Raw genomic sequence first — 55964 nt, forward strand, 5'->3', positions numbered from 1 at the left:
GCCTCCACTCCAGCCAGCATCTTGAATCACAAAACCGACTGATCCGGAATCCCCTTCGATTCCGTCAAATCAGGAACCGCTCTAGAGTCGGATCGCCCTCGTCTTTCCCTTGAGGCCTGAACGGATACCCGGAGTTCGGCTCCGAATGACAAGCACAGGACAAGTGAAAGATGACCAACGATACCATCGGGATCGACATATCGAAAGACCATCTCGACGCCCACAGGCTGAGCGACGGCGCGAGCCGGCGTTTTGCCAACGACAGCCGCGGCCACAAGGCGTTCATGAGCTGGTTGAGCCCGAGCCGGTTGGACCCGCCCGGCGTACGCATCGTCTATGAGCCGACAGGTCCATATCACCGGGCCTTTGAGCGGAAGCTGGCGGCGGCTGGCCTTGCGCTGGTCAAGGTCAACCCACGCCAAGCCCGGCGCTTCGCCGAGGCCACCGGCAGGATCGCCAAGACCGACCGGCTGGACGCCGCCATGCTGGCGCGCATGGGCGCTCTTCTCGACCTCGAAGCACGACCGGTGCGCAGCCCGATCCTCAATGACCTCAAGGACCTGCACATGGCGCGCGAGGCGCTGGTGAAGAACCGGACGGCGGCGAGGAACAGGGCCAAGGCGCTAACCCTTCCCATCCTCAAGCGCCACAATGCCCAGCAGCTCAGGCAGATCGAACGTCAAATGGCTGCTGTCGAAAAGGAGATCACGGCGCTCATCCAGTCCGATCCCGATCTCTCCCGTCGCTTCGCTATCCTCGTCTCGATCCCGGGCGTCTCGGCAATCACCGCCTTCGCGCTTCTCATCGAAATGCCCGAACTCGGCACGCTCGGTCAGGGTCAGGCTGCTTCCTTCGCGGGCCTCGCTCCCGTCGCACGACAGTCCGGCAACTGGATCGGCCGCGCCTTCATCCGCGGCGGGCGAGCCAATGTCCGACAGGCACTCTACATGCCCGCCCTCGTCGCCATGCGCTTCAATCCCGATCTAAAGGCAAAATACCACCAGCTCACGGCCGACGGCAAAGCCTCAAAACTCGCCATCACAGCCATCATGCGAAAGCTCATCATCCTCGCAAACGCACTACTCAGGGACAATCGGACCTGGACACCATCTCTCCCTTGACCAACACGGATACTCCAGGCGAGTTCGTTTCCGGCGCTCGTGACCTGAGTCAGAGTATGGCGCCATCCTGCTGTTCAGGAATGATTTTCTGTGTCTGGTCTCTCCCTCATGAGAAAATCCTGTTCTATTGTGTCGCGCCACCGTGGAGGGAGCAGTGCATGGACGAAAAACCAGTCGATTCGCTCAGCGAAAGCGAGGCGGCAAGCGAGTTGAAGCGGTTGGCGCAGGAGATCGCCGAGCACGACCGGCGCTACCATGGCGAGGACGCGCCGACAATCACGGATGCGGAATATGACGCGCTGACCCGGCGCAACCTCGCCATCGAGCAGCAGTTCCCGCATCTTGTGCGCGAGGATTCGCCCTCACGCAGGGTCGGCGCGCCGCCGGCGGAAGGTTTTGCAAAGGTGCGCCACGCGGTGCCGATGCTCAGCCTCGCCAAGGCCTATACCGACCAGGACGTCGCGGACTTCATAGAACGGGGCCGGCGATTCTTTGATCGCGACAAGGAGCTGAACATCGCCTTCACGGCTGAGCCGAAGATCGACGGGCTATCGGCTTCCCTGCGGTATGAAGGCGGTGTGTTCGTGCAGGGGGCAACGCGCGGCGACGGCGTCGTCGGCGAGGACATCACCGCCAATCTCAAGACCATCGCCGATATTCCCAAGACCTTGAAGGGACCGGACTGGCCCGAGGTCATCGAAATACGCGGTGAGGTCTATATGACCTACGCGGAATTCGAGGCGCTGAAGCAGCGTTCGGCGGCGATAGGCGGCCAGGATTACGTCAATCCGCGTAACACGGCGGCCGGATCGCTGCGCCAGAAGGACCCGTCCGTTACCGCCAGCCGCAACCTCAAATTCTTTGCCTACGCCTGGGGCTATACTTCAAAGGATCCAGCTCCGACCCAATACGATTCCGTGCAAAAATTCGCGGAGTGGGGGTTCAAGGTCAGTCCGCTGATGGTCCGGGCAAAGTCGGTCGACGAACTGATCGCGCATTATCACCTTATCGAGGCCCAGCGCTCATCGCTCGGCTACGACATCGACGGCGTCGTCTACAAGGTCGACCAATTGGAGTTGCAGCGCAGATGGGGCTTCGTCACCGGCGAACCACGCTGGGCGATCGCTCATAAATTTCCGGCCGAACAGGCGATGACGACCGTGCTCAGGATCGACATTCAGGTCGGCCGTACCGGTACGCTGGCGCCCGTTGCCCGGCTTGCGCCCGTCACGGTCGGCGGCGTCGTGGTCGAAAATGTCACGCTTCACAACGAAGACTACATCAAGGGTCTGGACAGCAACGGCCAGCCGATCCGCGACGGCAACGACATCCGTATCGGCGACACGGTGGTCATCCAGCGGGCAGGGGACGTCATTCCGCAGATCGTCAGCGTCGTCGTCGACAAGCGTCCGCCAGATGCCGTGCCCTACGAATTCCCGCACAAATGTCCGATCTGCGGCTCACCCGCAACGCGCGAGATCAACGAGAAGACCGGCAAGGAGGATTCCCGCCGACGGTGCACCGGCGAGCTGATCTGCCCCGCGCAGGCCGTGGAAGGATTACGCCACTTTGTGTCGCGCGGCGCCATGGATATCGAAGGCCTGGGCGCTGAAAACATAGACCTGTTCTTCAATGCCGGGTTGGTCAAGACTGCCGCCGATATCTTCACCCTCCGGGATCGCCGTCCCGCCGTCACCAAGGCGCTGGCGGAGCGACGGGAGGAGCAGGCCAGGCAGCGCGAGGCCGCATCGGGCAAAACGCGCAAGAATGTACGCAGCGTCGACGAACGCAACTATGACGGCCTCGACAAGCTCTTCGCTGCCATCGACGCCCGCCGCGAACCGGAACTTGATCGCTTCATCTTTGCGCTGGGCATCCGCCATATCGGCGAAACGACGGCCGCTGTGCTTGCTCGAACCTTCTCGACGATCGAGGAGTTGATCCGCATTGGCAAGGAGACAGCAGCGGCAGCCGATCCACACACCGTTTTTCCTTCGATCAACGGCATCGGCGATACGGTGATAGGCGCGCTTCGCGATTTCTTCGGCAATGAACGCAACGACGCCGTGCTTGAAGCGCTGCTCACACAGGTCCACCCGAAGCCGTACATTGTGAACGTCTCAGCCGATAGTGCGGTCGCCGGCAAGACAATCGTGTTTACAGGCACGCTGGAAAAGATGACGCGCCCGGAGGCCAAGGCGATGGCCGAACGTCTCGGCGCGAAGGTCGCCGGCTCGGTTTCTGCGAAGACCGATCTCCTGGTGGCAGGGCCAGGCGCCGGTTCCAAGCTGAAGGATGCGACCAAATTCGGCATCGAGGTGATCGACGAGGACACCTGGCTGCAGCGGATTGGCAAGGGCGGGTGATGGGTGCTGCGTTCAATGGATTTGGGCAAAAGGCCATTCCCTTCCTCAAGGCGCTGGATTTTCATCAGAGCCGGGAGTGGTTTTTGGAAAATCGCGATCTTTTCGAGCGCGACCTGCGCGATCCCTTCGGCGATCTGGTCGAGACGCTCTCCGAGCGCTTCACGGCATTGGGGCTCGGCCTGCGCGGCGACCGCAAGAAATCGCTGTTCCGGATTAATCGCGACGTGCGTTTTGCCAAGGACAAACGGCCTTATAACCGGCATTTGTCGGCGATCCTTTCGCCCGACGGCACCAAGATGGAACAGGGCGTGTTTTACGTCCATATCGGGCTGGAGCGCTGCTTTGCCGCCATTGCCTGGTGGCAGCCCGGACCGGAGCTATTGCTGGCGCTGCGCAACGCGATCGCGAAGCGGCCCGCTGAATTCCGTAGCCTCGTTGCGGCGCTGAAGAAGAACGGCCTCGAGCTCGACCCGGACGGCTGCATGAAGCGCACGCCGCGCGGCTTCGAGCATATCGCCGAGCCCGATCTCGCTGCCGCGATCCGCAACCGGCATTTTGCCGTCCGGCACGCAATCGAGCCGGCGGATATCTACGGAGCTGGATTGGTCGACGAACTCGTCGACTTCGTCATGCAGGCAAAACCGCTGCTTGACTGGGGCAGGGCGATCGAAGGCAAGGCTTCGCCGCGCTAGGCTCGGAAGCGAGCTTGCCGCGACGCTTCAGCCATCATTTCCGCTGATCGTTTGCCTCAAGCAAATTGGTGTGACAAGCCGGGCCGCTCTCTCTACATACGGCCGTTCCCAAGGAGCGATCGATGTCGGCGGAAGCAATCTCCGAAAACGGAGCGAAAAGCGATTTCTGGGACGGCGTGCGGCTCAGCATGCCCGTCGTGGTGGCGTCGGCGCCGTTTGCGTTGCTGTTCGGAGCGCTCGCAGTCGACAACGGGTTTTCCGTGCTCGAAGCGTTCCTGATGAGCGCAACGGTGTTCGGCGGCGCCAGCCAGATGGTCGGCATCGAGCTGTTCGGCCAGCATGTCGCGCCGTGGCTGATCGTGCTGTCGATCTTCGCCGTGAATTTTCGCCATGTGCTCTATTCGGCTGGCATCGGCCGGCGCATTGCGCATTGGCCGCTGGTGCAGCAGGCGATAGGCTATTTTGTGCTGACCGATCCGCAGTTCGCGGTGGCCGAGCGCAAGGCGGAGGCCGGCGAGACCGTCGGGTTCACCTGGTATATGGGGCTTGGGCTGCCGGTCTATGTGTTCTGGATCATCGAAAGCGCGCTCGGCGCGATGTTCGGCAAGCTTATTCCCGACACCCATGCGTTGGGCATCGATTTCCTGCTGCCGATATATTTTCTCGGCCTGGTCATGAGCTTCCGCAAGCGGCCGCTGTGGCTGCCGGTGGTCGTCGCCAGCGCTGCCGCCTCCATCATTGCATACAAAACGGTCGGCTCGCCCTGGCATGTCTCCATAGGTGCGCTGGCCGGCGTGCTGCTCGCCGTCATCCTGCCGCCCCGCCACAGCGGCGTGGAGGCACGGCCATGAGCACGACCTTGTGGATCATCGTCGCCGGTTCCATCGCGACCTATCTGACCCGCATCGGCGGTCATCTGGTGATCTCGCGTTTCGATCAAATCCACCCGCGCGTCGAAGCCGGGCTCAGCGCCGTGCCGGCGGCGGTGCTGACCACGCTGGTGGCGCCGGCGGCGCTCAGCGCCGGGCCGGCGGAATGGGCAGCCTTGATCGTCGCCGGCCTTGTCTCACTGCGCGGCGGCCTTATGGCGATGTTCCTGGCGGGTGCTGCCGTGCTGATCCTCGCGCGGCAGCTCGTCGGCTGATCGACTTTTGCCTTGGCGGCGAGAGCACACATGCGCTTTACCGCAGCGACTATTGCCGCGCCGACCCGCGACAGGCTCAGCCGGATCGCCTCCGCTCTCTCCTGGTGGGCGCCACGCACGGCGTCGCTATAGAGCGCTTCGCGCTGCTTCGGCGTCAATGCGCTTAGATCGATCGGCTGGATGCCGAAGGGCTCACGCGACATTTCCATCTCCCCTGGTTTGCCGTGTTGATCGGCAGCTACACCGGCGATTTACGGGAAGGGCATAATCAGTTAAAATGAATAATTAAGATCGTTATGTTCTCCAGGAGAGATGTATGGATTTGGCCGATCTGCGCATCTTCCGCACGGTGGTGCGCGAGGGCGGAATCACCAGGGCGGCGGAAAAACTGTTTCGCGTGCAGTCGAACGTGACCACACGCATCCGGCAGCTCGAGGAGGATCTCGGCGTGCAGCTGTTTATCCGGGAGGGCAAGCGCCTGCACGTATCGCCGGCCGGTCACAGATTGGTCGGCTATGCGGATCGGCTGCTGGCGCTTGCGGAGGAGGCGCGAACGGCGATGCTCGATCCACGCCCGCGCGGCACTCTTCGCCTAGGTGCCATGGAGAGCACCGCCGCGGCACGGCTTCCAAGTCTGCTCGCCGAATACCATGCACGGCATCCCGAAGTGGAAATCCAGTTGCGCACCGGCAATCCGCAGGTTCTCGCGACCGCCATGCTTGCCGGCGAACTCGATGCAGCCTTCGCCGCCGAGCCGATCGCTGACGTTCCGTTCGAAAAGCTGCCCGCATTCCACGAGCAGCTGGTCATTGTCTCGGCGGCATCGCGCGTTTCGGTCGAAGACCACCTGGACATGCCCAAAACCATGATAGCCTTCGAGCACGGCTGTCCGCACCGCAAGCGGCTGGAACAATGGTATGCGCGCAGAGGGTTCATGGCCGAGAAAACCATCGAGCTTGGTTCATACCATGCCATCCTTGGTTGCGTGGTGGCTGGCATGGGCATAGCGCTGATGCCGAAAAGCGTGCTTTCGGGTTTTCCGGAAAGCCGCTGGCTAAAGCTGCACGAACTGCCCGCTGACGAAGACAATGCCGTCACGGTGTTGTTCTGGCGCAAGGGAGCCGGTTCTCCCAACGTCACCGCTTTGCAGGCACTGCTTGCGGAGCAAAGCCTGTCAACCGGCGTTGTCGCCGCGGCTATTGCTTGAAGTCGTGCGGCAGCGGCGCGGTTGCCTTTTCCAGCCAGGCCAGCGTTTCGCCGTCGAGCATCGGTCCGATCTCGGCCAGTACGCGCGCATGGTATTCGTCAAGCCAATGCAACTCGTCGCGGGTTAAAAGGTCCGATCGGACCAGCCGCTTGTCGATCGGCGCCAGCGTCAGTGTCTCGAAGCCGTGCATGGCGATGTCGCCGCCCTCGATTGCCTCGGCCGGTGTCACCAGAACCAAGTTCTCGATGCGGATGCCGTAGGAACCTTCCTTGTAATAGCCGGGCTCGTTGGAGACGATCATGCCGGCCAGCAGCTTCTCGGTACCGGTCTTGGCGATACGCTGCGGGCCCTCATGCACGGCAAGATAGGAGCCGACACCGTGCCCGGTGCCATGGGCGAAATCGCAGCCGTGTCTCCATAGCGCCAGGCGCGCCACTGCATCGATTTCGGAGCCGCGCGTGCCCTGGGGGAAGCGCAGCATGGAGATGCCGATCATGCCTTTCAGCACCAGCGTGAAGCGCTCGCGCATCTCCTCGGTTGGCGCGCCAATCGGAACCGTGCGGGTAATGTCGGTGGTGCCGTCCTGGTACTGCCCGCCGGAATCGAGCAGGAACAGCTCGCCATCCCCCAGCTTGCGATTGGTGGCGCGGGAGACGCGGTAGTGCATGATAGCGCCGTTAGGACCAGCGCCGGAGATGGTATCGAACGATACGTCGCGCAGCGGCATCTGCGTTTCTTCGCCGGTCTGACGGCGCGTCTCCTCAAGCCTGGTGACAACGGCGATTTCGTCGAGCGTGCCGGGCTTCTGGCGGTCGAGCCAGCACAGCAGCTTGGCGACCGCGGCGCCGTCGCGGCGATGTGCGGCGCGTGCGCCGGTGATCTCAGCTTTGTTCTTTGTTGCGCGTGGAATGCGGGCCGGATCGGGCACGGCAATGACGGTGCCGCCATTATCCTCGACCAGCATCCTGAGCTTGTCCGCCGCTAGAACCGGGTCCAGCGCGATTTTTGCGCCGCCCTTGGCCCGGGTGACGATTGCCGTTTCGAATTCACCTGGGTCGTGCAATTCGGCGAGCTGCGTCAGGTAGGCCGCGACGGTGCGCGAAAACTTGCGCTGATCCATGAAAAGCAGATGCGAGCCGTCGGCGGCGAGCACGGCAAAGCCGAGCGCCAGCGGTGTGTGCGGTACGTCGCCGCCACGGATGTCGAACGCCCAGGCAATGGAGGAGGGGTCGGTCAGCACGGCATGGGTGGCGCCGTCCTTCTCGATGGCCGCTGCCAGCCGCACCAGCTTGTCCTTGGCCAGTTCGCCGGCAAAGCCGATCGGGTGGATCTCGACCGGCGCCAGTGGCGGCCCGGGCTGGTCCTGCCAGATGGCGTCGATTGGATTTTGTTCGAGCGGCTCCAAAGTCGCGCCGGACTTCTCGGCCGAGGCCTTCAGCGCCTTGACGTCACTGATCGTATGGAGCCACGGATCGAAGCCCAACCGCACGCCCTTGCCGAGATTATCCTTGATCCAGTTGGCCGGCGGGTTGTCGACAAGGCTCTCGATCGAAAAGATGTCGAGATCGACCTCCTGGCGCACCTGCAGCGTGTAGCGCCCGTCGACAAACATGACGGCGCGCTCGCCAAGCACAATGGCGACGCCGGCCGAGCCGCTGAAGCCGGTCAGCCATTTCAGCCGTGCCGAGCGGTCGGCGACATATTCGCCCTGGTGCTCGTCGGCACGGGGCACGATGAAGCCATCCAGCCCGTTCGCCGCCAACCATTGGCGCAGCATTGCCACGCGCGGCTTGCCAACGGCCGGATCGCCGGCGGAATCGAAGGTCTGGAACATGTCGGCTCTCCTCGAATGCTGGCGCGACCGTAGCGCATGACTTCGAAAATCGGAATCGATTTTCGGACCGATCATTCCCGGTTGCTGCGTGTCTCTTTGCGCATGGACGCCATGCAGAATCGACGATTTCAAAAAGCGTCAGCGGAGCTTACCTTCTTAATGTGGAGGAAAAGTCCTGTTGCCCTGCAAAGGAGACCGTCATGTCCACGATTTCACCTAGACGCGGATTTTTCAAAAACGCTGTGAAAGCGCTGATCGAAGCTCGCCAGCGCGAAGCGAGCCGGTATGTAAGCGGCGTTCTGCTTGGCTTTGACGACGAAACGCTGAAAGCTCACGGCTACGATCGCGAACAGCTGAAGAAAGCGGCGAACTCGCGCTAAGTCCGAGCGGATTCCGGCTTGCGTTGAAGGCGTCGCGCCTCAGCGCTTGAGGTGAATCGTCACCCAGCCCTCGCGGTGCAAGGTGCGGACGTGCCGGAATTTCTGGCCGACATAAGCCGCGATTACCGCATCGCGCTGGCGCTCGAGGATGCCCGACAAAACAATCGAGCCACCGAGCGCGATATGCTCCGCCATTTGCGGCGCCAGGCGCATCAGCGGCCGCGCCAATATGTTGGCGACGATCAAGTCGAAGGGCGCGCGCGCGGCAAAGATCGGGTGGTGGAATCCGGGCGCCGTCACTGTTTCGACGAGCCCCTTAACATGGTTCAGGCGCGCATTGGCGGCGGCCACCTTGACGGCGACCGGGTCGATGTCGGTCGCCAGCACCGGTATATGCGCGAGCCTGGCCGCTGCGATCGCGAGCACCGCGCTGCCGGTGCCAAGGTCGAGTGCGTTGCACGGATGCTCGCGCCGTACGACCTGCTCCAGCATTTCGAGGCAGCCGGCGGTGGTGCCGTGATGGCCGGTGCCGAAAGCAAGGCCGGCCTCGATCTCTATGGCGATTTCGCCGCTGTGGCGCTTCCTGCGGTCATGCGCGCCATGGACGAAGAAGCGCCCGGCCCGCACCGGCTTCAATCCCTCCAGCGAGCGCGCCACCCAGTCGATGTCGGGCAGCGTTTCGCGCGCTATAGGCTTCGACAGCGACAGTCCGGCAAGTACATCCCTGAGCCGCGCCTCGACCGCATCGACGTCGTCGCCGGCATAGAGCGACACTTCGTGGATGTCGCGGTCCTCGTCGACCTCGAGCACTGCAATCGGCAGGCCCTCATCGTCGAACGCCGCACCGAGCGCCGCGAAGATGCGATCAGCCTCGATCTTGCCCGCGGTGAAATACAAACGCGTCTGCGTCATTACCGGATGTGTCAACCTTCCGCCGCCAGCCGTTTGAGCTTGGCGATGGCGGCGTCCGGGCTTTCGCCATAGGCAATAGTGCCGGCGAAATCGCCCTTGGCATTGAGCAGCAGCACCGAAGCGGTGTGGTCCATCGTGTAGTCGCCGTCGTTCGTGTCGACTTTCTTCCAGTAGATGCCGAAGGACTTGGCCATGGCGTGGACCTTATCCGGATCGCCTGATATGCCGAGGATGCGATCGGAGAAATTGCTGACATAGGTGTTCATGATTTCCGGCGTATCGCGCTCCGGGTCGACCGTAACGAAATAGGCACGCAGGTTCTTGCCGTCGTCGCCCATCGTCTTCAGCCAGCCGGCCAACTCGAAAAGCGTGGTCGGGCAGACTTCCGGACAATGCGTGAAGCCGAAGAAGACGACGCTGGGGTGGCCGCGAAACGCGGCTTCGGTGACCGGCGCGCCCTTCTGGTCGACCAGCGTGAACGGTGCTCCGAACGGCTCGCCGCCATAATGTCCGCGGTACCAGTCGAAGGTGAGCCAGCCGATGCCAGCGGCCATCAGGACGAGAATACCGACCAGAATTGAACGCATCATCAGTGAAGTCCGTCGTTATTTCCATCGGGCGCCGGGTTGGCGCCGTGAAGGCCCTGGCTTGGCGAACACTCTTAGCGGTTCGGTCGCGCCGACGCAAAGATGTCGCGTTGCCGCAACCGGCAATCCTGTGGGAGGCGATCTGCTTGCAAAGCGCTGCCGTTCGTCCCACCTGAGGTCGGCAAAATTCGAACCGCAGGAGGCCTCTTTGCGAAAACTGATTGGCGGCGTGTTAGCCGCATGCCTGGTCATTGGCGCCGGCGCGGCCGCCGCCGAGGAAGTCGGCAAGGTCGGCGTCGATTGGCTCGGCAACGATATCATCGTCGAGGCGATCAAGGATCCGAAGGTCGAGGGCGTGACCTGCCACGTCTCGTATTTCGACCGTGGCATGATCGACCGCCTGCAGAAAGGCAACTGGTTCGAGGACCCGTCCGATTCCTCGATCTCCTGCCGCCAGACCGGGCCGATCACCATTGGCGACATCGACATGAGCGAGGCCGGCGAGGAGGTGTTCAAGCAAGGCATCAGCCTGATCTGGAAAAAGCAGGTGGTGAACCGCATCTACGACAAGGCCAACGAGACGCTGATCTACCTGTCGCATTCGCGCCAGGTGCAGGATGGCTCGGCAAAAATGTCGGTCACCACCGTGCCGCTCTACGGCCAGAACGTGGTGTGGACCAGCGGCAAGCCGAAATAGAGACTGAAGGTGCTACGGGGGCCTTGGCGCGTCCAAGCGGATGCGCGGCGCTGCACTCGGCTTGCGAGACTTTGCGCGCGGGCGTAAAGCGCCCGCATGGACCGTCCCGAACACCTTGTCCTGAAAGATCCCGAGCCGCGCATCCACCCGACGGCGGAGCTGAAGGCGTGCAAGCTTGGACGCTATGCGTCGATCGGCGAGCGCGTCATCTTACGTGAAGTCATGGTTGGCGACTTCTCCTACTTCGAGCGCCACGCCGAGGCGATCTATACGACGATCGGCAAATTCTGCTCGATCGCCGCCAACAGCCGCATCAATGCGCTGGAGCATCCGGTCGAGCGGCTGACGCAGCACAAAATCAGCTATCGGCCCAACGAGTACTTCCGCTGGCTGGGTGTCGATCAGGCATTCCGCGACCGGCGGCGGGCGAGAGCCGTCAGCATCGGCCACGATGTCTGGATCGGCCATGGCGCCGTGATCATGCCGGGCGTGGCGATCGGCAATGGCGCGATCGTCGGTGCCAACTCGGTGGTGACGCGCGACGTGCAGGCCTATGCAATCATCGCCGGCGTTCCGGCCACGCCATTGCGGCAGCGCTTCAGCGCGGGAACTGCGGCCCGGATCGAACGTCTTGCCTGGTGGGACTGGCCGGTCGAGAAACTGGCCAGGGCAGTCCCCGACATGCAGGCCTTGCCCATCGAGGCTTTCCTCGACCGCTGGGAAAACGGCGCCCCCTGACTTCGGGGCGTATCTGCAAGCGGTCCGACGGCCTGCGCGATCTGCTCCTCCAACAATGTACCCGCGATCTTCCGCCACGAGGGAACCAGGAGCGGCTGCCAACTGTTTCTGCAGACACAATGAACTCGGCTTCCGTCCGGGTTCGTCGCCCGGCTGTTGAGGGAGTTTGAATGATTGAGAAGCTTTTCACCAGGATCGCCAACAACGTCGCCCATTTTGCCGGCCTGCCGCCGACGTTTGCCGTCTGTTTCCTGATCATCGTCGTCTGGGCGGCAAGCGGGCCGATGTTCGGCTTTTCGGACACCTGGCAGCTCGTCATCAACACCGGCACGACGGTCGTCACCTTCCTGATGGTGTTTCTCATCCAGAACACCCAGAACCGCGATGGCGCCGCGATCCAGGCGAAGCTCGACGAATTGATCCGGGTCAGCACAGCCCAGAACACCTTCATCGGTATCGAACACCTGACTGAGACCGAGGTCGAAGAGATCCGCAAGAAATGCGAACAGGCAGCGAAGCGGCATGATCAGAAGCTTGCCGAGTTGGCAGCCGAGAAAGCCATGGCGAAGAAGCGGAACACGAAGAAGCACGCAGCGGCGTGATATAAAGGTCCGGCGCATACCTGCGAAGATCGGATCCGATTCTTTGCTACGGTGATCTTCGGTTCGGGATCATGCGCTGCGTGTCATGAATGCCGCGAAAGCATCCTTGTAGTCCGGATGCCAGCGCGACAGAGCAGGACGGTTCTCAATGATATCGCCAATTGCCCAGGCCATGCGCTTTTCGTCCATGGGCCGGGTCGCCTCGTTATCGGGACACAGGATGTAGAAATCGCCACGCAGCAGCGAGGCCAGCATGAAGTCGATGACCTGCTCGCCGGTCCAGGCGCCGGCCGGCTTTTCGGTCGCACCTTCGGTCAGGCCGGTAAAAGTAAACCCGGGAATGAGCAAATGCGCCGCGACATTGGCGCCGGGCTCGTTGCGCAGCGCGTGTGCAAGGCCCTCGGTATAGGTCTTCACGCCAGCCTTGGAGACGTTGTAGGCGAGGTTGCCAGGCGGCGTGGTAATGCCTTGCTTGGAGCCGGTGTTGACGATCAGGCCGGGCTTTCCCGCCGCCAGCATGCGCGGCGCGAAGGCCTCGACGCCATGGACGACGCCCCAGAAATTGATGTCCAGCAGTCGCTTCCAGGCGTCACGGTTCTCCCAGGGCTTGCCGGGGTTGTTGCCGACGCCGGCATTGTTCATCAGCAGCGAGACGTCGCCGAAAGTGCCGGATGTCCGTTCGGCCAGCCGGTCGAGGTCTTCGGCCTTCGAGACATCGGTGGCGACGGCAAGTACGGCGCTCTGCCCGCCGATAGCAGCGACGGCGCGGGCAGCCTCATCAAGGCGTTCGCCGCCGATATCGGCCAGCACGATCTTCATGCCCATCGCCGCCAGCCGTTTGGCGGCGGCAAGGCCGATGCCGCTGGCCGCGCCGGTAATGACGGCGACATTGCCGGAGGCAAGTGCAGGCAGGGCGGTCTGGATCTCGGCGTCGGTGGTCATGATTTTCTCCTGTTCTGGCCGCGGCGAACTTAGCGCGGAAAAAGGCTCGCGCAAGCCGGTCCCGGCATCTTCGGGTTGACCGCATCGGCGGGCGCTGCGCATGCTGATATCGAAAAAGGAGACCTGACGATTGACCGACTGGATCGAGATCCTGAAAGAACAGACCGCCACCGGCGACCAGATGAGCCGCGAAGTACCGCAGATGCTCGCCAATCCCGACATCAGCGAAGCGCAAGTTATGACGCTGTTTTCGGCGCTCGAAAAACAGGCCGAATTCGTCGAAAAGCTGCGTATGGCGCTGGAAAAATTCGGCCATGATTTTTCAGTGATCAAGGCGGCCGAGCGGCTGGAGGAGCGCTACGCCGACCTTGCCGCTTCGGTAGCGGAAAAGCTGAAAGCAATGCGAGGCTAGACGGGGCCTATTTCTCGATCAGCCGCTCGAAGCGTCTGTCCGGCACGAACCAGATCATCGCCACCAGGACATAGATCGAGACACCGATCCAGTGATTGACGAAGGTCAGCGCGATGGCGGAAAGATAGAGGACCAGCGAGATCTTTCCCTTGAGGTCATTGCCCAACGCCCTGGCGAAGAGAGTCTCGTTGCCGTGCAGTCGATGCAGGGCCATGGTGAGGATGTTGAAGCCGATGGCGCAGAGCGCCAGGTCGACGCCATAGACGGCAACCGGCACCGGCGCGAAATGGTTCTCACCCATGAAGGCTGTCGTCGCCGGCATCAGCGATAGCCAGAACAGCAGGTTGAGGTTCGCCCACAGCACGCGGCCGTCGACCCGCTGCACGGTATGGAACATGTTGTGCAAATTGTTCCAGTAGATGCCGACATTGATGAAGGACAGCACATAGCTGAGGAAGATCGGCCAGAGTGGTGCCAGCGCGGAAAAATCCTCGCCATGCGGCACCTTCAATTCCAGCACCATGATGGTGATGATGATGGCGACCACGCCATCGGTGAATGCCTCGACTCGTCCCTTGCCCATGAATCTCCCCTGACAATCCGCTGAAGTTAAAAGAGGATCTCGCTCAGCGCCATCGGCAAAGCTGCCAGACTTGTCAGGAGCAAGCCGGGGAGGGGGAACGGCTGACGCGAAAAAGGCGTTAGGATGTCAGATCCCGAACAGCAAAAGGTCGAAAAAATGACCGCTCACGCTCAAGTCATGACGCGCGATTACGAACTCGGCGGCCGCGCTGCAGCGGCCACCGTGGCCGCTATGATCGCGGCTCTTTTCGCCGGCAGCACGGCGCTGACGCCGCTTTACATCATCTACAAGCAGGTCTTCGGCTTCTCACAGATCACTTTGACGCTGGTCTACGCCGTCTATGTCATCGGCAATCTGGCGGCGCTGCTGATGTTGGGGCGTGTGTCCGATGTCATCGGGCGCCGTCCAATGGCATTGGCCGGGATGGCGGTGGCCGTGGTCAGCGCGGTGGTTTTCCTGTTCGCCGAAAATGTCGCATGGCTCGACATCGCCCGAATTCTGAGCGGACTGGGAATCGGCGTCGGCGCGGGCACCGGCACCGCCTGGCTCGCCGAATTGCTCCCGACCGACGACAAGTCACAGGCGGCGACGATTGCCACCAGCACCAATTTTCTCGGCCTCGGCCTCGGTGCGCTGGGAGCCGGGTTGCTCGCCGAATACGCGCCTTGGCCGCTCAGGCTGACATTCGTCGTCTACCTGGCGATGCTCGCGACTGTAACCCTGCTGGTCTGGCGCACGCGGGAAACCGTTTCGCGGCCGGGGAAACTGGCTGACGTTTCGATGCGGCCGCGCCTTTCCGTGCCCGATGCCATCCGCGCAAATTTCGTTGCGCCGGCGGTGACCGGCTTTGGCGCAATGGCGCTGGTCGGCTTTTATGCAGCACTCGCACCGAGCATTTTGGCGCAGCAACTGCAGGTAACCAACCATGCCGAAGCCGGCGCTCTGTTCTTTGAATTGGCGATCGTGACGGCCGCCACCATTGTAGCGACGGCACGTCTTTCGAGCCGAGCCACGATGTTCGCGGCGCTTGCGCTGATGATCCCAACCGTCGCGCTGATTGTTGCGGCGCAGGTCTTCGCCTCGATGACCATAATGATTGCCGGCACCGCCTTGTGCGGGGTGGCGGCAGCGCTCGGCTATCGCGGCGGCTTGCAAGTGGTGAACGAGATCGCGCCGGCGGACCGGCGCGCCGAAGTCGTCTCGGCCTTCTTCATCTGCTGTTTTTGCGGCAACGCGCTGCCGGTCATCGGCATCGGCGTTCTGTCGACGGTGGCAGGTGCGACCGCGGCAAGCGTGGCCTTTGCCGGCATGATTGTCGTCTTTTCCCTGGTCGCTCTCGGGTTTGGCGCGAAATACGCGCGCTGAGCCGACCTTTCAGCCGTTCGGTGTCTCGGGCGAAAGGTGCGCGCGCTGGCGCGGTACGCCGAGGCCGGTATCCGGCGGTTCGCCGGCAGCCGGCCGGCTCTCGATCATGTGCAGGCTGCGCCAGCGGCCGAAGCGATAATAGGCCGCGGCCAGCACGAGCGAGGTTATAGAGCCAGCCGGAAAGCTCCACCACAGAGCTTCCTCGCCGATCACGCTTCGGAAGAAATAGGCGAAGCTGGTGCGCACCAGCAGCACCGAGATCACCAGGATGATCAGCGGCGGCATCACCGCGCCGGTGGCACGCACGGTGGCGAAGAGCACGATGGTGATGCCGAACAGGATGAAGGACCACGACGCGATCTTGTTGATGTGAGTGGCGATGTCGATTGCTGCACTGTCGCTGCCAAGGAAGAGGCTGAGCACCGCGCGATCGAATACGAACAGCAGCGCGACGAGCATCCCGGTGAGCACAAGGTTGAAGCCGACGCCGGAGGTGGCGATGCGTCCAATCCGGTCCCAGCGCCTGGCGCCGACATTTTGCGCCGCCATGGACGACACCGCGGCGCCGATGGCGAGCGCCGGCATCTGGATATAGGTCCAGAGCTGTGCGGCTATGCCGTAGGCAGCTGCAACCTGCGAGCCGTACGAGTTGACCATGCCCATCACCGTCAGCGCCGCGGCCGAAACGACGATCATCTGCAGGCCCATCGGCACGCCCTTGAAGACGACGATGCGCAGCAGCGCCGGGTCCGGCCGCAGCAGAGCGAGATTAGGGCCGGCCAGCCGCAGCGGGTGCTTGCGCGCATAGAGCACAATCAGGATGGCAACCACGCTTACCGTCTGGCCGATCAGCGTCGAGGTGGCCGAGCCGGCGATGCCGAGTTCGGGGAACGGGCCGATGCCGAGGATGAGCAACGGGTTCAAAACGACGTCGAGCATGACGGCCAGCGCCATGAACAGGAAAGGCGTGCGCGAATCGCCGGCGCCGCGCAGCACCGTCATGACGAAGGACAGCAGGTTCATCATCGGCACGGCGAGGAAGATGATGCGCAGATAGGAGCGCGCCAGCGGCAACGCGTCGGCCGGCGTGCCGAGCGCATCGAGGATCGCATCGACCCAGATCCAGCCGCAGACCGCGAACACCACCGAGACGAGGAAGAAGAAGGTGGCGCTGGTTCCGACGATGCGCCGGGCTTCGGGCAGGTCACGAGCGCCGACGGATTGTGCGACCAGGATGGTCGCCGCCATGCCGATGCCGAAGACGGTGCCGAGGATGAGAAACAGCACGAGGTTGGCATTGGACGTGGCGGTCAGCGCCGCTTCACCGAGGAAACGGCCGACCCACACGGCATTTATCGAGCCGTTGAGCGACTGCAGCACATTGGAGCCGAGCACCGGCAGGGCAAACAGCAACAGGGTGCGCGGGATAGGCCCACTGGTGAGGTCGCCGGTCTGCCGGCGCGGGGGCATGTTGTCGTCCATGGCAGGCAACTCGGCGAAGGCTTGTCTGAGTCCGCAATGATTGCCGATTTAACGGGAGAGGTCGATGCGGCGCTGTAAATTCCGCCTGGCGTGCCTTGATCTAAGCATTTCTCAACCTTCCGGAATCGTATATTGATCCCGCACGCGTGGGGCCGCATTTTCCTGGATCTCATGGGTAGGCCGGGGGGCTCATGTCCGATATTCCGTTGTTTTTTGAGCGCCTGAACCGGCGCGCCTTTCTTGGTGCATCCGCTCTGGGCGCGGCCTCCGTGGCTCTTTCGTCGTGCACTACGACGGACGTGGCGGCGCCGGTGCCCGCGGCACCAAGCGATCCGGCTTTCGGCGATGCCGCAAGCATGTATGCCGCGCGCATGGACGAGGGCTATCAGCTGCCGGCAATCCCGGTAGCCAAGGTCGATCCGAAATTCGTGCGGCAAATCGTGGCCGACCCGACTGGAGAAAAACCCGGCACGATCGTCGTCGATACTTCCGAGCACTTCCTCTATCTGGTGCGCGACGGCGGCAAGGCAATTCGCTATGGCGTCAGCCTCGGCAAGGCCGGTTTCGGATGGACCGGCAGCGCCGTGGTACAGGCGAGGAAGAAGTGGCCGGTTTGGACGCCGCCGCCGGAAATGATCCAACGCCGGCCGGAACTGGCGAAATACAAGGACGGCATGCCGCCCGGCCCGCAGAGCCCGCTTGGTGCCCGCGCGCTGTATCTCTTCCGTGACGGCAAGGACACGATGTATAGGCTGCACGGCACGCCGGAGTGGGATTCCATTGGGAAGAACGCTTCCTCCGGCTGTGTGCGCTTCATGAATCAGGACATTATCGACCTCTACAGCCGCGTCGACGGCGTCGCGCCGGTCTTCGTGCGCCCGAACCTGTCGGCCGCCGGGAAGATCGCCGCCGTGTCGAACAGGACGGCCGAGCCGATCGATGCCGGCGTGCCAAAGGACGCGGAGATGTTGAGGTAAGTGCCTTCGACTGGATCGTCAGTCGCAGGTTTTGCAACGCACCAGGACACCGTCCTTGCGCGGGCGAGCCGCAACTGAAGGGCACGACCGCTCAATCGCGCCAGCTCAGGCGGACGCGTTCCGCGCGTCCGCCTGTATGGGTGCCGCTACTTCTTGGCGAGGCCTGGGAGCGTGACCTGATAGACCAGGAACATGGTGTCGACATCGGCGCCATCCTCGGCCTTGTAGGCCGCGCCTACCTGGAAGCCGTCCTGCGTGAGGAAGTCATTGTCATTGGCGACGAACAGGAAATAGTCGTCGGGCAGTGTCGGATCGAGGACGCTCACCACCGACATCGCCTCCCACTTCTCCGAAAGGTTGTTGCGGTCGTTGGGCGCGCCATTGTGCAGCCCGAAGCGGCCGAGCTCGGTCTTGTCGTTGATGTCGATGAGCGGCGTCAGCTTGGCCGGCGTCACCGATGGATCGAGCTCACCCTTGGGCGCCAGCGGCTTGTCCTTGTCGAATTCTGTGCCGGCGACATCGGTTGCCGCAGACACATCGACGACGCTGATCTCGCGGTGGAGCGAGGTGTCGCCCTTCAGCCCCTGGCCATTGCCGCTGTCGCGCGCCAGCATCAGGAAGGTCTTGTCCGACAGCGCCACGATTTCGCTCTGCGCGGCGATCTTGGTTTTGCCCTTGGCATCGGTGAACACCGGCAGCGGCACGACATATTCATGCGCGAGCTTGAGCTGGCCGGGATCCGAGGCATCGTAGACCAGCGCGCGCGTGTTCTGACGCGTCGAGGCGGAATCGCCGCCATCCTGCCTTGGGGCCGACTGCAGCACGGCAATCAGGAACTTCCCGTCCGGCGTCAGCGCCATGCCTTCGAGGCCCTGGTTGTTCTGACGGCCGGTTTCGGGATCCTTCGGATCTGGGTCTGCCGCACCAGGTCCCGGATTGTTGGAAGCAAAGTTTGGCGTCCCGCGACGCATCGGGACAAGCGCCGCCGGCGGCTGCGTTGCCGACATCAGACGCCCATCGGCGGAGAAGCGGTAGATGTTCGGACCGTATTCGTCCGAGATGAACATCGTGCCGTCGGGCAGCCGTGCGATCGCTTCGTCATCGAGCGCGAGCTTGCCGTTGGCTTCGGGCAGGATCGGCATGTCGTCGGTCGCGGCACGCACGCCGTTGAGCGGATCGAGGCCGGTTGCGTCGGCGCCCTTGTCGTCGGTCAAAAGCACGGTGTCGGCAAGCGTCGCCTTGAGGCCCGATTGTTCCTGGCCGGTGGCCGGTGCCGCACCCGGCGCGATCGGCGCGAACTCGAGGGCGATCGTGTTGAGGCGCGGACGGTAATCGGTGGTGCCGACGACATTGTAGCCGCGATCCGGCAGCAGCCACAGCGAGCCCTTGTAGCCATCGGCGCCACGCGTCCAGCCGGCAGCGTCGATCGACATACCCGAGCCCGAGCCAAACGTCTCGCCGAACTTGTCCTTCTGGCTGGCCGGGATGCGGCCGACACCGACCAGGCCCTTGTTGACGAAGCTGACGCCGCCGACGGTCGCGGCGTTTTCAGCCAAGGCCGGGGTCAAGGCGGTGAACATCGCCAGCGCGACGGCGAGGGACGCGGTTCGGTGCAGGTTTTTCATGGATATCCTCTTTTGAGACAAAGCTGCCGGGATCTGAAAAAGCGCCGCGTGGCATCGAGGATGCCGCGAAAGCCTTCGGAGAAGCGATCTAGGACGCGAACATGATACTTGCGTGACAGTGCCGCGCTTGCTTGTCCCCCATGGTCGCAACTGGCCTGGGTATGGCGAATTCGTCGTCGCCGAGCGAGCAATTAACGACTTTACAAATAATCGTTATAATGTAAAATTATGACAATGAAAGGTCCCCGATGACTGCCTATCGTTTCGCCACCCGCCTCAATTCCTTTGCCTCGCGGCCACAGTCCGAGTGGCCCGATCTTGTCGGCAAACCGTCCATGCTGCAAATGGCGGCACGTGCGGCGAAGGTTGCGGAGTTGACCGATCTCGACCTCAACTTCCCCGACCATGTCGATGAAAAGCCTGCGGAAATAGCGCGCAAACTCGGCGATATCGGGCTTTCCATCAATGGTTTCGCCATGCGCTACTATTCCAATCCGGCTTTCAAGCTCGGCGCCTTCACCAACCCGGATCCTGCCATTCGCCGCGAAGCCATCGACCTGACCAAGGCCGGCATCGACGCCACGCGCGAGGCGGGCGCCAGCCTGATGACCTTGTGGCTCGGGCAGGATGGCTTCGACTATGCCTTCCAGGTGGACTACGCAGCGCTCTGGCAACACGAAATCGATGGCATTCGTGAAGTTGCGGCGCATGATCCGGGCTGCCAAATCAGCCTTGAATACAAACCCAACGAGCCGCGCTCCTACAGCCTGATGCCAGATGCGGCGACTACATTGCTGGCGATCCGCGAGATCGGCCTGCCAAATCTCGGCGTGACGCTCGATTTCGCCCATGTGCTCTATGCCGACGAGCAGCCGGCCTTTGCCGCAGCACTCGTGGCGCGACACAGCAAGCTGCTCGGCGTGCATCTCAACGACGGCTACGCCAAGCGCGACGACGGCCTGATGGTCGGGGCCGTGCATACGCTGCAGACGATCGAGCTGCTCAGGCAGATCCGTCGAGACGGCTATGCCGGCGCCATCTACTTCGACACGTTCCCCGACATGACCGGGCTCGACCCGGTCCACGAATGCGAAGTCAACATCGCGACTGTCAAGCGCATGCTGCGCTTCGTCGATCGGCTGGAAAAGGACAATCGCCTGTCCACTGCCGTCGACCGTCAGGACGCGGTCGCCTCGCAGGCCATCATCCAGGAAGCCATGCTCGGGCCGGCCAGCTGAGGCCGGCGGCATAGACCGTTTTTCAACAAGGGAGGAAGATCATGAAATTTCTACTTGCCACCGCTGCCGCTGCCCTGATGGCGCTGTCCATCGGCTCGGCTTTTTCCGCGGACCTCGCGCCGCTCAATTCCGACACCGAGAAGGATCGCATCGACTGGTCGCAGCTCGAGGCCAGGTTCGGGGCGTTCCCCAAGTTGCCCGAGGGTACCAAGGCGGGTGCGGTCTCCAAGACGCTGACCAATGAATACTGGCGCTCGCTGGGGGAGGGCTACAAGTCGTTCGGCGACCGCACCGGCGTGCCCGTCGTCTACCAGGCAGCGCAGAGCGAGGGCGACCAGCTCGGTCAGCTCACCATCGCCGAAGGCCTGGTCACACAGGGCTACAACGTGCTGCTCGTCTCGCCGCAGACCGACTCCAACCTGCAGCCGATCATGGAACAGGCCAAGGCGGCCAACGTGCCGGTGGTCAACGTCAACGACGCGGTCATCCCGCAGGCCGAGCATTATGTCGGTAATGTCCAGCGCGACAACGGCGTGCGCGTCGCCAAATGGTTCATCAAGAACCGGCCGGACGGCGGCAAGGTCGCCATCGTCGAAGGCCAGGCCGGCGTCTACGCCGCCGTCCAGCGCACCGATGGTTTCAAGACAACGATCACCGAGGCCGGCAAGTTCGACGTCGTCGCCAGCGTCCCCGGTAACTGGGATCGCCAGACCTCCTACGACGCGGCCACCAACATCCTGCAACAGCACCCCGACCTGATCGGCTTCTATGCCAACAATGACGGCATGGCGCTGGGCATCGTCGAGGCGGTCAAGGCTGCCGGGCTGCAGGACAAGGTTGCGGTCTTCGGCACCGACGGCATCTCCGACGCCTATGCCTCGATCCGCGCCGGCGAGCTGACCGGCACCGTCGATTCATTCCCGGTGCTGACCGGCGAGGTGGCGCTGGAATCTGCGCTGCGGCTGGTGGCCGGGCAGAAGCTGCCGCGCGTCGTTGCCACGCCGCAGGCGCTGATCACCAAGGACAATGCCGACCGTTACTCCGGCGGCGGCGATGCCGTGCGCAAGGCGCTGCTCGAGGACGCGGCAGCGGGCCAGTAGAGCAGGGCCGGCAGGTGCCGGCCTTGGGTCGGCACCTTGCCTGGAGAACCGAAGCAATGTCAGCGCGGCTGCAATTCGAGGGCATTTCCAAAGAGTTTCCGGCTGTGCGGGCGCTGAGCGAAGTGTCGTTTTCGGTCGGCGCCGGCGAGATCCATGGCCTGCTCGGTGAAAACGGCGCCGGCAAATCGACGCTGCTGCGCATACTGTCAGGCGTCTACCGACCGACGGCGGGAAGCGTGCTGATCGACGGCAAGCCGGTGATGCTGAACAATCCGGTCGCCGCACGCGCAGCCGGCGTGGCGATGATCCATCAGGAATTACAGCAGGTGCCACGCCTCAGCGTCGCCCAGAACATGTTCCTCGGCCATCCGTTGACGCGCGGCGGCGTCTTCGTCGCACGGCGCGAGCAGGAGAGCCGCGCTGCGGAAGCGCTGGCCGCCATCGACCCGACCATCGATCCGGCAGCCCCGCTTGGCAGCCTGAAGGTGGCGCAGCGGCAGATCGTCGAGATCGCGCGGGCGCTGCTCGACCGCGCCAGAATCGTGGCGATGGACGAGCCGACGTCGAGCCTCACGCCGAGCGAGTTCGAACGGCTGGCGGAAGTTATTGCCGGTCTGGCACGCGACGGTGTCGCGGTCGTCTATGTCTCGCACAAGCTGGACGAGGTGTTCGGCATCTGCCAGCGCGCAACCATCATGCGCGACGGCGTTGTGGTCGAAACCGTCGATCTTGCAAAGGTGTCGGAAAGGGCCGTCGTTTCGATGATGGTCGGCCGCGAGCTTGCCCAGGAACAACACCGCTCGCATGCTTCCCCCGAGATCAGGCTGAGCGTGCGTGGCCTCGCCTCGGCAACCAAGGTCCGTGACGTTTCGTTCGACCTGCATCGCGGCGAGGTGTTGGGCATTGCCGGCCTGGTCGGGTCGGGCCGCACCGAGCTGCTGCGGCTGCTGGCCGGCGCCGACCGGACCTCATCAGGCGCAATAGAGATCGACGGCAAGGCGGTAAAGCTTTCCAGTCCGCGCGACGCGATCGCGGCCGGAATCGGCCTGGTGCCGGAGGAGCGCAAGCGCGAAGGCATCGTGCCGTTGCGGTCGATCTCCAGCAACATGGCGCTGGCCTCGATGGGCGTGTTCGCGCCGCGCGGCGTCATCGATCACAAAAGGCTGAAACGGGTCGCGGCCGAGAAGATGAAGCGGGTCAATCTCAGGCCGTTCCTGCTCGACCGGCCAATTCGGCTGTTCAGCGGCGGCAACCAGCAGAAAGCGATCATCGGCCGCTGGCTGGCGGCGGGAACGCGGATCCTTCTGTTCGACGAGCCGACGCGCGGCATCGATGTCGGCGCCAAGGCGGAGATCTACCACCTGATCGAGGAACTCGCCGCCGAAGGCCATTCGGTAATCGTCGTGTCGTCCGAACTCCCCGAGGTGATCCGGCTCGCCGACCGCGTGCTGGTCATGCGCGACGGCACGGTCGCCGCCGAACTGGGCCGCGCAAGTCTCAGCGAACAGGCGATCGCCGCGTACGCCATACCCCAAACGGAGATTGAGGCCGGCAAGGCGCAAGGCCATCGGGCCGGTGCATAACGGACAGGACCAGCCGATGACCGATATAACCCAACACACAGCAGCGCGCCCAAGGGCAGATTTCCTGCACCGGTTTTCCGTGCGCGACGCCGGCACGCTGATCGGCCTGGTGGTGATCCTCGCCGTCTTCGGGGCGCTGGTCCCCGGCTTCTTTGCCGAGCGTAACCTGATCAACATCCTGCAGCAATCGAGCATCAATGCGTGCCTGGCGTTGGGCATGACGCTGGTCATCATCTCGGGCGGCATCGACCTGTCCGTCGGGCCGACGGCAGCCCTTTCGGCGGTCATCTCGGCCTCGATGCTGGTTGCCGGAGTGCCGTTTCCGCTGGCCATCGCCGCTGGCTTCGCCATCGGCCTCGCCTGCGGACTGCTCAACGGCGTGCTGGTTGCCTATGTCGGGCTGCAGCCCTTCATCGTCACGCTGGGAACGCTCAGCACCTACCGGGCGCTGGCGCTGATCTATACCGGCGGCAATCCGGTGCTTGGCCTGCCTGCCGGCTTCCGTGCTATCTTCAACGGCTCGCTGTTCGGATTGCCGTTGGCGGTCATCATCGTGGCCGTGGTCGCGCTGATTGCCTGGATCATCCTCAAGAAGACGCCGTTTGGCGAATATCTGCTCGCCGTCGGCGGCAATGAGGAGGCGGCCTACATAGCCGGCGTGCCGATCGCCCGCACCAAGATCGCCGCCTATATGATCTCGGGCCTGCTGGCAGCGCTTGCAGCGCAGATCCTGATCGGCCGGCTGGGTGCGGCCGAACCCATTCTCGGCAATCTCTGGGAGCTCGACGCCATAGCAGCGGCGGCGATCGGCGGCGCCTCGCTGATGGGCGGCAAGGGCAGCGTCGTCGGCACCATCCTGGGTGCCGTCATCCTTGGCAGCATGCGCAACGGCCTGACGCTGATGAACGTGCAGTCCTTCTATCAGCTCCTGGCAACTGGCCTTATAATCCTCGCCGCGATGCTTATCGATCGCGTGACGAGGGGACGTGGATGACCTTGACCGGGCTGGACCTGAAAGCAGTAGGACCGCGCATTCGCATGATGATGCCGCATCTGACGCCGCTCGAGGCGAAGGTGGTTGAAACCGTCTTCGGACGGCGCGGCTTCGACGAGACCATACCGCTCAAGCAGATCGCCGAGGAGGCCGGTGTGTCGGAGGCGATGGTGGTCAAGATCGCCAAGAAGCTGGGTTTTTCCGGCTATCGCGACTTTCGCACGGCGGTCTATGAATACAGCCGCCTGCCGACCGCCGAGATGCATCAGGAGCTGTCGGTGGACGACAGTTCGGCCGAGATCGTGCAGAAGGTGTTCCGCACCTCTATCCAGGCGCTGGAGGAGACGCTCGCCATCCTCGACATGGACGATTTCGACCGTGCCGCCGATCTGCTTTACCGCGCCAGGAACCGCGATTTCTACGGCGTCGGCGGTTCGGCGCAGATCGCACGCGACGTCTCGCACAAATTCCTGCGCATCGGCATCCGCACCTCTGTCTACGACGATTCGCACATGATGCTGATGTCGGCCTCGCTGCTCGGCGCCGACGACATCGCCGTCGGCTTCTCGCATTCAGGCAACACGAGCGCTGTTATCGACGCCATCCAACTTGCGCGCAAAAGCGGCGCGCGCACGCTGGCCATCACCAACTATGACAACTCGCCATTGGCAGCCGTCGCCGACATCGTGCTTTGCTCGACCGCCCAAGGCTCGCCGTTGATGGGTGAGAACGCAGCCGCGCGCATTGCCCAGCTCAACATTCTCGACGCGCTGTTCGTCGCGGTCGCGCAACGCGACTACCAGGCGGCGGAGCGCAATCTCGGCCGCACCATGTCTGCCGTGACGTCGAAACGGAAAGACAAGAACTCATGAAAGGCAAGCGGCTCATGAAGGTGTGGGGCACATGACGGCTCCTCGGCCGCTGGTGACCGTATTCGGCAGCCTGCATTACGATATCATGGTCGAAGCCCCCGATCGCCCACGCAAGGGCGAAACGGTCACCGGCCATGCCTGGCATCCGAAATGCGGCGGCAAGGGCAGCAACCAGGCGGTGTCGGCAGCGCGGGCCGGCGTGCGTGCGGCGATGATCGGAGCTGTCGGCGACGATGATTTCGGCCGCGCGCTTCTCGACAATCTCGATCGCAACGGCGTCGACCAGCGCTTCGTGGGAGTGGCTTCGGGCGCCGGCTCGGGCATGAGCGTAGCGATTTTCGACGACAGCGGCGACTATGGCGCGGTGATCGTCTCGGGCAGCAATCTCACTCTCGGCGAAAAGGACATTATTGAGGCGGCCGAGTTGATCGCGCAAACGGTGGTTCTGCTGCTGCAAAACGAGGTACCGGAAGCCGCCAACATTGCCGCGGCGCGAGCGGTGAAGGCGCATGGCGGCCGCGTGGTTCTCAATGCGGCGCCGGCGCGAAAGCTGACAGCCGAACTGATCGCGCTGACCGACATCGTCATCGTCAACGCCATCGAGGCGGAGTTCCTGGCCGGCGTTTCGGTCGTCGACACGCTCGAGGGTGCTGCGAAGGCGGCCAACATGCTCGTCGGTTTCTATCCGGCTGCAATCGTCACGGCCGGCGGCGAGGGCGTTGCCTATTGCGACCGCGACGGCCAGGCATTCGCCTTGCCGGCGATGCCGGTGGAGGTGGTCAGCACCCACGGTGCCGGTGATGAATTCGTCGGCGCCTTTGCGGGGTGGCTTGCGCGTGGAGCGCCCGTCGAGGCGGCACTTGCCGCCGCCAATACCGCCGCTGCCTCGCTGGTCGCAACGCCGGAGCGCGAGCGCGGGGGTCTTGATCAATCTGAGCCTGCTCAGTGACCGCCGCGATTCAATCGCTGTCGCGCGCGATCAGTTCCAGTGGCCAGACTTCACGGATGATGCGTGCGCCTTCGGCGCCGGCGTAAGCCGGGATCGATGCCAGCAGCATTTCGGCCAACCGCTCGCCCATCGGCTCGAGCGCCGGGCGGAAGCCGGTCAGCGCCGGCGAAAAATAGCGGCAGAGCGGGGTGTCGACGATGACGATCACCGCAACGTCGTGGCCGGGCCTGATGCCCGCCTCGGCCAGAGCCTTGCAGCCGCCAAGCGCCATCGCGTCGTTGTTGAAGATGATGGCCGTCGGCGGGTCCTGGGAGCGCATGACCTTCGGCGTCACCGCGTAGCCGCCGGCCTCGTTGATGAAGCCGTCGGCGATCAACTCGGGGTCGAATTCGATGCCGTGCCGCCGCAACGCCTTGCGATAGCCGGCGAGGAACAGATAGCCGAAATTGAGGTCGAGCGACGGGCGGATGGCGGCGATGCGGCGATGACCGCGCGCGACGAGACGATCGACCGCGTCAGCCCCGGCTTTTTCGAAATCGAGGTCGAGCGAGGGATAGGCATCGCCGCCGGAGCGGCTGCGGCCGAGCGTCGCGAACGGGAAACCGGCCTGGGTCAAATAGTCGATGCGCTCGTCCTCGCGCCGCGTCCAGGCCAGCACCACCGCATCGGCCCGCCGCGTCTCGACGACACGGCGCAGGCGCTCCTGCTGATAGTCGCCCGGCGCGCCCATCACTACGATCAGGTCGAGGCCGCTTTCGGCGAGCTTGGCCTGCAACCCGGTCAGGAACGGAATGAAGAACGGCTCGCCATATTCCTGGTCGCCCGGATGCGGCTGCAGCATGAAGGCGATCGAATGGGTAGCGCCGCGCCGCAGGCTGCGGCCGGACTGGTTCGGTGAATAGTTCAGCTTCTTGGCCGCATCGAGCACGCGCTGACGCGTGTCGGCATTGACGTCGGCGCGGCCGTTGAGCGCGCGCGACACCGTGCCGATGGAAATATTCAGGTGACGTGCAAGGTCGTGAATACTGGACGCCAAAGGACAGTTCTCCCCCTTGCTTGGCTAGCACCGGCTGCTCTCCGGGCCAAGCCGACGCCACGATTTTTCACAGCCGGGCAATTGACATTCTACGCCATCGGGTGTGTTCTCGTAAACGTTTACGGAAGAACGTTTGCGGCTCTGCCGTGAACGCCGTGACGATCGGTCTGGAGGGGCCGAGAGGGAGGAGTGCTGGATGATCAATGTCGTCCTGGTCGGCTGCGGAGCGATGAGCAAGGCGTGGCTCGATGCGGCCAAGCAGATCGACGAGCTCGCCATTGTCGGCCTGGTCGATATCGACGCCGAAAGGGCGCGGGCAAGGGCGCGCGAATACGAGCTTTCGAGCGCCGTCATCGGAACCGAGCTCGACGCCGTGCTCGACCAGACCAGGCCCGACGCGGTATTCGACGTCGTGGTTCCCGCCGCCCGCCGCGAGGTGGCGCTTTCCGCCTTTGCCCACCATTGCCATCTCTTGACCGAAAAGCCGCTGGCCGACAGCCCGGACAATGCGCGTGCCATTGTCGAGGCGGCCCGCAGCGCCGGCCGCATCCATGCCGTCGTGCAGAACCGCCGCTATGTCGCCAATGTCAGGCGCATCCGGCGCTTTCTCGATTCCGGCGCCATTGGTGCGCCAACCAGCATCCACGCCGATTTCTTCGTTGCGCCGCATTTCGGCGGTTTTCGCGAAGAGATGCGCCATGTGCTGCTGCTCGATATGGCGATACACACATTCGATGCGGCCCGCTACATGGTGGCCGGCGAACCGGCCGGCGTCTATTGCCAGGAGTGGGAGCCGGCCAATTCCTGGTATCGGCAAGGGTCGTCGGCAACTGCAAGCTTCGACCTCGGCGGCGGCAAGCTGTTCACCTATGCCGGCAGCTGGTGCGCGGCCGGCTTCCGCACCAGCTGGGACAGTACATGGCGGATCGTCGCCGAGCGCGGCAGCATTGTCTGGGACGGCGCGGACGGATTGAAGGCGGAAGTCGTGCGGCCGGTCCGTGAAGGCCTGTTCGACCGCACCGAACCGATAGCCGTGCCGCCGCTCGACCCGGCAGATCGCGTCGGCGGCCATCTCGGCATCATCCAGGATTTCGTCCGCGCCGTCGAAACCGGCACCGAGCCGGAGACGCGCGGCGCCGACAACATCAAGAGCCTGGCCATGGTTTTCGCTGCGATCGAGAGCGCCGAAACCGGGCGCCGGGTCGCCATCGCTCAACAGGAAGGATCATGATGCCAAACCCGCTGCTCGACATCAGGATCGGCACCATGGTGCGCGCCAATCTGGACGACCCGGCCGCCTATGTCAGGCAGATCCTGCCGCTCGGCTTCGAGAGCATCCAGCCGTTCTTCTGGCAGACGCTGGGCGGCAAGGACATTCCGCGGCTGGCGGGCGAGATCCGCGAGGCGATCGGCGATGCCGATGTCATCGTCTCGTCGATCGGCGTGTTCGGCAATCCGCTGGAGAGCGGCGAGATCGATCGCGGCGTGCTCGAGGCGTGGGAAACGATCATCGACAACGCGCATCTGTTCGGCACCAATGTGGTCAGCGGCTTCACCGGCCGCATCCGCGGCAAGCCGCTGCCCGACAGCCTGCCGCGCTTCCGCGAGGTCTGGGGGAAGCTGGCAAAGCGGGCCGCCGACAAGGGCGTGCGCATCGCCTTCGAGAACTGCGCCATGGACGGCAACTGGGCCAGCGGCGACTGGAACATCGCCCACAATCCGGACGCCTGGGAGCTGATATTCAACGAATTGCCAAACGACAATCTCGGCCTGGAGTGGGAGCCCTGCCACCAGCTGGTCTATCTGATCGATCCGATCCCGCAGATCCGCAAATGGGCGCAGCGTATCTTCCACGTCCACGGCAAGGACGCGACGGTGCGCTGGGACGTGATCCGCGAACATGGCGTGTTCGGCCGCCTGCCGTTCGTGCAGATGCGCACCCCTGGCTTCGGCGACAGCGACTGGACGCGGGTGATCAGCGAGCTGCGGCTGGTCGGCTACAAGGGCGCCATCGACATCGAGGGCTGGCACGACCCGGTCTATCGCGGCGATCTCGAGATCACCGGCCAGGCGCGTGCGCTGGATTATCTCCAACAATGCCGGGGAGGCGCGAGCTACCTGCCGAACCCGGTGTGAGGCTAATGCATGTCGCGCAAAAGTGCCCAGCGGTTTTGCGATAACGGCATACATAAAAACAGGACAAGCCGGCGGGAGGTGCCGGCCGGCGAAAGATTGCGGCGCAATACCGAAGCGATCGTCAAAACCCCTCGGCTAGCGAGGGAACAAAGGGAGGATAAGTGCATGAGCATTACGATGAGAAGGACAGTTCTGCGCTCGACCGTCGCGGCGGCCGCGATGGCGCTCGCCGCCGCACTCTCGATCTTGCCGGCGCAGGCGCTCGATGCCCAGTGGTGTAAGGATGTCCATATCCGTTTCTTCGTCGGCGGCGCCGAGGGCGATGCCTTCGGCACGATCGTGTATAATGGTGCCAAGCAGGCGGCGGCCGATCTCGGGCCGAAGGTCGACTACATCTTTTCCCAGTGGGATGTCGAGAAGATGGTGCAGCAATTGCGCGAGGCTGTCGCGGTCAAGCCCCAAGGCATCGCCATGATGGGCCACCCGGGCGACGCCGCGATCATGCCGCTGGCCGAACAGGCGCACAAGGACGGCATCAAGATGATGTACCAGAACGTGCCGGTGCCGACGGTCACGGCGGCGTTCGGCGGCGGCTATGTCGGCGCCCAGCAGGAGCAGCAGGGCCGCGCGCTCGGCACCGAGGCGGTCAAGCTGGCCGGGCTCAAGGCCGGCGACAAGGCAATCATGATCGGCCCGTTCGAGAACGAGAGCCGCGGCGCGCGAGAACGCGGCACTGTCGCTGCCCTTAAGGAAGCGGGTGTCGAGGTCATACAGCTCTCCTCGCCGCCGAGCGGCGAATGGGCTTCCGACCCAAATCTGGCCCTTCCGGTGATCACCGCGGCACTGCTCAACAATCCCGACGTCAAGGCGGTTGGCTATCCCGGCGGCCAGATGCTGGGCAATGTGCCCACCTATATGCAGGCGGCGGGCAGGAAGCCGGGCGATATCTTCAACTTCGGCTTCGACACCAGCCCGCAGATCGTCGAGGGCTTCAAGGGCGGCTGGGTGCAGCTGACGGCCGACCAGCAGCCGTTCCTGCAAGGCTATCTGCCGATCCTCAGCCTCTGCCAGCAGGTTGTGCTGGGTCTCGCACCGATGAATGTCGACACCGGCGCCGGCTTCGTCACGCCGCAGAATTACGAGATCGTCGCCGAGCTCGCCAAGCAGGCGCTGCGCTGACCTCCCAAGCCGCCGGCCGGGATCGAGCCCGGCCGGCGGGACCGCCGGCGAAAAGGCCGGCACGCGACAATCAAGCGAGGGATCGCCATGGCCGAACGCATCATCGAACTGCGCGACATCACCAAGTCCTACGGCCAGGTCTATGCGCTGGGCGGGGTCAATCTCAGCGTCGATCGCGGCGAGGTGGTCGGCCTGATCGGCGACAATGGCGCCGGCAAGTCGACGCTGATCAAGATCCTGTCCGGCGTGGTCAAACCGACCAGCGGCGAGATTCTCGTCCGCGGCAAGCCGGTGACCGGATGGAACCCTGCGCGCTCGCGCGACGCCGGCATCGAAACGGTGTTCCAGGACCGGGCGCTCGCCGTGCAGCAGACGATCGTGCGCAATATCTTCATGGGCCGGGAGCTCACCGGCTGGCTTGGCTGGCTGAAGGTCAACAAGGAGATCGCGGAGGCGAGCCGGCTGATGCGCGAGATCGGCTTCACCTCGAAAGTGTTCACGCCACAGTCGATCGTCGGCCAGCTCTCGGGCGGCGAACGGCAGGGCGTGGCGATCGCGCGGGCCATCTATAAGAAGGCGGAGCTGATTGTCCTCGACGAACCGACGACCGCGCTATCGCTGACCGAGACCGCCAAGGTCTTCCACTTCGTGCGCCAGGTGCGGGCGAGCGGTCGCTCGATCCTGTTCATCGGCCACAACATCCACCACGTCTTCGATATCGCCGATCGCTTCGTGGTGCTGGATCGCGGCAAGGTCGCGCTCAGCGCCGACCGCAGCGAGGTCAAATCGGCCGAAGACCTGATCAATTTCATGGAAGACGTCGCCCACCCCAGCGGATTGCCGGGGTTGCACGACGCGGGCGATGCGGGGAGGGCGGCACGATGAGCAAGACCATGGAACCCGATCTGCAGAGCCCCCTCGGCGGCACGCATGGCGAAACCGCCGGGAAAGAGTGGAGACACCCGTCCGACAATTGGCTGCGCGGGTTCATCCTCGACAACCGCGCCGCGCTCGGCACGCTTGCCGTGTTCATCGTCATGATGGCGGTGTTCATGATCGCCAACCCGATCGTCTTCACCACCTGGTATCTCTACAGCTCCGTACTCACCACGCTGCCGGTGGCGCTGTTCGTGGTGGTGCCGCTGGTCTTCGTCGTCACTTGCGGCGAGATCGACCTGTCGTTTCCGGCGACGATGGGCTTTGCCTCCTGGGTGTTTGCGCTGGTCGTGCAGGCCGGCTACGACCCGTTCCTCGGCATCGCCGCCGCAATCGTCACCGGCATGCTGCTCGGCTTCCTGGTCGGCTCGCTGGTCGTCTATGGCGGGCTGTCGTCGCTGATCGCCACGCTCGGCATGAATTTCCTGCTGCGCGGCCTGATCCAGATCATCAACGAGGGCAGGTCGGCGGCACTGACCGGTCTTGCCGACAGCTGGGCCTACAAGATCTTCTCCAGCCAGCTTTATGGCATTCCGGTGCAGATCTTCTGGGCCATCGCGTTCGTCGTGCTGTCGGCGCTGCTTTACAACCGCCATCGCTTCGGCGCGCAGGTCAAGGTGGTCGGCGACAATCCCGACAGCGCCCAGCAGATGGGTATCGACGTCAAGCGCGTGCGGGTAAAAGTGTTCGTCTTCGTCGGCATCGGGGCTGCGATCGCCGGCACGTTTTCGGTGATGATCAACTTCACCTGGTGGCCGACGGCGGGGGACGGATACCTGCTGCCGGTGCTGGCATCGGTGTTCGTCGGCGGCACCCCGACCTGGGGTGGCATCGGCACCGTGGTCGGCGGCGCGATCGGCGCGGTCACGGTCTCGTTCATCCAGACCGGCGTCGTCGCGGCAGGCCTGAGCGGCTTCTATGTCCAGTTCTTCAACGGGCTGATCATCATCCTGTCGCTGCTGGGGCATAAGTGGAACCAGGCGCGGTATCGCTAGCGCCCGGCGGCCTCACACCCCGGTGACAAACCCGTCCAGCACGCGTTTCTGGCCGGCTTTGTCGAAGTCGATGGTCAGCTTGTTGCCTTCGATGGCCGAGATGTTGCCGTTGCCGAATTTCTGGTGGAAGACGCGGTCGCCGACGCTGAAGGGGGACGGCGTGTCGGCGACGGATTTGGCGACCAGCTCGCCGTCGATGGTGCGCCCCTTGACCGAGGTGCGACCGGCGCCGTAGCCGGAGTCGGTTTCGCCATAGCCGATGCGCTCGACCTGGTGGCCGGAGCGCGTGCCCCAATTGCGGTCGGTCGCCTCGGTGCGGTTGGCTTGAGCGCGCTGCCAGCCCGGCGTCGCATAGGTGCTGGAGAAAGCGCCGGATTTTTCAGCACCGTTATTGCCGCCAATGTTGTCGAAGCGCGATGCCCCATAAGGGTTCTGCCTGCCTGCACTTTGGCCTCCACGACCGGAGACGAACGAGCCGCCGCCATAGGCATTGCCGTAGCCGCCGTAGGAGTTGCCGCTCTCGGAAACTTCGACATGGGCTTCCGGCAGCTCGTCGATGAAGCGTGACGAGATGGTCGATTGCCAGAGGCCGTGGATGCGGCGGTTGGAGACGAACCAGATGTGCAGGTTCTTCTTGGCGCGGGTCAGCCCGACATAGGCGAGGCGGCGTTCCTCCTCCAGCCCTGAGCGGCCGCCCTCGTCGAGGGAACGCTGGTGCGGGAACAGCCCTTCTTCCCAGCCGGGCAGGAACACGGTTTCGAATTCGAGGCCCTTGGCCGAATGCAGCGTCATGATGTTGACGGCGTCGAGCTCGGCGTTCTGCTCGGCGTCCATCACCAGCGCGACATGTTCGAGGAAGGAGCGCAGCGATTCGTACTCCTCCATGGAGCGGATCAGTTCTTTTAAGTTCTCGAGCCGGCCGGGCGCTTCGATCGAACGGTCGTTCTTCCACATGTCGGTGTAGCCGCTCTCCTCCAGAATGGTCTCGGCGAGCTCGGTGTGCGGGGTGGTTTCCAGCGCCTTCTGCCAGCGCTCAAAATTGGCCGCGACCTCACGAAGTGCGGCGCGTGGCTTCGGCTTCAGCTCGTCGCTCTCGGCGAGTTTTGCCGCCGCCTCCAGCATCGGGATGCGCAGCGCCCGTGCGGTGTCGTGGATCTGGCGGATGGTGGCCTCGCCCAAGCCGCGCTTCGGCACGTTGACGATGCGCTCGAAGGCGAGGTCGTCGGCGCCTTGTGCGACGACGCGGAAGAAGGCCAACGCATCGCGGATTTCGAGGCGCTCGTAGAAGCGCGGGCCGCCGATGACGCGGTAGTTGAGGCCGAGCGTGACGAAGCGGTCCTCGAATTCGCGCATCTGGAAGGACGCGCGGACGAGGATCGCCATGTCGTTGAGATTGTGCTTCTGGCGCTGATAAGCCTCGATGGTCTCGCCGACGGCGCGGGCCTCCTCTTCGGAATCCCAGGCGGCGTGGACATGCACCTTCTCGTCGTCCTCGGCGATCTTTTCGGTGAACAGCGTCTTGCCGAAGCGGCCCTCATTGTGGGCGATGAGGTGGGAGGCGGTGCCGAGGATGTGCGCGGTCGAGCGATAGTTGCGCTCCAGCCGGATGATGGTGGCGCCGGGAAAATCCTTGTCGAAGCGCAGGATGTTGTCGACCTCGGCGCCGCGCCAGCCATAGATCGACTGGTCGTCGTCGCCGACGCAGCAGATATTTACGGTGGACAGGCGCGGGCTTCCCTCCCCCTTGAGGGGAGGGTGGCCGGGCGAAGCCCGGTCGGGTGGGGTCCGTGCGGCAGTGCTTGACCTACCGGCGGCAGTGCTCGACGCTCTAGCGGTGCCTTCTGCGGCAACCCCCTCCGCCCGCTTCGCGGGCACCTCCCCCTCAAGGGGGGAGGATTGCGGCCGCTGTGCCAGCAGCCGCAGCCACATGTACTGGGCGGTGTTGGTGTCCTGATATTCGTCGACGAGGATGTAGCGGAAGCGCTTGTGGTATTCCTTCAGCACGTCCGGATTGGCGCGGAAGATGCGGATCGGATGGCACAGGAGATCGCCGAAGTCGCAAGCGTTCAGCGTTTTCAGCCGCTCCTGATAGGCCTTGTAGAGCTCGCGGCCCTTGCCGTTGGCGAAGGCACGGGCATCGCCCTCGGGGATGTCGGCAGGACCGAGGCCCTTGTTCTTCCAGCCGTCGATCATCTGGGCGAACTGCTTGGCCGGCCAGCGCTTGTCGTCCAGCCCTTCGGCCTGGATAAGCTGCTTGATCAGGCGCACCACGTCGTCGGTGTCGAGAATGGTGAAGTCGGATTTGAGCCCGGCCAGCTCGGCATGTCTGCGCAGCAGCTTCACTCCAATCGAGTGGAAGGTGCCGAGCCACGGCATGCCCTCGACATTGCCTTCGCCGATCAACAGGCCGATGCGCTGCTTCATCTCGCGCGCCGCCTTGTTGGTGAAGGTGACGGCGAGGATCTGCGAGGGGAAAGCCTTGCCGGTGGCAAGGATGTGGGCGATGCGGGTGGTCAGGACGCGCGTCTTGCCGGTGCCGGCGCCGGCCAACACCAGAACCGGGCCTTCGGTGGTCTCAACCGCCAGCCGCTGCTCGGGGTTCAACCCCTTGAGATAGTCGGGCGCATTGTTGTGGCCGCTGCGGGCAGCCATGGCGCGCGCGGCAATGCCCGACGGGGCCGCGGGCCGCGCGTTCGGTTCGTCAAAAAAGGGCATGTCTTCCGAAAAGCCGGACATCTCCCCCCGAATGTAGTGATTCGGCAGCGAAAGGCCAGAAGTGTCTCCGTTTTGTTCTCTGTCCAGTCGGTGGACTCACAATCTGAATGGGTCCGCTAACCAAAACGCCGGGCTTGCGATGGGCCGGCACCGTAAAACGCCGAGCTTGCTTGACAGGGGAGGCGGGCCGGAGAAAGTTGCGTGGGGGCAGGAACGCAATGCGGGGTTGCCCATGGACGCGTCGCGGAGCGCACCAGTCGAAGGAGCACCGTCTTGGCTGTGGTCATCACCTCCCTGATCCTTTTCCTCATCGGCCTGGCGGTTGGCGGCGGCGGCATCTGGCTCGTGACGCTGGGCGGCAGCTGGTACTACGTCATCGTCGGTCTAGCTTTCCTTGTCGCGGCCTGGCTGCTCTACAGGCGCAGATCCACGGCGCTGTGGCTCTACGCGGCGATCGTGCTCGGCACGCTCGCCTGGGCGGTCTGGGAGACCGGCTTCGACTGGTGGGAGCTCGGCCCGCGCGGCGGCATCATCGTGCTTGTCGCGCTATGGCTGTTGACGCCATGGGCGCGGCGCGGGCTTACCGGTCCCGACGGACGCGCGCCGCTGATCCTCGCCGTGCTGGCCTCGCTTGCGGTCGCCGGCTATTCGATGACGACCGATCCAAAGGATATTGCGGGTGAACTCAACACCGACAAGGTGACGCCGACGGCCGATCTCGGCGGCAACGTGCCGGCTGGCGAATGGCACTATTACGGTCGCACGCAATATGGCCAGCGCTATTCGCCGCTCGACCAGATCACCGCCGAAAACGTCGCCAATCTGCAGCCGGCCTGGACCTATCGCACCGGCGACGTGAAAGGGCCCGACGACATCGGCGAGACGACCTATCAGGTGACGCCGCTAAAAATCGCCGACACGCTCTACATCTGCACGCCGCATAATTTCGCCATCGCCATCGATGCCGCGAGCGGTAAGGAGAAATGGCGCTTCGATCCGCAGGTCAAGCTCAACAAGGACCGCCAGCACCAGACCTGCCGCGGCGTGTCCTATTATGCCGATGCCAGGGTCGCCGCTGGCCAGCCCTGCGCCACACGCATCTACCTGCCGACATCCGACGCCCGGCTGATCGCGCTCGATGCGGCGAATGGCCAGGTCTGCCCGACTTTCGCCGAAGGCGGCACGCTGAACCTGGTCGCCAACATGCCATATCCGAAGCCGGGCTATTATTATTCGACCTCGGCGCCGCTAATCGTCGCCAACAAGATCATCGTCGGCGGCGCGGTCAACGACAATTATTCGACGCAGGAGCCGTCCGGGGTCATTCGTGCCTACGATGCCGACACCGGCGCGCTGTTGTGGAACTGGGATTCCGGCAATCCGGACCAGACGACGCCGCTGCCGCCGGACCAGACCTACACCAACAACTCGCCCAACATGTGGTCGACGGCAAGCGCCGACGAGAAGCTCGGCCTGCTCTATGTGCCGCTCGGCAACAAGACGCCGGACCAGCTCGGCGCCGGGCGCAGCGCCAATGACGAGAAATTCTCCTCTTCGATCACCGCGCTCGATCTCAACAGCGGACAATTGCGCTGGGTGCGGCAGACCGTGCACCACGATCTCTGGGACATGGACGTGCCGGCGCAGCCGACGCTGGTCGACATCACCACGGAAAGTGGCGTGGTGCCGGCGCTGGTCGGGCCGACCAAGCAGGGCGACCTCTATGTTCTCGACCGGCGCAGCGGCGAGCCGATCGTTCCGGTCAAGGAAGTGCCGGCGCCGGGCGGCGCGATCGAGGGCGACCATACCTCGCCGACGCAGCCGCTCTCGGATCTCAGCTTCAGTCCGAAACCGCTGACCGGCGCCGACATGTGGGGCATTACCATGTTCGACCAGTTGGCCTGCCGGATCGAGCTTCGGAAGTTGCGCTATGAGGGCCGCTACACGCCGCCGTCGCTGCAAGGCTCACTGATCTATCCCGGCAATTTCGGCACCTTCAACTGGGGCGGCGTGGCAGTCGATCCGGTCCGGCAGGTGATGTTCGGCATGCCGACATACCTGGCGTTCATCTCCAAGCTGGTGCCGCGCGCCGACGTGCCGCCGCCCGGTGACACCAAGGGCAGCGAACAAGGCCTGAACCGCAATGACGGTGCGCCTTACGCAGTGATATTGAAGCCGTTCCTGTCGCCGCTCGGCATTCCCTGCCAGGCGCCGCCCTGGGGCTATGTGGCGGGTGCCGACCTTCGGACCGGCAAGATCGTCTACAAGCATCGCAACGGCACCGTCTACGACATGACGCCGCTGCCGCTGCCGTTCAAGGTCGGCGTGCCCGGCATTGGCGGGCCGATGATCACTGCCGGCGGCGTCGCCTTCCTCGGTGCGGCGGTCGACGACTATGTGCGCGCCTATGACCTGACGACCGGCAAACAGCTCTGGCAGGCGCGGCTGCCGGCCGGCGGGCAGTCGACACCGATGACCTACACGGTAGCCGACGGACGCCAGTTGGTCGTCATCGTTGCCGGCGGCCACGGCTCGGTCGGTACCAAGCCGGGCGACTATGTGATGGCCTATACGCTGCCGAAATAGAGAAGTTCCTTCAGAGCCCGAGATGCCCTTTCAGGTCGGGTACCGATGCAAGTACCTCACTGGTCAGCTGCGGGCCGGCGGCTGTCTCGGCCTGCTGGACCAGCATCGTGCCGGCCTGGCTGATCTGAGCGAGCGTGAGGCCTGATGCCTTGAGTATGGCGACGCCGTTGATCAGCGCGCCGGTCTTTTCGCCGAGAGCGCCGCCGAGCGCGCCCTCCAGCGAGGACAGGAGGCCACCACCGGAAGCCGCGCCGGGAGCCATGACATCATATTGCTTGGCCAGGGAGTCGGCTCCCGGGATCTTGGCAAAGAAGCTGGACAGAGTCGTGCCTTCCGCCTCGTGTTCGAGCACCGAGAAAATCGTGCCGGCGATCTTTTCCGTCAAAGCCTGGTTGAGACCGGATTTCTGGGAGACGGTGTTGATGATGTCCTGAACGTCCATGACCTTTCCTCAGGCTTTGGCGTTTGCGGGCGGGTGCCGGTTGGCGCGGATTTTGATCAACGATCGTTTGAATGCGGTGAAGGTAGTGAACCGCAGCGCCAGCAAAGCCATAGCGGCGAGGGCGAACCCACTTGCCAGAAGCGGGGAGGGAAAGGTCATGGCATATTCCTTCGTCGTCAATCAGGCATTCTTTTCCCGCCAAATGGCCATTCTCGTTCGCCAAATGGCCCGAGTGAGGCATAGCCCGGTAACTTCTTTTTACATCGTGGTGCGTGCATTTAGCATTGCCACAAAGGACCAAAATTTAACGACAGTGCGGCGCGCGGCATCACGGCCCTCGTGCAGGGACTTATGGCAGCCTCACTCAGCCGTGACTGGACCAGGCAAGCTTCGGCTCTATGTTGCCGCGGGGGGCGAGGAGCAAGCCATGACAACACCTGCCGGACCCACTGCCGCCGAGCCTGTCATTACCCAGGCGATGATCGATGCCTATGACGAATACACCCATCTGACGCTCGACCGGCGGCGCTTCATGGAGCAGTTGACCAGGCTTGCCGGATCGGGTGCGGCAGCTGCCGCGATCGCGCCGCTGCTGGCGGCGAACTCGGCCCAGGCGGCAATCGTGGCGGAAGACGATCCGCGTGTGAAAGGCGAGGACATCAGCTATCCCGGCAGCGCCGGCGAGATGAAGGGCTATCTGGTCAGGCCGGCGGACCAGACCGGCAAGCTTGGCACCGTCATCGTGGTGCACGAGAACAGGGGTCTCAACCCGCATATTCGCGATGTGGCGCGGCGCGTTGCGCTGGAAGGGTTCGTGGCGCTTGCGCCGGACTTCATGACACCGCTCGGCGGCACACCGGACGATGAAAACAGGGCACGTGACCTGTTTTCCCAGCTCGATCCAGCACAGGTCGCCGCCAATGCCGTGGCAACCGTCGCCTACCTCAAAGGCTACAAGGACGGCAACGGCAAGGTCGGCGCCGTCGGCTTCTGCTGGGGCGGCGGCACGGTGAACATGCTGGCCGTCAACGCGCCGGACCTCGCCGCCGCCGTCGCCTATTACGGCATGCAGCCACAGGCCGAGGACGTGCCGAAGATCAAGGCCGCGCTCATGCTGCATTATGCCGGGCTCGACACCCGCACCAATGCCGGCATCGATGCCTTCAAGAAGGCACTCGACGCGGCCCATGTCGAATACTCGGTCTATGTCTATGAAGGCGCCAACCATGCCTTCAACAACGACACGTCGGCGGCCCGCTATGACAAGAAGGCGGCTGACCTCGCCTGGGGCAGGACGATCGCCTTCCTCAAGGAGAAACTGGCCTGATCAGTCCGGCGCCGGCTTATGGAACGCCACGCCGGCCACCACCAGGGCGATGCCAAGGCAGTCGGTGAGGCTCGGCACCTGCCGCAGCACGATGACGCCGATCAACGTTGCGGTGACCGGCAGCAATGACAGCATCAGCGCGAAGCTGGAGCGCGGCAGCCGCGACATGGCAAGCTGGTCGCAAATATAGGGAATGACCGACGAGCAGATGCCGACGCCGACCGCCGCAAGCAGCAGCGGCGGCGCCGAGAAAGCCGGCAGAGCATCGGCGAAACCGATCGGCAGAACGACGAGAAGGGCGACCGCCATGGCGGCACCCAGCCCGGCGATGCCGTCGCCGGCGCCGCCGCGCGCGACGCGGTGGCCGAGCACGATGTAGCCAACGAACAGCGTGCCGTTGAGGAAGGCCCAGAACAGGCCGACGGGATCGCTCGACCATTTGACGTCGATCAGCAACAGGGTGCCGGCGACAGCGATTGCGAGGGCGGCGAGATTGCGCGGGCTTTTGAGGCCAACAAGCGCAACGCCGATGGTGCCGACGAATTCGATCGCCGCCACCAGCGAGATCGGCAGCCGGTCGAGCGCCAGGTAAAACGAGCAATTCATCACCCCAAGGCAGACGCCGAAAGCCACAAGCAACAACCGCGTCGAGCGATCGGCGCGGGCGAAGACCGCCCATGGCCGGGTCAATGGGGCAAAGACGAGTGCCGCGGTGGCGATGCGCAGCCAAGCCATGCCGAGCACGCCGACATGCGGGAACAGCAGCACCGCGAAGGCCGGTCCGAGATAGTGGAACACGGCGCTGACGCCGAACCAGAGATGCGGCGGGACCGCGTTTGCCAAGGTAAAGGCGGGGCCGGCGAGTGCCGGACTTGCCGCTGGGGCTTGCGTCCGATCTTGCATGGGATCAGTATCGCAGGCGATTTTTGCCATTGATATGGATGATGGCCGGGCATTGCGGCCATTTCCTTTCCGAAAGCAAGGAGTATTCCGCTGAAACGCCTTCGAAATGAAAATAGCGATCTGGATCCGGCGGATCTGAAAATCCTGCGCCTGCTGGAAAAGGACGCGCGCACCAGCACCGCCGAACTGGCGCGGTCGGTCGGCCTGTCGGCGCCGAGCGTGGCCGAGCGCATCAAGCGGCTGCAGGAGAGCGGCGTGATCGAGGCCTATACGGTGCGCATCAATCCGGCCGCGCTCGGCATGAAATTGTCGGCGTGGCTGCGCATCAGGCCGGTGCCGGGCCAGCTCGCTGTCGTGGCCGAAATCATCCGCGACCTACCGGAGATCGCCCAATGCGACCGGGTCACCGGTGAAGACTGTTTCATCGCGCTGGCGCATGTCGCCTCGGTGGCCGAGCTCGAGCGGGTGATCGACCGGATCATTCCGTTCGCGATGACCAATACGGCGATCATCCAGTCGTCGCCGGTGGTGCCGCGATCGCCGCTGGGTGCGGTGAAGCGCCAGCCTTGACACTTGGGATCGTTCGTCAGCACATCATCAGAAATGCAAACCGGACGGCCGGTCTGTTTTTTCCCCCACCGTTCAGGCGTGGCCGCGTTTCATCCGCGCCTGCTTCAGGATGGCGCGCCAGCGGATCATGGCGAAGGGGATCGGCTCGTTGTTGTTGGCGATGTGGAAGATCTCGTTATTGAGGTTCTTCAGCGAGCGCCAGAAATCATAGTCGGTGATGCGTGGATCAGCCGCCAGCCTGTCCGCCTCGACCTTGATATCGGTTTTCATGCACGTTCCCCGAACCGCTGCTGCTCCGCCGCCCGTATCGCAATTCGATGCGGACGGTTTTCCAACGCCGCGCTGAGTCGTTCAACGTCTCAATTCGGCTTGTTCACGTTAAAACCTCGGTAAGGTTAACGGCGGTTGGACCGTGGTTCAAGCCTGCTTACGACGAATCCCGATCGAGCGGCCGGCGCGCTCCGGCATCGGCAGGGCGGCATGGGCGGCGCGCATCGCTTCCACCCTGGCCAGGACGTCGGCGGGGAAGGGCGCTACCTTCGGGCCAGCCATGTCGACGTGCAGCGACAATGTTTCTGAAGTGGCGGCGAGCCAACCGTCGACATGACGGATTTCCTGATAGGCCCTCAGCCGCTTCTCGTCATGGTCCAGCAGCTGGAACGAAACGGTGACCTTGTGGTCGAGATGCAACTCCTGGACGTAGCAGACATGGACTTCCGCCGTGTAGATGGTCAGCCGTCGTTCTTTCACGTAATCCGGCCCCATCCCCATCATCTCGAAGGCTTCGTCGGAGCAACGATCGAAAAGCACGTTGTAGTAGGCCATGTTGAGATGGCCGTTGTAGTCGATCCAGGCCTCCTCGATGTCCATGGCGCGGGAGACGAAAGGGGCGGGGATGGGCATCGGAAACTTCCTTCTCGTCATGCCGGGATGAGCGTGGACTGGACAGAGCGTGGTTCGTGAGACTACGCATCCGTAGATGCAGAACAAGGGTGGACGCTGGTCCATTCGCGGAGGAATCGATGGCTCTAAGCGACCTCAATCCGGTCGAGCGCAACGAAGAAGGCATTGCCGCCGTACTCGGCATCCTCAAGCAGCGGCTCGGCGAGCGATTCCAGACCGGCCAGGCGATCCGGGCCCAGCACGCGCACACCACGACCTATATTCCGACGCAGGCGCCGGACGGCGTCGCCTTTGCCGAGACGACGGAGGAGGTGCAGGAGATCGTGCGCGCATGCGCGGCGCATCGCGTGCCGGTGATCGCCTTTGGCGTCGGTTCCTCGCTGGAAGGCCACACCAATGCGCCGGGCGGCGGCATCTCGCTCGATACGTCACGCATGAACCGCATCATTGCGGTCAATCCGCAGGACCTCGACTGCACCGTCGAGCCCGGCGTGACGCGCGAGGATCTCAACCGGCACCTGCGCGACACCGGCCTGTTCTTTCCGATCGACCCGGGTGCCAATGCCTCGCTCGGCGGCATGGCGGCGACGCGTGCGTCGGGCACCAACGCGGTGCGCTACGGCACGATGCGCGAGAACGTCCTGTCGCTGACGGCGGTGATGGCAGACGGGGAAGCAGTGACGACCGGCAAGCGCGCCAAGAAAAGCTCGGCCGGCTATGATCTGACGCGGCTGCTGATCGGTTCGGAAGGCACGCTTGGCATCATCACCCAGCTGACCTTGAAGCTGCAGGGCATTCCACAGGCGATTTCAGGCGGCGTCTGCCCGTTTCCCAGCCTCGAGGCGGCGTGCAACACGGTGATCGCGACCATCCAGATGGGCATTCCGGTGGCGCGCATAGAATTGGTCAACGCGCTGCAGATGCGGGCGATGAAGACCTATTCGAAGCTCGACTATCCGGAGAGCCCGTGCCTGTTCGTCGAGTTCCACGGCAGCGATGCCAGCGTCGCCGAACAGGCCGAGACCTTCGGCATGATCGCCGAGGAAAATAGCGGCGGTCCGTTCCTGTGGACCAGCGTCGCCGAAGAGCGGACAAAATTGTGGAAAGCCCGGCACGATGCCTACTGGTCGTCGCTGACGCTGCGGCCGGGCGCCAAGGGTCTGTCGACCGATGTCTGCGTGCCGATCTCGCGCTTTGCCGAATGCGTCACCGAGACCGAGGCGGATATCGCCGAGATGGGCCTGATCGCGCCGATCGTCGGCCATGCCGGCGACGGCAATTTCCATGTGCTGGTGCTGATGGACGTGGACGACCCGAAGGAGATCGCGCTGGCGGAAGAATTCGTGGCGCGGCTCAATTTGCGCGCCATCGCCATGGACGGCACCTGCACCGGCGAGCATGGCATAGGGCAGGGCAAGATCGGCTTTCTGCGGCATGAGCTCGGCCATGGCGTCGACATCATGCGCACGATCAAGCAGGCGCTCGACCCGCTGAACATCATGAACCCGGGTAAGATATTGCCGGGCGTGGGGAAGTAAGGGGTATGGCCGCCCTTGAGACACTTCTGCCAATCGAGGTGCCACCGTCGTCCGCCGGTGCACCGTTGCCTCACGTCTTTGCGGATGAAGGCAAGCTGCTCATCGCCTACCTCGCCAACAGGCCGGAGCCGTCATTCGATGGCACGAATCCGCGTTCGGTTTCGCCGGCAACGGATAACCAGCCCATCGCAATCCTGACGGCGGATCCTTATCTGGCACTGCAATTCGGCCCGCCGAATGACGAAGCCATCAACGGGCATCGGCTTTATGGGCTCGGGTTGAAGCCATATTCCGCGTTCGAAGTTTTCAACTCGTCCTGGATCGCTTCTCTGCAAAGGGCAAATCGGGTTCACCCATCCCATACCCCTGAGCTGTTTTCAGGCTGTCGCCATTTCATCCTGACGTTTCAAGATTCGACGCTGGAATTCATCGCTAAGAGTTTCTCGACTAGTGTTCGCGAGGGAGCGGTGTTGAGCGCACTGATGGAGAGCGTTGGCCATTCTGTTCCAGCGCATCGTGTCAAACCAACTGGATTTTTCACACGGCTTTTGAGACGCGGTTGATCGCCGAGACTTCCATGTGTCTTGATCGCATCGCCGTTTGGTCGCAGACTTCGGCCCAAGAGAACCGGGAAGAAGCGGTCTTCACCAACGGAGGAGCGGTGTCATGGCGATTTCGTGCAAGGAAGAGGCTCGGGCACTGAGCGCCGACGAGCACGGTCTGGTCCAGAATCGCACCATCCGGCGGTGCAGGGTCATGCCGACGCCGAGCTTGCCGGCCTGGTCAAGCTGCTGAGAGAACGGCGCGACGAGGCGCAGACCGAGGCGCATCGGCGCCGACGCGAAATACGCGGCAAAGGCTCGCCGAAGGGGACTGCCGCCTCAAAGCTGATGGCGGCTCGCAGTTGAAGCTTGCAGTGCTGGCGATGGCCATGCGACGGCTCAATGGCGAGACCGAACGCCGCCGCCAACTGTTGGCGCGTGTTTCGCTGGTCGAGAATGCACGCAAGGCGCTGTCCATGAGCAAGGCGCTGCCGCGGACGGTCCCGAGTTCAACACGCGTACCGCGCACAAAGGCGTGCGCGCGGTCGTGAGCCGGCGGCCAGAGAATCTGATCCGACCGATGGAACGCGGCCGGCAGCGGCAGGCGGCAAAGGTGGCGCAAGCAAAGCGCGACGCGCGCTGAGTGGCTACCTTCTTTTGCTCTGGAGCCAGTCTGGCGGGAATTGCCTCTTTATCGACACGCTGATGCGGGTAGAGTGCCACTGACTTTCAATCAACTATCCAGGAGTTTATGCTCGCACGCCTGTTCGTGATCTTCGGTGGGCTTCTCGTGCTGGTGCTGTGTGCGGCGCTGGTGGTGCCGTACTTTGTCGACTGGACAGGTTACCGTGCCGATTTCGAGCGCGAGGCGAGTGCCGTCCTGGGCCGCAAGGTGACCGTGCGAGGCGATGCGACGGCAAGGCTGTTGCCGTTCCCCTCGGTGACCTTTTCCAACGTCGCCGTTGCCGGTGGCCCTAACGGCCAGCCGGCGATGACCGTCGAAACCTTTTCGATGGATGCAGAACTCGCGCCATTCCTGCGCGGCGAGGTGCTGATCTTCGACATGCGCCTGGTGCGGCCGAAGGCGACGATTGACATCGCCGCCGACGGCACGGTCGACTGGACGATACGGCCGTCCTCGCCCTTCGATCCCGGCCAGATCTCCATCGAGAAGCTGACGGTGACGGAAGGACAGATAGCGCTCAGCCACGCCGCCGGCGGGCGCAGCCATCTTATTTCCGAGATCAACTCGACGATCTCGGCCAAGTCGCTGGCCGGCCCCTGGCGGCTGGACGGCTCGCTGTTGCTGGACGGGTTGCGGACCACGATCGCCGCTTCCACCGGCAAGGCCGAACCGGACGGGCAAATGCGGCTCAGGCTCAAGGCCGATCCGGACGCCTATCCGCTGGTCATCGAGACCGACGGCAATGTGGGCCTCGTCGAGGGCGCCGCCGTCTATTCGGGCCAGTTCAAGATATCGGGCGCAGACCAGACTGCGGCGCGGCAGCTGGGCACCGGCGGCGAGGCGCTGAAAGTCAGCGCCGGCAAACCGGACCCGGGCTTCAGGCTGAACGGCAAGTTTTCGCTCGACCACCAGAAGCTCGGCGTCGACGAATTCCGCTTCGAGACCGGGCCACGCGACAATCCCTACACCGCCGACGGCAAGGCTGCGGTCGACCTTGGGCTGAAGCCGCATTTCTCGATCGAGGCCAATGGCGCGCAGGTGCAGTTCGACGAGGCCGTGGGGGCGGCGGCCGGTGCCGGATTGACGCTGTCCGAGCGGGTGGCGGCGCTGGAGCAGGCGCTGCTCGATCTGCCGAAGCCGACCATACCGGGCACGGTCGAGGTGAAACTGCCGGCGGTGGTGGCAGGCGATACCACCGTTCGCGACGTGCACCTGTCCGCCGAGCCAGCCGAGGGCGGCTGGTCGGTAAAATCGCTGGCCGCCACGCTGCCCGGCCGCGCCAAGCTGGAAGCCACCGGCATGGTCAGCGTCGAGGACCATTTCGGTTTCACCGGATCGCTGCTTCTGGCGGTGGCGCAGCCCTCCGGCTTCGCCGCATGGCTGTCGAAGGACGTCGACGAGGCGATCCGCCGCTTGCCGGCCGCCGGCTTCAAGGCCAAGGTGGATTTGAGCGAGAAGCACCAGGCCTTCAGCGATCTCGAACTCATCCTCGGCAAGGCGAAGTTCTCCGGCCGCATCGATTCCAGCCAGCCCGACGACACAAGGCCATCGGTGCTTATGCAACTGGAAGGTGGCGAACTCGATGTCGATGGGCTCGCCGCCTTCGCCTCGATCTTCGTCAGCGACAAGGGCGCCAACCGCTTTTCCGACCGCGACCTCGATTTCCAGATCAAGGCCGGGCCGGTCAGCGCCGGCGGGTTGACCGCCGATAGCGTCGACACCGCGCTTAGATTGCGCGAGGGGCTGCTTGAGATCGACCGACTGTCGGTCGGCGGACTTGCCGGCGCCTCGATCAGCGCCACCGGCCGGATCAAGGATTTCCCGGCGAGCCCGACCGGCAAGCTCGACGCCTCGGTGGTCGCCGTCGACCTCAAGCCGCTGATCGACGTCGCCGTCCAGCATTATCCCGGCAATGCACTGCTGAAGGGCCTGGCGGAGCGTGCTGCTGCCTATCCCGAGCTGTTCCAGGATGCGCGTATCGATGCGGTCACGAGTGCCGCAGACAATGGCGATGGTACGACTGGACTGGCAATGAGCGCACAGGGCAAGGCCGGTGGCTCGGCCTTTTCGGCGTCGTTATCCGGCAAAGGGGCGCTCGACCGGCCTCTCGAAGCACCGGTGACGCTGACCTTCAACGCAAGGAATGCCGACGCCACGGCGCTGCTGGCGCTTTACGGTTTGCCGGCGCTGCCACTCGGCATGCTCGGCGAGGCGACCACCGAGGTCTCGGCCAAAGGCACGCTTGGCGGCGGCCTGGCGACACGATTCAGCCTGGCCGGCAATGACTTCAAAGCTGGTTTCGACGGGACAATTGCCGACACGCCTCAAGGCGCGGCCGCCAAGGGCAAGGTCAGCCTTGAAACGGCCGACATCGAGCCATGGTTGATGACGACCGGGGTCGGCCTGCCCGGCATGGGCACCGGCATGTCGACGTCGCTTGCAGCCGATGCCGATTACGGCAATGGTCTCCTGGTGCTGAGCGGCCTCAGCGGCGCCGTCAACGAAGCGGCGGTTTCCGGTGACGTAAATATCGACATCAAAGAGGGGCTGCCGCATCTTGCCGGCGCGCTGTCGCTGGACGAGCTGGACCTCGATCCGATGGCGGTGATGCTGTTCGGCGACCAGGCCTTCCTTGTCAATGACAGGACCTGGCCGACGGCACCGTTCAGCCAGAAATCCAGTCTGCCATTTACCGCCGATCTCGATCTGACGGCGGCGTCGCTTGCCGCCGGCCCGCTTGCCACCGCCTATGACGCTGCGTTGTCGCTGCAGCTCGACCAGGAGGGCATCCGCGTGTCTGACCTCAAGGCAAAGTTCCTCGGCGGCGCGTTGAGTGGCCTGTTCGAGCTCAAGAACAATGACGGCACCGGGCTTTTCTCCGGTCAGATGAAACTCGCCGGCGCCGACCTGGCAGCCGTGCTGCCGGAGGCCGGCATCAGCGGAAGCGGCGAGTTCTCGACGGCGCTTTCGACCAGCGGCAAATCGGTCGACGCGATGGTTGCGGCGCTGTCCGGTTCCGGCACGGCAACGCTCAAGGGCATGACTATTGCCGGCTTCAATCCTGATGCCTTTGGCGCATTCATCGCCAAGGCCGATGCGATAGGGCGCGATATCGACGCCTCGAAGACTGCCGGCTTTGTGCCGCAGATCGCCGCGGCGGGCAGTTTTCCGGCGCAGGACACCGATATTGCCTTCACCATCGCCGGCGGCACGCTGAGGGCGCCGCCGGTCAAATTCGAAAGCCCGGGCGCGACGCTGTCCGCTGACATCACCGCCGATCTGAACACCAGCACCGTCGATGCCAAGGGCGAGATCGCCTATCGGCCCGGCGACGAGGCGCTGGTCGGCTCCGAACCGATTTTGAATTTCAGCGTCGACGGGCCGTTTGGCGCCACCAAGCGGCAGTTCGACAGCGAGCCGCTGGCACAGTTCCTGACCCAGCGTGCGCTGGAAAAGGAGCAGCAGCGGGTCGAAGCCATGCAAGCCGCACTGCTCGAGAAACAAAGGCTGCGGCGTGAGGTGCGCTACTACGCTGCGCTGCAAACCGAGCGTGAAAGAGCGGCGGAGGAACTGCGCAGGCAACAGGAAGCAGCGCGGCTGAAGGCCGAGGCCGACGCCAAGGCAAAGGCCGAAGCCGAGGCTCAGGCCCAGGCCGAAGCCGAGGCGAGGGCGCAGGCTGAAGCCAAGGCGAAGGCAGAAGCGGACGCCAAGGCACAGGCGGATGCCGAGGCGAGGGCGCAGGCTGAGGCCAAAGCGAAAGCTGAAGCGGACGCCAAGGCAAAGGCCGAAGCTGAGGCGCAGGCCCAAGCCGAAGCGGAGGCCAGGGCACAGGCTGAAGCCAAGGCAAAGGCGGATGCAGCGGCGAAAGCCGAAGCCGAGGCCAGGGCGAAAGCCGAGGCGGCTGCAAAGGCCGCAGCGGATGCCGAAGCCAAAGCCAAGGCGGCGCAACAGGCTGCCGAGGAAGCAGCGCAGGCCGAAGAACAGCAACGCCAGAGGGCGGAAGAGGCGTTGCGGATCGCCTCGGAAGAGAAGGCAAGGCTCGACGCCGAACGCAAGGCCGCGGCGGAGCGCGCGGAACGGGAGCCACCGGCCGCAAACAACGTGCCACCGCCAGTGCAGCCCCCGCCAAAGCTCAAGCTCGATCCCTCGTCGATCGACGATCTGCTGAAATCGCTGAATGGCGGGTGACGGCGCATCCCTTATGTGTCGCCTCCAGCAAGCAAGCGCTTCAGCATCGGCTCGATCCGCCCGAGTTCGTCGAGATGAGCGGCTGACAGATCGGCGAGACTGTCGTCGGCGCGCTGGGTCAGCCGCAGCAGCACGCGGCGGTGGTCCTCCTCGTCGTGGTCCCTCGCGACCAGCCCGGCTTCGCAAAGACGGTTGACCAATTCCACTGCGCTGTGATGGCGGATGCGCAGGCGCTCCGCGAGGTCGCCAATGGTCACTGGCCCTCCGCCGGGAAACCCTTTGATTGCAAGCAGGGCCTGATGCTGGCGTGGTGTCACCAACATCGCTCGTGCCCGCCATCCTCGGTGGCACGGCCGGCGACCCATCCGCAAGTCGGCACGCCGCCAGAAAGCAGGGTCTGCAAATGAAGTCCGATCACGCCAACCCCAGCCATCTGCGCGATTTTACCACCGATGCCCGGGTGCTGCTCATTGCCGGCATAGCGGTGGTGGTTGCGACGGCGGGGTTGTTTGCCGGCATTGCCCTCTTGAAGCTGATCCGGCTTGCCACGAACATCGCCTATTTTGGCCAGTTCACGCTCGCCGACCTGAAACTGCAGGATACGCCGCTTGGCAGGCCGAAGAACGCGACCGTTCGGCTTTGCTGGGCTTCCGTATCCGGCGCAGGAAACAGGATAGCGTTGCCTGAAGGCTACAACTTGCCGCGCTTGGCCCAATCCAGCACATAGAGCCGGAGCGCCGAGGAGAGATTGGCATCCCGCGGGCGGCTCTCGTCGATTTCGGCGACAAGGGCGGCGAGCGTCAGTTTTCGCACGGCCGCGATGGCGACCAGGTCGTCGTAAAAAGGCTTTTCGAGCGAATAGCTGGTGCGGTGGCCGCGAATGGTGACCGAGCGCTTTTCCACCGGGCTCACGAGACGATCCTACTCACACTTCAAGCATCGGATTTGTCCGAATCGCCCGAATTTTCGCGGCGATGGCCGGCGACGAATTTATCGGCCTTGTCGGCGATCAGGCGGTCGCGATCCCGGCTGGGTTTGGAACGGCCATGCAGCGCCCGGTTCTGTTCGGCCAGGCGCTCCTTCTCGGCTCGCGCCTTCTGCTTGCGTGCCTGACGGAGATTGACGATCTCGGCCATGTCACGCCGCCCGTCGGGTCACTTCTTGCGGAAGGCGTCAAGCGACACCACGTCGGCGCCCTTGGCGCCGGCGTCGGCCGCGGCAGGCTTCTTTTCCGCCTCGGCGGTTTTCTTCTTCGTCTCGGGCTTTTTCTCGGCGACGATGGCCAGCGGTTCGGGAGCAGGCTTGGCCTTTGTCTCCTGTTCCGCCGGGGTATCGGTCTTGACGTCGAATTCGAGCTCGAAGTTGACGGACGGGTCGTAAAAGCCGCGTACTGCCGAGAACGGGATTTCCAGTTTCTCCGGCACGTCGGAAAACGACAGCCCGACCTCAAAGCCGGTGTCGCTCACCTTCAGGTCCCAATACTGGAACTGGATGACGATGGTCATCTGTTCGGGATAGCGCTCGCGCAGCCGCGACGACACGCGCACGCCCGGCGCGCCGGTGAGAAAGGTGATGAAGAAATGATGGTTGCCCGGGAGACCGGTGCGCGCGACTTCGGCCAGGACCTTGCGCATGACGCCGCGCAACGCCTCCTGGGCCAGAATGTCGTAGCGGATGTGGTCGTCGGCCATGTGGCTGTCGGGTTCCGTTGAATCGTCCTGATAGCTGTAATCAAGCTTGAGCGCGGCGTAAACCGGATATAGATCGCCGGCGTGCGGAAGCGAAGCCCATTGGCGACGATTTGATCGTCAAACAGCTTTGATCGTCAAGCGCTGGCGAGCGCGCCCTGTTTGCTCGCCCGGGCCATAGGCTGCCGCTTGCCGAAGGCGCGCAGGAAGGTGCGCACGCCATTTGTCGCCGATTGCACCACCTCGTCCTCGGTCGGTGTACCGCCGAGCATGAATGTCGTCTGCAACTCGGCATTGGCAAGCGCCATGAACTGGCGCGCTGCGACATCGGGATCGTCGATATCAAGGAAGCCGGCATGAGCGAGGCGGGCGAAGCGGGCGGCGATCGCCGGCCATGTCCTGCCCGGTCCTTCTTCGCGCCATTCGGCGAACAACTCGGGATAGCGCCCGCCCTCGGTCTGGATCAGCTTGCGCAGGAATTTGCCGTCGCGGTTGCAGATGCAGTTGTGGTTCATCCGCACAGCAAAGGCGATGAGGTCGGCCTCGAGATCCTTCGGCTGATCGGGAAAAGTGGAAATCGTGGCAAAGATGCCGGCATTGCAACGTTCGGTGAGGTCGCGGACGATGGCAACGAAGAGTTTCTCCTTGTCGCCGTGATGATTGTAGATGGTCTGGCGGGAGACGCCGGCCTCGGCGGCAATCATGTCGATATTGGCACCGGCAAAGCTTTCGCGGCAGAAGACCGAGGCGGCGGCATCGACAATCGACATGCGCTTGGCCTCGTGGCCTCGCGGCGGGAAAATGTCAGGAGAGACGTTGGCCTTCATGCAAAACTATATAGAGGTGGTTGACGAATTAGACAAGCCTGTCTAAATTTGTGGACTTGCACGAAGGGGTTTCGTTCCGCAGAAGAGTCGGAACTCCACGGGATGGAACGTCCTAGGGTTACACGCCGGTCCTCGGCGGCAACCAGAATTCGAAAGAGCCTGCTATCATGAACGCCAAATTCCTCCGCATTGCGGTCGTGCTCGGCCTATTGTCCGCGATCGGCCCGTTTGCCATCGACATGTATCTTCCGGCCCTGCCTTCAATCGGAGAGGATCTGCATGCCGGCACTGCTGCGGTGCAGATGAGCCTGCTGATCTTCTTTCTTTCCATGGGCTTCGGCCAGATCGTCGTCGGACCGATCTCCGACATGGTCGGCCGCAAGCTGCCACTCTACGGCGGCCTGGCGCTGTTCATGGTCGGCGGCGTCGGCTCGGCGCTGGCTCCCTCGATCGAATGGCTGATCGCCTTCCGCTTCCTGCAAGGGCTCGGCGCCAGCGCCGGCATGGCCGTGCCGCGCGCGATCGTGCGCGATCTGCATACCGGCACCGAGGCCGCCAAGCTGATGTCGCTGCTGATGCTTGTGTTTTCGGTGTCGCCGATCCTGGCACCGCTGACCGGTAGCCAGATCATCGAGAATTTCGGCTGGCGCGCCGTGTTCTGGACGGTGACGGGCGCGGCCGTGCTCGCCACCATCCTGCTGGCGACCTCGCTCAAGGAGACACGGCCGGTCGAGGAGCGCGCCGGGTCGTCCTTCGGGACGGCACTTTCCGGCTACCGCTTCCTGATGGGCGACCGCAACTTCCTTGGCCTGACGGCTATCGCCGGCTTCGGCATTGCGAGCTTCTTCGTCTATCTGTCGAGCTCGTCCTTCATCCTGATCGACCATTATGGCCTGTCGCCTTCGGTTTACAGCGTGTTCTTCTCGATCAATGCGGTTGCCTTCATCGGCATGTCGCAGCTGACCGGGTTGCTATCGGAGCGGTTCGGGCTGCAGCGCGTGGTGCGCGTCGCGGTGACCGGCTATGCGACGACGATGGTGGTGCTGTTCGCGGTGATGGCATCGGGTGTCGACCGGCTCGACGTGATGGCGGCGCTGCTGTTCATCGGCTACGGCTTTCTCGGCCTGGTCATCCCGACGACGTCGGTGCTGGCCATGGAAGAGCATGGCGAGATCGCCGGTACCGCGTCGGCGCTGATGGGCACGCTGCACTTCGCCATCGGCGCGGTCGCCATGGGCGTCGCCGGCGTGTTTTTCGACGGCACGCCGCTGCCGATGGTGGCGGGCATCACGCTCTGCGCGGCGATCTCCTTCACACTGGCCAAAATAACGCTCGGCCGCAGCCGGGACGTCGCGGAAGCGCCGGCGGAGTAAACTTCGCTTATCGAGACAAAAAGGCCGGGCGATGTTCCCGGCCTTTTCACGTTTGCGGTCCCGGTTCAAAGCAGCCTATGCCTATATGACGGGTTCAGGACATGCAGCTTCGACATCTCAAAACCTTCGTGGCGGTCGCCACCACCTTGAACATCACACGCGCCTCCGAGCGGGTTCATCTTGCCCAATCGAGCGTGACCGAACAGATCCAGGCGCTGGAAAGCGATCTAGGCACGTCGCTGTTCGACAGATCACGGCGTGGCTTGAAGCTGACGGCGGCGGGACAACGCCTGCTGGACTATGCAAACGATCTCCTCGACCTCGCGGACGAAGCCCGTTCCGCAGTCGCCGACGCGAGCGGCACGGTTGCCGGTCGCCTGACTGTCGGCGGCCTGGAGACGCTTTGCTCGACACGCTTGCCAGCTGTGCTGGCGGAATTCCATCGGCGCCATCCCGATGTGGAACTGAACCTCAGGGCGGACGATAGCAGTGGGTTGCGTGCCGGCGTGACAAGCGGGGCGCTGGACGTATCTTTCCATTTCGGAGCCGTCCCGGCGGCGCCGCCGGAGCTGCGAAGCGAGCAAGTGGCATTAGAAGAGCTCGTCACCATAATGCCGGCAAATCACCGGTTGGCCGGATATTCTGCCATAACGCCCGACGATCTGGCCGACGAGGCCTTCCTCGTCACCCAGCCCGGTTGCGTCTATAGGCGGATGTTCGACGAAACGTTTGCCGCAACATTGCCTGACCGTCCAAAACTCGTCGGCGAGTTCGCCAGCATGGGCGCGATACGGAGCCTTGTTGAAGGCGGTCTTGGATGCGCGCTGGTCCCGCGTCTCGTGGCTTCCGCGGCTGACGCCAATATCGTCGTGCTGCCCTGGGTCGGAAGCAGCCCGGTGACGCCGGTCACCATGGTATGGCGCCACCGCCGCATTCAAGCGCCGGTGCTGCGGCTGTTCCTTGCAATGGTCCGCGAAATTTTGGCCATCGCTAGACCAGTCGCTGGCCACCATCGACATGAAGCACGGTTCCGGTGATGAAGCCGTTGTGCATGAGGGACGTGATGGCTTGGGCAATGTCGGCTGCCTGGCCGATCCGGCCGACGAGCAGACGCTTTGCCATGGCGTCCAGCGCGGCTGTCTTTCCGCTGCCGACGACGGCATCCCAAATCGGCGTGTCGACCCAGCCGGGCGAAACGACGTTGACGCGGATCGGCGCCAGTTCGACGGCAAGCGCGTAGGCGAGTGAGCCAAGTGCCCCATTAACGGCTGCCACCACCGAGCCTTTCACCGCCGGACGATAGGCGGCGATGCCCGAGGTCAGCGTGATCGATCCCCCGGGCGTCAGACGAGGCGCGCCATGTTTGGAAAGAAGAAGCGGTCCGACGACTTTGGAATCCATCACTTTCCGCGCCACCGAGATATCCATCTCGGGAAGCAACACATAGACGCCGGTAACGTCGGCGGCGGTCGAGACGATGTGGTCGAGCGTGCCGACATCCTGGAACAGGCGCTGGACCTCGTCCTCGCTTGTGACGTCGGCTGCGATCGTCCTCAGCCTTTCCGGGTGAGGCAAGCGCTGCCGTGCGGCCGACAACCGGTTCTCGGAGCGGCCGACGATCGTAACCTCGGCGCCGGCGGCAAGCTGCTGTTCGGCAAGCGACAGCCCCATACCGGAACTGCCGCCAACGATCAGGATGCGTTCGTGTTTTGGTGTGGTTTCCTGGTTCATCTTATCTCTCCATGAGGCAGCTCGCCGGGCATGACCACACGCGGCGAGAAACTGAGGCCTTGTCCCGCAAAGGCGTGGAAGAAGGGAAACGGGAAGAAACGAATACTGCCATCGGAGGTTCCGATGATGGGAGGCCCTTGGGCTTTCGCCTCAGCCTGAGACGCCTCAGCCTGAGACGTTGACGATGCGCGATTTTCTGTGTAGCAGCGATCATCATGAAGATCGCAATGGTTCTTGCAGTGGTAGGAAAGCGCACGGGCAGGATGGTGTAACCATCCGGCGACAGCCACCCGTGCGCGACAAACAGGCTCCCGACGGGGCCTTTTTTTATGCCCGAAATTCTTCTTACGCCCGATTTCGGCGACGCCCCGTCAACCCATCCTCATCACGCTACGGGACAGAACCATGACAAGCGATAATTCCATTCAGCATACGAGCAAACGCATGACAGGAGCGGAGATCGTTCTCCGCGCACTCAAAGACAATGGTGTGGAGCATATTTTCGGCTATCCCGGCGCGGCCATATTGCCGATCTACGACGAGATATTCCAGCAGGACGACATCAAGCATATCCTCGTGCGCCACGAACAGGGCGCCGGCCATGCCGCGGAGGGTTATGCCCGGTCCACGGGCAAGGTCGGCGTGATGTTGGTTACATCAGGCCCAGGCACGACGAATGCCGTGACGCCCCTGCAGGACGCGTTGATGGATTCAGTACCGATCGTCTGTCTGTCCGGACAAGTGCCGACAACATTGATCGGCTCCGATGCCTTTCAGGAATGTGACACGATTGGCATCACGCGATCCTGCACCAAGCACAACTCTTTGGTCAAAGACGTCAATGACCTGGCGTCAGCAATCCATAGGGCGTTCCACATCGCCCGGTCGGGGCGACCGGGGCCTGTTCTCGTCGACATGCCAAAGGACGTTCTGTTTGCATCCGGCGTGTACACGCCGCCATCAGACGTTGTCGCGCTGAAGAACTATCGACCGAAGCTGCAGGGCGATATCGGCAAGATCGGCCAGGCGATAGAATTGATGGCCAATGCCAGCCGTCCCGTTATTTATGCCGGCGGCGGCATCGTCAATTCCGGCCCGGAAGCATCGAGATTGCTGCGGGAGTTGGTTCAACTGACCGACTTTCCGATCACCTCGACGCTTATGGGCCTTGGGGCTTACCCCGCCTCCGGCAAGAACTGGCTCAAAATGGTCGGTCTGCATGGTTCCTATGAGGCGAACATGGCGATGCACGATTGCGACGT

Annotated in this window: 53 protein-coding genes and 2 pseudogenes (1 of these 55 running past the window's edge); 35 read left to right on the forward strand and 20 right to left on the reverse strand. The window is 63.6% G+C overall.

The genetic code is table 11. The annotated features are described in order from the left end of the window. Positions 1–170: 170 nt before the first annotated feature. The 6 genes from NKH90_RS18995 (at position 171) to NKH90_RS19020 (ending at position 6530) form a co-directional block, all read left to right on the forward strand. Positions 171–1121, forward strand: a complete 951-nt coding sequence (locus NKH90_RS18995; RefSeq protein WP_352820385.1) for an IS110 family transposase — start codon at positions 171–173, stop codon at positions 1119–1121. Positions 1122–1279: 158 nt separating this feature from the next. Further along, positions 1280–3487 carry an NAD-dependent DNA ligase LigA gene (gene ligA, locus NKH90_RS19000; RefSeq protein ID WP_352820387.1) on the forward strand — a complete coding sequence of 736 codons (2208 nt, stop codon included), beginning with the start codon at positions 1280–1282 and terminating at the stop codon, positions 3485–3487. Then, positions 3487–4179, forward strand: a complete 693-nt coding sequence (locus tag NKH90_RS19005; protein WP_352820388.1) for a DUF2461 domain-containing protein — start codon at positions 3487–3489, stop codon at positions 4177–4179. The genes ligA and NKH90_RS19005 overlap by 1 nt, the downstream gene beginning before the upstream one ends. 122 nt (positions 4180–4301) lie before the next feature. Beyond that, the gene (locus NKH90_RS19010) at positions 4302–5030 is read left to right on the forward strand and encodes an AzlC family ABC transporter permease (RefSeq protein WP_352769021.1); all 729 of its coding nucleotides are present in this window, start codon (positions 4302–4304) and stop codon (positions 5028–5030) included. Next, positions 5027–5323 (forward strand): AzlD family protein, encoded by a 297-nt coding sequence (locus tag NKH90_RS19015; RefSeq protein ID WP_352767756.1) that lies wholly within the window; start codon positions 5027–5029, stop codon positions 5321–5323. Before NKH90_RS19010 ends, NKH90_RS19015 begins: the two co-directional genes overlap by 4 nt. A gap of 316 nt (positions 5324–5639) precedes the next feature. After that, positions 5640–6530 (forward strand): LysR family transcriptional regulator, encoded by an 891-nt coding sequence (locus NKH90_RS19020; RefSeq protein WP_352820389.1) that lies wholly within the window; start codon positions 5640–5642, stop codon positions 6528–6530. Here NKH90_RS19020 and NKH90_RS19025 read toward each other — a convergent pair. Next, positions 6520–8364, reverse strand: a complete 1845-nt coding sequence (locus NKH90_RS19025; protein ID WP_352820390.1) for an aminopeptidase P family protein — start codon at positions 8362–8364, stop codon at positions 6520–6522. The genes NKH90_RS19020 and NKH90_RS19025 overlap by 11 nt on opposite strands. A 200-nt stretch (positions 8365–8564) precedes the next feature. Here NKH90_RS19025 and NKH90_RS19030 point away from each other — a divergent pair, with 200 nt between their 5' ends. Next, positions 8565–8744, forward strand: a complete 180-nt coding sequence (locus NKH90_RS19030; RefSeq protein WP_352450114.1) for a hypothetical protein — start codon at positions 8565–8567, stop codon at positions 8742–8744. A 39-nt stretch (positions 8745–8783) separates the two neighbouring features. Here the strand turns inward: NKH90_RS19030 and NKH90_RS19035 are convergent, their stop codons facing one another. Together NKH90_RS19035 and NKH90_RS19040 are read right to left on the reverse strand one after the other, a co-directional pair. Further along, positions 8784–9656 carry a 50S ribosomal protein L11 methyltransferase gene (locus tag NKH90_RS19035; protein WP_352820391.1) on the reverse strand — a complete coding sequence of 291 codons (873 nt, stop codon included), beginning with the start codon at positions 9654–9656 and terminating at the stop codon, positions 8784–8786. A gap of 11 nt (positions 9657–9667) precedes the next feature. Continuing rightward, complete coding sequence (locus tag NKH90_RS19040; RefSeq protein WP_352450110.1) at positions 9668–10246, reverse strand: SCO family protein; 579 nt, start codon at positions 10244–10246, stop codon at positions 9668–9670. A 205-nt stretch (positions 10247–10451) separates the two neighbouring features. On the opposite strand from NKH90_RS19040, the gene NKH90_RS19045 reads away from it, so the two are divergent. The 3 genes from NKH90_RS19045 (at position 10452) to NKH90_RS19055 (ending at position 12280) form a co-directional block, all read left to right on the forward strand. Then, positions 10452–10940, forward strand: a complete 489-nt coding sequence (locus NKH90_RS19045) for a CreA family protein (protein ID WP_502898861.1) — start codon at positions 10452–10454, stop codon at positions 10938–10940. 96 nt (positions 10941–11036) lie between these two features. Continuing rightward, entirely contained in the window at positions 11037–11678 is a 642-nt protein-coding gene (locus NKH90_RS19050; protein WP_352820393.1) for a DapH/DapD/GlmU-related protein, read from the forward strand. Between the two features lie 170 nt (positions 11679–11848). After that, positions 11849–12280, forward strand: coding sequence for a low affinity iron permease family protein (locus tag NKH90_RS19055; RefSeq protein WP_031211766.1), 432 nt, complete (start codon positions 11849–11851; stop codon positions 12278–12280). 69 nt (positions 12281–12349) lie between these two features. On the opposite strand, the gene NKH90_RS19060 is transcribed toward NKH90_RS19055, so the two are convergent. Beyond that, positions 12350–13222 carry an SDR family NAD(P)-dependent oxidoreductase gene (locus NKH90_RS19060; protein ID WP_352815434.1) on the reverse strand — a complete coding sequence of 291 codons (873 nt, stop codon included), beginning with the start codon at positions 13220–13222 and terminating at the stop codon, positions 12350–12352. Between the two features lie 130 nt (positions 13223–13352). On the opposite strand from NKH90_RS19060, the gene NKH90_RS19065 reads away from it, so the two are divergent. Continuing rightward, the gene (locus NKH90_RS19065; RefSeq protein ID WP_023676741.1) at positions 13353–13634 is read left to right on the forward strand and encodes a hypothetical protein; all 282 of its coding nucleotides are present in this window, start codon (positions 13353–13355) and stop codon (positions 13632–13634) included. 7 nt (positions 13635–13641) lie between these two features. Here NKH90_RS19065 and NKH90_RS19070 read toward each other — a convergent pair whose 3' ends face one another. Beyond that, a complete protein-coding gene (locus NKH90_RS19070) occupies positions 13642–14217 on the reverse strand; it encodes a TMEM175 family protein (protein WP_023676740.1) in 576 nt (191 codons plus the stop codon). Between the two features lie 156 nt (positions 14218–14373). Here NKH90_RS19070 and NKH90_RS19075 point away from each other — a divergent pair, with 156 nt between their 5' ends. Next, the gene (locus NKH90_RS19075) at positions 14374–15582 is read left to right on the forward strand and encodes an MFS transporter (protein WP_352820395.1); all 1209 of its coding nucleotides are present in this window, start codon (positions 14374–14376) and stop codon (positions 15580–15582) included. 9 nt (positions 15583–15591) lie between these two features. On the opposite strand, the gene NKH90_RS19080 is transcribed toward NKH90_RS19075, so the two are convergent. Further along, complete coding sequence (locus tag NKH90_RS19080) at positions 15592–17064, reverse strand: MATE family efflux transporter (protein WP_352820397.1); 1473 nt, start codon at positions 17062–17064, stop codon at positions 15592–15594. A gap of 191 nt (positions 17065–17255) precedes the next feature. Between NKH90_RS19080 and NKH90_RS19085 the strand changes: the two genes are divergently transcribed. Beyond that, positions 17256–18041, forward strand: a complete 786-nt coding sequence (locus tag NKH90_RS19085; protein WP_352501044.1) for a L,D-transpeptidase — start codon at positions 17256–17258, stop codon at positions 18039–18041. Positions 18042–18187: 146 nt separating this feature from the next. Here the strand turns inward: NKH90_RS19085 and NKH90_RS19090 are convergent, their stop codons facing one another. Then, positions 18188–19666 (reverse strand): esterase-like activity of phytase family protein, encoded by a 1479-nt coding sequence (locus tag NKH90_RS19090; RefSeq protein ID WP_352820399.1) that lies wholly within the window; start codon positions 19664–19666, stop codon positions 18188–18190. 248 nt (positions 19667–19914) lie between these two features. Between NKH90_RS19090 and NKH90_RS19095 the strand changes: the two genes are divergently transcribed. The 6 genes from NKH90_RS19095 to NKH90_RS19120 are packed head-to-tail and all read left to right on the forward strand — an operon-like array spanning position 19915 to position 26402. Then, a complete protein-coding gene (locus tag NKH90_RS19095) occupies positions 19915–20904 on the forward strand; it encodes a TIM barrel protein (protein ID WP_352820401.1) in 990 nt (329 codons plus the stop codon). A 41-nt stretch (positions 20905–20945) separates the two neighbouring features. Next, positions 20946–22004, forward strand: coding sequence for a sugar ABC transporter substrate-binding protein (locus NKH90_RS19100; protein WP_352820403.1), 1059 nt, complete (start codon positions 20946–20948; stop codon positions 22002–22004). 56 nt (positions 22005–22060) lie between these two features. Beyond that, positions 22061–23587, forward strand: coding sequence for a sugar ABC transporter ATP-binding protein (locus tag NKH90_RS19105; RefSeq protein ID WP_352820404.1), 1527 nt, complete (start codon positions 22061–22063; stop codon positions 23585–23587). Between the two features lie 16 nt (positions 23588–23603). Then, the gene (locus NKH90_RS19110; protein ID WP_352456543.1) at positions 23604–24581 is read left to right on the forward strand and encodes an ABC transporter permease; all 978 of its coding nucleotides are present in this window, start codon (positions 23604–23606) and stop codon (positions 24579–24581) included. Continuing rightward, positions 24578–25453, forward strand: a complete 876-nt coding sequence (locus NKH90_RS19115; protein ID WP_023721163.1) for a MurR/RpiR family transcriptional regulator — start codon at positions 24578–24580, stop codon at positions 25451–25453. The genes NKH90_RS19110 and NKH90_RS19115 overlap by 4 nt, the downstream gene beginning before the upstream one ends. Positions 25454–25484: 31 nt before the next feature. Beyond that, a complete protein-coding gene (locus NKH90_RS19120; protein ID WP_352820405.1) occupies positions 25485–26402 on the forward strand; it encodes a ribokinase in 918 nt (305 codons plus the stop codon). Positions 26403–26412: 10 nt separating this feature from the next. Here the strand turns inward: NKH90_RS19120 and NKH90_RS19125 are convergent, their stop codons facing one another. Next, complete coding sequence (locus tag NKH90_RS19125) at positions 26413–27438, reverse strand: LacI family DNA-binding transcriptional regulator (RefSeq protein WP_352820407.1); 1026 nt, start codon at positions 27436–27438, stop codon at positions 26413–26415. Positions 27439–27634: 196 nt separating this feature from the next. Here NKH90_RS19125 and NKH90_RS19130 point away from each other — a divergent pair, with 196 nt between their 5' ends. The 5 genes from NKH90_RS19130 to NKH90_RS19150 all read left to right on the forward strand — a co-directional run bounded on the left by NKH90_RS19130 (position 27635) and on the right by NKH90_RS19150 (position 32684). Beyond that, entirely contained in the window at positions 27635–28669 is a 1035-nt protein-coding gene (locus NKH90_RS19130) for a Gfo/Idh/MocA family protein (RefSeq protein WP_352820409.1), read from the forward strand. Beyond that, positions 28669–29574, forward strand: a complete 906-nt coding sequence (locus tag NKH90_RS19135; protein WP_352768044.1) for a sugar phosphate isomerase/epimerase family protein — start codon at positions 28669–28671, stop codon at positions 29572–29574. Before NKH90_RS19130 ends, NKH90_RS19135 begins: the two co-directional genes overlap by 1 nt. Before the next feature lie 165 nt (positions 29575–29739). After that, entirely contained in the window at positions 29740–30753 is a 1014-nt protein-coding gene (locus NKH90_RS19140; RefSeq protein ID WP_352820411.1) for a substrate-binding domain-containing protein, read from the forward strand. An 87-nt stretch (positions 30754–30840) separates the two neighbouring features. After that, positions 30841–31638: an ATP-binding cassette domain-containing protein gene (locus NKH90_RS19145; protein WP_352614309.1), complete on the forward strand. Its 798-nt coding sequence runs from the start codon at positions 30841–30843 to the stop codon at positions 31636–31638. Further along, entirely contained in the window at positions 31635–32684 is a 1050-nt protein-coding gene (locus NKH90_RS19150; protein ID WP_352820413.1) for an ABC transporter permease, read from the forward strand. Before NKH90_RS19145 ends, NKH90_RS19150 begins: the two co-directional genes overlap by 4 nt. Positions 32685–32696: 12 nt before the next feature. On the opposite strand, the gene NKH90_RS19155 is transcribed toward NKH90_RS19150, so the two are convergent. Next, positions 32697–35420, reverse strand: a complete 2724-nt coding sequence (locus NKH90_RS19155) for an ATP-dependent helicase (RefSeq protein ID WP_352820415.1) — start codon at positions 35418–35420, stop codon at positions 32697–32699. Between the two features lie 252 nt (positions 35421–35672). Here NKH90_RS19155 and NKH90_RS19160 point away from each other — a divergent pair, with 252 nt between their 5' ends. Continuing rightward, complete coding sequence (locus NKH90_RS19160) at positions 35673–37985, forward strand: glucose/quinate/shikimate family membrane-bound PQQ-dependent dehydrogenase (RefSeq protein ID WP_352820417.1); 2313 nt, start codon at positions 35673–35675, stop codon at positions 37983–37985. A 10-nt stretch (positions 37986–37995) separates the two neighbouring features. Here the strand turns inward: NKH90_RS19160 and NKH90_RS19165 are convergent, their stop codons facing one another. Then, positions 37996–38427, reverse strand: coding sequence for a hypothetical protein (locus tag NKH90_RS19165; protein WP_352820419.1), 432 nt, complete (start codon positions 38425–38427; stop codon positions 37996–37998). A gap of 9 nt (positions 38428–38436) precedes the next feature. Then, positions 38437–38586 carry a hypothetical protein gene (locus NKH90_RS19170; RefSeq protein ID WP_352820421.1) on the reverse strand — a complete coding sequence of 50 codons (150 nt, stop codon included), beginning with the start codon at positions 38584–38586 and terminating at the stop codon, positions 38437–38439. Between the two features lie 268 nt (positions 38587–38854). On the opposite strand from NKH90_RS19170, the gene NKH90_RS19175 reads away from it, so the two are divergent. Next, complete coding sequence (locus NKH90_RS19175) at positions 38855–39754, forward strand: dienelactone hydrolase family protein (RefSeq protein WP_352820423.1); 900 nt, start codon at positions 38855–38857, stop codon at positions 39752–39754. On the opposite strand, the gene NKH90_RS19180 is transcribed toward NKH90_RS19175, so the two are convergent. Further along, entirely contained in the window at positions 39755–40657 is a 903-nt protein-coding gene (locus NKH90_RS19180; RefSeq protein ID WP_352820425.1) for an EamA family transporter, read from the reverse strand. Between the two features lie 90 nt (positions 40658–40747). On the opposite strand from NKH90_RS19180, the gene NKH90_RS19185 reads away from it, so the two are divergent. Then, the gene (locus NKH90_RS19185; RefSeq protein WP_352456563.1) at positions 40748–41227 is read left to right on the forward strand and encodes an Lrp/AsnC family transcriptional regulator; all 480 of its coding nucleotides are present in this window, start codon (positions 40748–40750) and stop codon (positions 41225–41227) included. A 72-nt stretch (positions 41228–41299) separates the two neighbouring features. On the opposite strand, the gene NKH90_RS19190 is transcribed toward NKH90_RS19185, so the two are convergent. Both NKH90_RS19190 and NKH90_RS19195 read right to left on the reverse strand, forming a co-directional pair. After that, complete coding sequence (locus tag NKH90_RS19190; protein WP_023676715.1) at positions 41300–41497, reverse strand: hypothetical protein; 198 nt, start codon at positions 41495–41497, stop codon at positions 41300–41302. Positions 41498–41644: 147 nt separating this feature from the next. Then, on the reverse strand, positions 41645–42130 hold the full coding sequence (locus tag NKH90_RS19195) for a thioesterase family protein (RefSeq protein WP_352820427.1): 486 nt from the start codon (positions 42128–42130) through the stop codon (positions 41645–41647). A gap of 119 nt (positions 42131–42249) precedes the next feature. On the opposite strand from NKH90_RS19195, the gene NKH90_RS19200 reads away from it, so the two are divergent. The 4 genes and pseudogenes from NKH90_RS19200 (at position 42250) to NKH90_RS19215 (ending at position 49083) form a co-directional block, all read left to right on the forward strand. Further along, positions 42250–43668: an FAD-binding oxidoreductase gene (locus NKH90_RS19200; RefSeq protein ID WP_352820429.1), complete on the forward strand. Its 1419-nt coding sequence runs from the start codon at positions 42250–42252 to the stop codon at positions 43666–43668. 5 nt (positions 43669–43673) lie between these two features. After that, complete coding sequence (locus NKH90_RS19205) at positions 43674–44231, forward strand: hypothetical protein (protein WP_352820431.1); 558 nt, start codon at positions 43674–43676, stop codon at positions 44229–44231. 103 nt (positions 44232–44334) lie between these two features. Then, positions 44335–44853, forward strand: a pseudogene (locus tag NKH90_RS19210) (hypothetical protein). 108 nt (positions 44854–44961) lie between these two features. After that, a complete protein-coding gene (locus NKH90_RS19215; protein WP_352501031.1) occupies positions 44962–49083 on the forward strand; it encodes an AsmA family protein in 4122 nt (1373 codons plus the stop codon). A gap of 11 nt (positions 49084–49094) precedes the next feature. On the opposite strand, the pseudogene NKH90_RS19220 reads toward NKH90_RS19215, so the two are convergent. Then, positions 49095–49400 (reverse strand): annotated as a pseudogene (locus NKH90_RS19220) (MarR family winged helix-turn-helix transcriptional regulator); the annotation flags it as partial. Positions 49401–49486: 86 nt separating this feature from the next. Between NKH90_RS19220 and NKH90_RS34875 the strand changes: the two are divergent. Beyond that, the gene (locus NKH90_RS34875) at positions 49487–49810 is read left to right on the forward strand and encodes a hypothetical protein (RefSeq protein ID WP_502895654.1); all 324 of its coding nucleotides are present in this window, start codon (positions 49487–49489) and stop codon (positions 49808–49810) included. Here the strand turns inward: NKH90_RS34875 and NKH90_RS19230 are convergent. The 4 genes from NKH90_RS19230 to NKH90_RS19245 form a co-directional block, all read right to left on the reverse strand. Continuing rightward, on the reverse strand, positions 49774–49995 hold the full coding sequence (locus NKH90_RS19230) for a ribbon-helix-helix domain-containing protein (protein ID WP_352450079.1): 222 nt from the start codon (positions 49993–49995) through the stop codon (positions 49774–49776). The two genes, NKH90_RS34875 and NKH90_RS19230, sit on opposite strands and share 37 nt — an antisense overlap. Before the next feature lie 20 nt (positions 49996–50015). Then, positions 50016–50219, reverse strand: coding sequence for a DUF4169 family protein (locus NKH90_RS19235; protein ID WP_023676708.1), 204 nt, complete (start codon positions 50217–50219; stop codon positions 50016–50018). A gap of 18 nt (positions 50220–50237) precedes the next feature. Next, positions 50238–50774 (reverse strand): SspB family protein, encoded by a 537-nt coding sequence (locus tag NKH90_RS19240; RefSeq protein ID WP_023676707.1) that lies wholly within the window; start codon positions 50772–50774, stop codon positions 50238–50240. Positions 50775–50908: 134 nt separating this feature from the next. Beyond that, complete coding sequence (locus NKH90_RS19245) at positions 50909–51598, reverse strand: TetR/AcrR family transcriptional regulator (RefSeq protein WP_352456524.1); 690 nt, start codon at positions 51596–51598, stop codon at positions 50909–50911. Positions 51599–51765: 167 nt separating this feature from the next. Here NKH90_RS19245 and NKH90_RS19250 point away from each other — a divergent pair, with 167 nt between their 5' ends. Both NKH90_RS19250 and NKH90_RS19255 read left to right on the forward strand, forming a co-directional pair. Then, positions 51766–52971: a multidrug effflux MFS transporter gene (locus NKH90_RS19250; RefSeq protein WP_023676705.1), complete on the forward strand. Its 1206-nt coding sequence runs from the start codon at positions 51766–51768 to the stop codon at positions 52969–52971. A gap of 101 nt (positions 52972–53072) precedes the next feature. Continuing rightward, positions 53073–54008 (forward strand): LysR family transcriptional regulator, encoded by a 936-nt coding sequence (locus NKH90_RS19255; RefSeq protein ID WP_352501028.1) that lies wholly within the window; start codon positions 53073–53075, stop codon positions 54006–54008. Here NKH90_RS19255 and NKH90_RS19260 read toward each other — a convergent pair. Continuing rightward, a complete protein-coding gene (locus NKH90_RS19260; RefSeq protein WP_352820434.1) occupies positions 53962–54702 on the reverse strand; it encodes an SDR family oxidoreductase in 741 nt (246 codons plus the stop codon). The two genes, NKH90_RS19255 and NKH90_RS19260, sit on opposite strands and share 47 nt — an antisense overlap. 405 nt (positions 54703–55107) lie before the next feature. Here NKH90_RS19260 and NKH90_RS19265 point away from each other — a divergent pair, with 405 nt between their 5' ends. Next, positions 55108–55964, forward strand: partial view of an acetolactate synthase 3 large subunit gene (locus NKH90_RS19265; protein WP_352820436.1) — the start only. The gene runs 940 nt beyond the window's last position; 857 of the gene's 1797 nt are visible here — the first part of the coding sequence; it begins with the start codon at positions 55108–55110; its stop codon lies off the right edge, out of view.

Origin of the sequence: Mesorhizobium sp. M0898, from assembly GCF_040319695.1 — a bacterium.
Taxonomy (GTDB): Bacteria; Pseudomonadota; Alphaproteobacteria; order Rhizobiales; family Rhizobiaceae; genus Mesorhizobium.

Bases quoted from the DNA above. Each gene is read 5' to 3' on its own strand.
- NKH90_RS19215 (WP_352501031.1), top strand. From the start codon at position 44,962: ATGCTCGCACGCCTGTTCGTGATCTTCGGTGGGCTTCTCGTGCTGGTG.
- NKH90_RS19090 (WP_352820399.1), bottom strand. From the start codon at position 19,666: ATGAAAAACCTGCACCGAACCGCGTCCCTCGCCGTCGCGCTGGCGATG.
- NKH90_RS19110 (WP_352456543.1), top strand. From the start codon at position 23,604: ATGACCGATATAACCCAACACACAGCAGCGCGCCCAAGGGCAGATTTC.
- NKH90_RS19195 (WP_352820427.1), bottom strand. From the start codon at position 42,130: ATGCCCATCCCCGCCCCTTTCGTCTCCCGCGCCATGGACATCGAGGAG.
- NKH90_RS19245 (WP_352456524.1), bottom strand. From the start codon at position 51,598: ATGAAGGCCAACGTCTCTCCTGACATTTTCCCGCCGCGAGGCCACGAG.
- NKH90_RS19075 (WP_352820395.1), top strand. From the start codon at position 14,374: ATGACCGCTCACGCTCAAGTCATGACGCGCGATTACGAACTCGGCGGC.
- NKH90_RS19250 (WP_023676705.1), top strand. From the start codon at position 51,766: ATGAACGCCAAATTCCTCCGCATTGCGGTCGTGCTCGGCCTATTGTCC.
- NKH90_RS19060 (WP_352815434.1), bottom strand. From the start codon at position 13,222: ATGACCACCGACGCCGAGATCCAGACCGCCCTGCCTGCACTTGCCTCC.
- NKH90_RS19055 (WP_031211766.1), top strand. From the start codon at position 11,849: ATGATTGAGAAGCTTTTCACCAGGATCGCCAACAACGTCGCCCATTTT.
- NKH90_RS34875 (WP_502895654.1), top strand. From the start codon at position 49,487: ATGAAGTCCGATCACGCCAACCCCAGCCATCTGCGCGATTTTACCACC.
- NKH90_RS19130 (WP_352820409.1), top strand. From the start codon at position 27,635: ATGATCAATGTCGTCCTGGTCGGCTGCGGAGCGATGAGCAAGGCGTGG.
- NKH90_RS18995 (WP_352820385.1), top strand. From the start codon at position 171: ATGACCAACGATACCATCGGGATCGACATATCGAAAGACCATCTCGAC.
- NKH90_RS19240 (WP_023676707.1), bottom strand. From the start codon at position 50,774: ATGGCCGACGACCACATCCGCTACGACATTCTGGCCCAGGAGGCGTTG.
- NKH90_RS19040 (WP_352450110.1), bottom strand. From the start codon at position 10,246: ATGATGCGTTCAATTCTGGTCGGTATTCTCGTCCTGATGGCCGCTGGC.
- NKH90_RS19115 (WP_023721163.1), top strand. From the start codon at position 24,578: ATGACCTTGACCGGGCTGGACCTGAAAGCAGTAGGACCGCGCATTCGC.
- NKH90_RS19030 (WP_352450114.1), top strand. From the start codon at position 8,565: ATGTCCACGATTTCACCTAGACGCGGATTTTTCAAAAACGCTGTGAAA.
- NKH90_RS19105 (WP_352820404.1), top strand. From the start codon at position 22,061: ATGTCAGCGCGGCTGCAATTCGAGGGCATTTCCAAAGAGTTTCCGGCT.
- NKH90_RS19180 (WP_352820425.1), bottom strand. From the start codon at position 40,657: ATGCAAGATCGGACGCAAGCCCCAGCGGCAAGTCCGGCACTCGCCGGC.
- NKH90_RS19190 (WP_023676715.1), bottom strand. From the start codon at position 41,497: ATGAAAACCGATATCAAGGTCGAGGCGGACAGGCTGGCGGCTGATCCA.
- ligA (WP_352820387.1), top strand. From the start codon at position 1,280: ATGGACGAAAAACCAGTCGATTCGCTCAGCGAAAGCGAGGCGGCAAGC.
- NKH90_RS19235 (WP_023676708.1), bottom strand. From the start codon at position 50,219: ATGGCCGAGATCGTCAATCTCCGTCAGGCACGCAAGCAGAAGGCGCGA.
- NKH90_RS19120 (WP_352820405.1), top strand. From the start codon at position 25,485: ATGACGGCTCCTCGGCCGCTGGTGACCGTATTCGGCAGCCTGCATTAC.
- NKH90_RS19050 (WP_352820393.1), top strand. From the start codon at position 11,037: ATGGACCGTCCCGAACACCTTGTCCTGAAAGATCCCGAGCCGCGCATC.
- NKH90_RS19200 (WP_352820429.1), top strand. From the start codon at position 42,250: ATGGCTCTAAGCGACCTCAATCCGGTCGAGCGCAACGAAGAAGGCATT.
- NKH90_RS19080 (WP_352820397.1), bottom strand. From the start codon at position 17,064: ATGGACGACAACATGCCCCCGCGCCGGCAGACCGGCGACCTCACCAGT.
- NKH90_RS19025 (WP_352820390.1), bottom strand. From the start codon at position 8,364: ATGTTCCAGACCTTCGATTCCGCCGGCGATCCGGCCGTTGGCAAGCCG.
- NKH90_RS19175 (WP_352820423.1), top strand. From the start codon at position 38,855: ATGACAACACCTGCCGGACCCACTGCCGCCGAGCCTGTCATTACCCAG.
- NKH90_RS19140 (WP_352820411.1), top strand. From the start codon at position 29,740: ATGAGCATTACGATGAGAAGGACAGTTCTGCGCTCGACCGTCGCGGCG.
- NKH90_RS19145 (WP_352614309.1), top strand. From the start codon at position 30,841: ATGGCCGAACGCATCATCGAACTGCGCGACATCACCAAGTCCTACGGC.
- NKH90_RS19205 (WP_352820431.1), top strand. From the start codon at position 43,674: ATGGCCGCCCTTGAGACACTTCTGCCAATCGAGGTGCCACCGTCGTCC.
- NKH90_RS19020 (WP_352820389.1), top strand. From the start codon at position 5,640: ATGGATTTGGCCGATCTGCGCATCTTCCGCACGGTGGTGCGCGAGGGC.
- NKH90_RS19010 (WP_352769021.1), top strand. From the start codon at position 4,302: ATGTCGGCGGAAGCAATCTCCGAAAACGGAGCGAAAAGCGATTTCTGG.
- NKH90_RS19015 (WP_352767756.1), top strand. From the start codon at position 5,027: ATGAGCACGACCTTGTGGATCATCGTCGCCGGTTCCATCGCGACCTAT.
- NKH90_RS19100 (WP_352820403.1), top strand. From the start codon at position 20,946: ATGAAATTTCTACTTGCCACCGCTGCCGCTGCCCTGATGGCGCTGTCC.
- NKH90_RS19035 (WP_352820391.1), bottom strand. From the start codon at position 9,656: ATGACGCAGACGCGTTTGTATTTCACCGCGGGCAAGATCGAGGCTGAT.
- NKH90_RS19155 (WP_352820415.1), bottom strand. From the start codon at position 35,420: ATGTCCGGCTTTTCGGAAGACATGCCCTTTTTTGACGAACCGAACGCG.
- NKH90_RS19260 (WP_352820434.1), bottom strand. From the start codon at position 54,702: ATGAACCAGGAAACCACACCAAAACACGAACGCATCCTGATCGTTGGC.
- NKH90_RS19150 (WP_352820413.1), top strand. From the start codon at position 31,635: ATGAGCAAGACCATGGAACCCGATCTGCAGAGCCCCCTCGGCGGCACG.
- NKH90_RS19085 (WP_352501044.1), top strand. From the start codon at position 17,256: ATGTCCGATATTCCGTTGTTTTTTGAGCGCCTGAACCGGCGCGCCTTT.
- NKH90_RS19255 (WP_352501028.1), top strand. From the start codon at position 53,073: ATGCAGCTTCGACATCTCAAAACCTTCGTGGCGGTCGCCACCACCTTG.
- NKH90_RS19170 (WP_352820421.1), bottom strand. From the start codon at position 38,586: ATGACCTTTCCCTCCCCGCTTCTGGCAAGTGGGTTCGCCCTCGCCGCT.
- NKH90_RS19005 (WP_352820388.1), top strand. From the start codon at position 3,487: ATGGGTGCTGCGTTCAATGGATTTGGGCAAAAGGCCATTCCCTTCCTC.
- NKH90_RS19165 (WP_352820419.1), bottom strand. From the start codon at position 38,427: ATGGACGTTCAGGACATCATCAACACCGTCTCCCAGAAATCCGGTCTC.
- NKH90_RS19135 (WP_352768044.1), top strand. From the start codon at position 28,669: ATGCCAAACCCGCTGCTCGACATCAGGATCGGCACCATGGTGCGCGCC.
- NKH90_RS19070 (WP_023676740.1), bottom strand. From the start codon at position 14,217: ATGGGCAAGGGACGAGTCGAGGCATTCACCGATGGCGTGGTCGCCATC.
- NKH90_RS19095 (WP_352820401.1), top strand. From the start codon at position 19,915: ATGACTGCCTATCGTTTCGCCACCCGCCTCAATTCCTTTGCCTCGCGG.